Here is a 57,671-nt window from a genome sequence, read left to right on the forward strand (position 1 = left end):
CCACGTGTTACTCACCCGTCCGCCGCTAAAATTTTAAAGGTGCAAGCACCAATAAAATTTCCGCTCGACTTGCATGTATTAGGCACGCCGCCAGCGTTCGTCCTGAGCCAGGATCAAACTCTCCATAAAAGTAGTTTGAAAGCTCATTTACTTTGCTAGCGATTCAACTTCGTTAGAAGTTGTAATCTATTGTTTGCTTCATTTAAGAAGCTTGTTTCATTAACGTTGCTTGTTCAGTTTTCAAGGTTCATTGCGTCCCAAACAGGAACTTCTCAATGTTATCATTTCACTATTATTATGTCAATAACATTTTATAATTTTTTTCACTACATTAGCGACTTAGAATAGTATAATATACTGTTTCTATGAAGTCAATAATTATTGCGAAATATTTCTGAAGTAACTATCCTCTTAAGGACAAGTAATAATATACCTCAAAAGGATAGTTGAAATCAAGCTTTTTTTCTAAAAAACTTTTTTAGGTCTACTACAAACAACATAATCCCCAAAATAACGACTAATCCGCCTACAATTTGAGAAACAGTCAAATATTCATTAAAGATAAACATTGCAAGTAGCGCTGCACCAACCGGTTCAAATAAAATGGCAATCGAAATTACATTTGTACTCGTCCATTTTAACACCCAGTTGAAAAGATTATGCCCTAATAAGTTTGGAATAATCGCCAATAAAATAAACCACATCCAATCAATTGCCGGATATGGACCGAATGATTCCCCTTTTACAATAATATAAAAGAATAAAGTAACTGTACTTACCGAATAAACGACCATCGTGTATGTAACAAGAGACAATCTTTTCCGTACATCTTGCCCGAACAATAAATAACCAGTTATTAAGGCACAGGCAATCAATGCTAATATATCCCCATAAAGTGCCGTACCACTAATTTTGAAATCTCCCCAGCTAATAAGGACGCTGCCTAAAATCGCAATGCCCCCTGCAATAAATGTCTGGAGCGTTATTTTTTCTTTGAAAAATAAATACGTTCCTATAAAAGCAAATAGCGGCTGCATTGTTACTAACACTGTAGAACTGGCTACAGAAGTGTAATTTAATGATTCAAACCATAAAATAAAATGAAATGATAAAAATACCCCTGCGATCGATGAAAAGGTCCAATCGCGTTTTGACAGTACTTTTATTTCATTTTTATATTTCATCAAAAACCACGGGAGCATAATCATTATCGAAAACAGCATACGGTAAAATGCAATTACTCCAGCATCTGCACTTGAAAGTTTTACAAAAATCGCAGAAAGGGAAACAGAGATTACGCCAATAATAATAGGGATATACGGGTGGATTGGTGGTTTTTCCACTAAAATCCCTTCTTTCTATAATATATTATCTAATATGAAATATTTTGTGATACCTCATATCATATTATCAAACTATACCTTATTAATAATTTTTTTTCGAGAGGATTTGAATTCCATTTAACATGAAGGAGATGTTTGGATATGGAATGGTTAGCGAATGATAAATTTACGTTAGAAATTTTATTAAAATTATTAATTGCGGCTACACTAAGTTTAATTATTGGTATCGAAAGGGAATTGAAAAAGAAGCCAGTCGGTCTAAAGACAAGTTTAGTTATTGCAACGTTTAGTTGTTTACTTACGATTATCTCAATTGAGACTGCCTATTCAACACCTGCACGAGACGACATTAACATTACGATGGATCCATTGCGATTAGCCGCACAAATTGTAAGTGGTATTGGTTTTTTAGGTGCTGGTGTTATTTTACGTAAGGGGAATGACAGTATAACGGGTCTTACAACAGCAGCAATGATTTGGGGAGCAGCCGGAATCGGAATTGCCGTAGGAGCTGGCTTTTATATTGAAGCTTTTATTACTGTGATTATTGTCGTACTGGGCATTGAACTACTGGCACCTTTTCTGTTTAGATTCGGTCCAAAACGTCTAAGAATGCGTGAAGTATCTTTAATTATCAATACCGACCAAGCAGATAATATAAAAAACCTCGTGGATTATTTGAGGGAGCATGATATGTATATTGATAATATTTCAATCAGGGATGTACCATTTTCTGATAAGCTGTTGCACGAAATCGATATACGATTGTCGACCGTCGAAACGAATCATACAATCGAACTTTACAACCGGCTGCGAAAGTTGGATTATGTAAGAAATATTAAAATAGAATATTTAGATTAACGGAGGAAAACGCTATGGGAGAACTATTTAAATTACTCAAGGATGGTAATAAACCGTCATTACTCGCTGCATTCGTCAATACATTTTTAGGAACGATTAAAGGAGTTGCGTTCTTCTTTACAGGAAATGTTGCGATGTTCGCCGAAATGATGCACTCTTTCGGGGATGCTGCAAACCAATTTTTTGTATTCATAGGCTCTGCCTTAGCAAAAAAGGCTCCTACTCCAAAATTTCCGAATGGTTACGGACGTATTGTTAACTTAGTCTGTTTGGGCGCCGTTTTAATTGTAGCAATCCTTTCATATGAAACAATTAAAGAAGGATGGCATCATTTTATGCATCCTGCAACGGAATCGTCAGGAATTTTGATTGCTCTTGGTGTATTGGCAATTGGTATCATTCTAGAAGGTTTTGTTTTAAATAAAGCTGCAAAAGAAGTGCTTCATGAAGTTAGCGTAGAACCTAAAGGGATAATAATTCTCCAGTCTGCAAAATATTTAAAGCGTGCAAAACCGGCGACAAAGCTTGTATGGATGGAAGACTTAGTGGCGACTTCAGGTAATGTCCTGGCGTTTTTAGCAATTGTTATTGCATATTTCACCGAATTTTACCGATTAGAAGGATTTATTTCAATGGTAATCGGTTTAATGATGTTTTACGTAGTTGGCCGTGTCTTTTTAGATAATGCACGTGGGGCAATTGGAGAAACTGATGAGGAAATGCTTGTGCATATCGGAAATCTTGTGATGGAAGATCCTCATGTAACAGATATCGCACGACTTGAAGTAATTAAAGAAGGCGAATTTTTACATGTGGAACTTATTGCGGAAACAGATCCAAGTTTGTCTCTCGCTTATTTAGATGATGTACGCGATCATTTAACAACACTGCTGTTAAACCAAAAAGGTGTGACAAAAGTTACGTTGGCGTTCGATGAGGATAATGGAGAACGCAGTTGGACACATATCGCTACAAAACCTGAATCAGAAAAAGGCATGATTTAATTGAATCAAATAAAAAGGAAGCTGGTCCCACTATCCGACCGCTTCCTTTTTTTCACGTTCTTATAATGACATTTCTAAAATTTTGCGTACATCCTCTGCTTCAAGTTTATTAAAGTTGCCGAATGGACCATATACTAGGCAATGCTCAACCATTTCTTCGAAGTGTGTAGCATCAATATCATAGTCAGCTAAGCGATTTGGGGCACCAAGAGATGTCCAAAACGCAGATAATGCTTCAATACCTTCCAATCCAACTTGTTCCTCTGATTTGTTTGTCGGATCAATATTGAATACATTTACAGCTAATTTTGCAAAACGGGAAGGATTCACATGTAAATTATGCTTCATCCAGTTCGGGAATAAAATAGCTAAGCCGCTTGCATGTGCAATATCGTAATATGCTGAAACCGCATGCTCAATGTTATGTGTTGCCCAGTCACCGCGTGAGCCTAATGCCAGGAAACCATTTAGGCCGATTGTTCCTGCAAGCATTAATGTTTCACGATGCTCATAGTTAGATGGATCTTTCAATGCTTTTGGTGCAACATCGATCAGCGTACGTAAAACCCCTTCGCTCATTTCATCTGTAATCGGTGTGTTTGTAGCATTGTTGAAATACTGTTCAAAGATATGAGACATTGTATCAACAACACCATTTACCGTTTGGTTTGCCGGCACTGAATAAGTATAGGATGGATCTAAAATCGAGAATTTCGGGAAAGTTGCCGGGCTACCCCAACCATACTTCTCTTTTGTTTCTAAGTTCGTAATAACCGAACCTGAGTTCATTTCAGATGCTGTCGCTGCTAATGTCAGGACTGTTGCTAATGGTAATGCTTCAGTTGCCATAACTTTTCTAGTTACGATATCCCAGGCATCCGCTTCCACTTTTGCACCTGCAACGATTAATTTAGAGCAGTCAATGACCGAACCGCCCCCTACTGCCAACACGATATCAATCTGATTTTCTTTACAAATTTCAATACCTTTACGTGCTGTTTCTACACGAGGGTTTGGCTCGACACCTGATAACTCAAAGACATTCATGTTCAAGTCATTTAAAATGGCCATAATATCATCGTATACACCATTCGATTTAATACTTCCCCCACCATATACGATTAATATATTTTTTCCGTATTGCGGAAGTTCTTTTCTTAAATGTTCAATACTCCCTTTACCAAAATGAATCTTTACTGGATTATAAAATGAAAATTCGTTCATCATTAGTTCCCCCTATTTTCAAAAAAGTCCCACTCCAATAATAGGAGTGAGACTTAATAATATAATGATTATACCCATCCACGGAAGCGAGAGGCCTCGGCAGTGCGGCGAACACCAACCATATATGCAGCCAAACGCATGTTAATATTACGGTTTTGTGCTGTTGTATAAACATTTTCAAATGCGGAAATCATTTTTGAATATAATTTTTCACGTACTTCTTCTTCCGTCCAATAATAACCCATATTGTTTTGTACCCATTCGAAGTAAGATACCGTTACACCACCAGCAGACGCTAAAACATCTGGAACAAGCAAAATACCGCGCTCTGTTAAAATTTTAGTTGCTTCAGCTGTAGTTGGACCGTTCGCTGCTTCTACAACGATGTTTGCTTTAATTTGATGTGCGTTGTCCGCTGTAATTTGATTTTCAATAGCAGCAGGCACTAAAATATCGCAATCCAGTTCCAAAAGCTCTTTGTTTGAAATTGTATTTTCAAACAATGTAGTAACTGTTCCAAATGAATCGCGGCGATCTAATAAGTAATCGATATCCAAACCGTTCGGATCATGCAACGCACCGTGTGCATCTGAAATACCGATAACTTTCGCTCCTAAATCACTCATAAACTTCGCTAAGAAACTACCTGCGTTACCGAAGCCTTGAATAACCACTCGTGCGCCTTTAATATCGATATTGCGTTTTTTTGCAGCTTCTTCGATCACAATTGTAACACCTTCTGCAGTTGCACGGTCGCGACCTTGTGAACCGCCAAGAACGATTGGTTTACCTGTAATGAATCCTGGCGAGTTAAATTCATCCATACGGCTGTACTCATCCATCATCCAAGCCATAATTTGAGCATTTGTAAATACGTCTGGTGCCGGAATATCCTTCGTCGGACCAACTACTTGACTAATGGCACGAACATAGCCGCGGCTTAATCGTTCAATTTCACCCATTGACATTTCGCGTGGGTCACAGATAACGCCACCTTTCCCTCCACCATATGGAAGGTCAACAATACCGCATTTTAACGTCATCCACATCGAAAGCGCTTTCACTTCCTCTTCCGATACCATCGGGTGGAAGCGTACGCCACCTTTTGTTGGACCTACTGCATCATTATGCTGTGCACGGTAACCAGTAAATACTTTTGTCGTACCGTCATCCATTTTTACAGGAATACGCACAGTCAACATACGAAGTGGTTCTTTCAGTAATTCATACATTGCTTCGTCATAGCCTAGTTTATTTAATGCCTCATGAATTACTTCTTGAGTTGATGTAAATAAGTTCAAATTTTCAGCCATTTTATAATTCGCCTCTTTAAATTTTGATGTATTTGGGTCTTTCCGCCAACATTGTAACATACTTTATTCAGAGTTTGTTAAATATTTAGCCACATTTTATACACTTTTAACAATTCCTTTGATAATTAACGAAGAAAGCGCTTTTTTCATGAAATTTGCTCAAAACTGACCTATTGTCTCCATATAAAAAACATGTCCAACTTATTAAATAAATAAATTGAACATGTCCTGCTTAATGTCCAGATTGTTCGATCCAATCTTTCAATTTTTCCTTTAGAATTTGAAATCCATCCGCATCCACTTCATCGACCCGATCTTGTAAAGAACGCCGTGGCGGCATATCCCTTCTTCGGTGGAACGGTACTTCCTGCAGCTCGCGTATCGATAAGCTTATTTTTTTTTGATCTGTATCCACATCCAGAACTTTAACTTCTATTTCATCCCCGACGGATAAAAAATCACTTACATCCTTCACAAAACCGTATGTGATTTCAGAAATATGCACAAGTCCCTGCGTATATTCATCTAAAGCAACAAAAGCTCCGTATGGTTGAATTCCTGTCACTTTACCCGTTAGCACGTCACCCACTTCAATTTTTTTTGTCATACGTTGTTCCTACCTTCTTTTCGTATATACGTAAATGTCATGTTAAATTATAACATATGAGACGAGCTGTAACAAAGAATCGCTTTAATCTAGCGTTTTTAAGTCATTAAATAAGAGTCTTTCTAAAAAAATGTAAAAATTTCTTCTCCTTCAATTTGCAGATTCAATAAATTCAAAAAACTTTTTGCTAAATATGTGAATCGTACTGTAAAATGAGTACTTGCATATATATGAGGAGGTTTTTTTTTGTCATCTAGAGATCAATTTACATCTAAGATAGGATTCATACTTGCGGCAGCAGGAAGCGCAATCGGTCTTGGCGCGATTTGGAAGTTCCCCTATATGGCGGGCACGAATGGCGGTAGTGTATTTATTATTTTGTTTGTTCTATGTACTATTTTAATTGGTTTACCGATATTAATCGCAGAATTTATGATTGGACGACGAGGTCAAAAAGATCCGATCACATCTTTTAAAGAGCAGGCTCCAAATAAACCGTGGTTTATGATCGGTTGGATTGGCCTTGTTGCGTGCGGGTTAATATTATCCTTCTATAGTGTTGTAGGTGGTTGGATATTAAGCTATATACTTCGGGCTGTTAGTTTTTCACTTACAGGTCAAGGGGTTAATTTCAGCACTTTGTTCACAGATATTATTTCAAACCCATGGGAAGTTTTAATCGCACAGGCTGCTTTCATGCTTTTAACATTATTCATTGTACAAGCTGGAATAAAAAACGGGATTGAAACAGCAAGTAAATGGATGATGCCGATTCTATTCTTATTTTTCATTTTACTGTTTATTCGTTCTATTACATTGGATGGTGCGATGGAAGGCGTTAAATTCATGTTCGTTCCGGACTGGTCATACTTGAGCGGCGATACGTTAATGTTAGCGTTAGGTCAAGCGTTCTTCTCTCTAAGTATTGGAGTTGCGGCAATGATAACATACGCATCTTATTTATCTAAGAAAGAAAAAATTGTAACTTCTGCTGTAAATGTTGCGAGTATGAATATTGCGATTTCTTTATTGGCAGGCCTTGTTATATTTCCTGCAGTATTCGCATTAGGCTTTTCTCCCACAGAGGGACCTGGCTTAGTATTTATAATGATCCCAGCTGTTTTTGAACAATTGCCATTTGGCGGATTTTTATTGCTGGTATTTTTCATCTTACTCCTGTTTGCAACAGTTACATCAGCGATTGCATTACTGGAAGTGGTCGTTTCAATCGGTATTCGAGAAAAAACAGCTCAGCGTAAAAAAGCCTCTTGGTTATTAGCATCGATTATTTTTATTGTCGGGATTCCCAGTGCTTTGTCATTCGGAATTTTATCGGACATCACCATTTTCGAACGGTCTATTTTTGACTTTGTTGATTATGTAACAAGTGCGATTTTAATGCCGATCGGTGCCTTTTTAACTTCTATTTTTGCCGGATATTATTATTCAAAGAAAATTTCTCGTGAAGAAATGCAGGCATCCCCAATTGTTTATAATTGCTGGTTGTTTATTGTACGCTATGTAGCCCCACTTTCAATTGCGGCTATCTTTATTAATAAAGTTTTCTTTAGTTAAACTTGAAAAACTTGTTCGATTTAAAAATCGGACAAGTTTTTTTTATTATTTAGAGGACTTTATAAGTTGTTGTTCATATGATAGTAAACATATACGGGGAGGAGATGGGAAATGAAATTGCAGTTTCAGGAACAGATGAAAACTTTACGTTCGGAAAAGAATTTATCAATTGAAGAGCTTTCATTACGAACACAAATCAGTATTGAAAAACTGACAGCCTACGAAAACGGTGAGCAAATTCCTTCAACCCAAACCATACTAATTTTATCAACTATTTTGGAAGTTCCGGTTTTAAACTTAATTGACGGATTACATTAAAATGCGGGCGACCTCAGCTTACAGGTCGCCTGCTTTTTATATAATACACTTCGCTTCGAATTTTACGGCAATTAATTTATATGCGATTGCAACACATTGCTCAAAAGGAATCCATTGTTCAAAAGAGTATTCATAAACTCTTTGAATGACTTTTGCTAATGTTGTTGGATCGTCAATATTTTGAAGTGCAGCGACAACATCTGCCGTTTCAGTAGAATAACTATCGGTACCGTAGCTAAAAGGGTCCCACTGTTCCAATAAATGTACACATTTTTGATTCATTTCAATATTATCCATTTGATTCACCTAACTACCTCTTATAATAGTAAGTATGATACCATAATTTGAAAGAAATCATAAGAAAAGAGGATTTAAATGTCTATTTTTAATAAAGTTCATGAGCGTCGCAGTTCCGCATCTGTAAAATGGGATATGATGAATGTCGTTTACAATCTGAAAGATACAACAGAACTACTGCCGATGTGGGTAGCAGATATGGACTTCCCTCCACCTGCAGCCTTAACAGAAGCACTAAAGGCTCGATTGGAGCACCCTATCTTTGGCTATACATTTGCTGACAACGATGTGAAAAATGCAATTGTTCATTGGTATAAAACGCGCCATCAATGGACGATTGATCCTAACACAATTATTTTCCAGCCTGGTGTTGTGCCGGCAATCGCGACCATTATCGAAACCTTTACAGAGGTTGGTGATAAAATCGGGATGTCCACTCCAGCATACCCACCATTCACCAATGTACCGGCTGCTCAGAAACGTGAAGTCGTAACATGTGAATTAACTGAACAAAATGGTCATTATACGATGGATTTTGCTGAGCTTGAAGAAATATTCCGCGCCGGTATTAAACTATTTGTTTTATGTAATCCGCATAACCCGATCGGTATTGTTTGGAGCCGGGAAGAGCTGGAGCAGTTAGTCGCACTATGTGTTCAATACGATGTCTATTTATTATCCGATGAAATTCATGCGGATATTTCAATACAGAAATCATATACGCCTGTATTAACGTTAGCGAATGCAAACGAGGCAAAAATTATCACATGTATTGCACCAACAAAAACTTTTAATATTGCCGGAATTCATGCCGCAATGATTGTTGCATCAGACCGTAAACTATTTACGGCAATCGAGGAAAATACACAGGCACACGGTAATTTAGGTTTAAATACATTTGCTTCGACTGCTGTAAAGGCTGTCTATACAGAAGGAGCAGCGTGGTTGGACGATCTTCTTGTTTATTTAAAAAACAATATGGAATATGTTGCGAAAGAATTGAACGCTATTGAAGGACTTGATGTGGAAATTCCCGATGCGACGTATTTAATGTGGATTGACTACCGTAAAACAGGGATTGAAGAAAAGGAACTAATGGCACGACTTCTATCAGTTGGACAAGTTGCGCTAGATCCAGGGACAAAATACGGGGAAGCAGGAAGAGGCTTCTTACGTATCAATGTAGCTTGTCCATTCGAACTGTTGCAGGACGGGGTTGAACGCATTAAAAGAACGATGGCAACATTTGAATAATGAATCAAAGGGGGCAGCCTGGAAATATTAATTTCCGGACTGCCCCTTTTTTATTACATCATTTTGATTATTGCTTTTGATATTCTTCCTTAGCGTTTTCTTTAGCGATACGCGCATCACGTTCTTTTAATGCGCGTTCTTCCAAAATTTTAGCCTGTGCTGCTTGGCGAGCAGCGATGCGGCGGATGAACCGGAATGTAACAAAAACAATAATCAGTAATATAGCGAATTCAATTGCAGCTGGAAGATAAAGTGATTTGTCTTCCGGGAAATATAAAAAGCCACCAGAGAAATTCATTAAAAATTGGTTCACTAGCCCACACGTCCTTTAAAAATTAGTCAATTACTGTGATTGACTCAATCTTAACATCTTCTTTAGGCTTATCGTGCATATTTCGGTCAACTTTAACAATATTGTCAACAACATCCATACCTTCAACAACTTGGCCAAATACTGTATGTTTACCGTCTAACCACGGTGTACCGCCGTTTTGTTTATAAAATTCTACTTCATCTTTTGACCAGCCGCGCACTTCCATCTGTTTTAACATCGATACTTCAACTTGAGGTGCTTGAACGATAAAGAATTGAGAACCGTTCGTACCAGGGCCCGCATTTGCCATTGATAATGCGCCGCGGATGTTCATTAACTCAGGCACACACTCATCTTCGAATGTACCGCCCCAAATAGACTCGCCGCCCATACCAGTACCAGTTGGATCGCCACCTTGAACCATGAAGTTCGGAATTACACGGTGGAAAATAATACCGTTATAGTAACCTGATTTTGCATGACCTAAAAAGTTTTCAACTGTTTTTGGTGCGTGCTCCGGGAATAATTTAATTTTGATTGAACCCATTGTTGTGTTCATTTCTACCATTACTTCGCCTGGATTTAGTTCTTTCGATAATTGTGGAAACATTTTTGTCTCTCCTTTAAATAAAATGTGGAAAGGATGGGTATAGGTATAGAACCAAACTTCCCCTTTAATACCAAGTCCCAGTTTACCATAACTCTAATATTTTAAGCCACTATGTTGCGAAGGACTTCCTTCGTATTACGAAATAAGCTATACTATATTTTAATAAAAAAGGAAGAATGTGATACTTTTGAAAAATATGCGACATAATTTCATCATCATTTTAGTAGCAAACTTTATTGTTGCAGCGTCTGTTACGATGATTATGCCGTTTTTGTCTTTATATATTGATACGCTCGGTGATTTTTCGGATGATTATGTACAAACATGGGCGGGCATAATCTTTGCGGCTACATTTATTACCGCATTTTTAATGTCCCCGATTTGGGGGAGAATTGCTGACAAATACGGGTACAAGCCTATCATGATCATCAATTGTTTTGGTGTGGGGTTAAGTATCTTTTTAATGGGCTATGTTCAAAATGTCGAGCAGTTTTTTGTATTGCGACTTGCAATGGGTGTTGTAACAGGCTTTATCCCTACTTCCATTGCGTTTATCAGTAAACATACCCCAAAGGAAGTTGCTGGAAAGACGCTTGGGACATTGCAGATGGGAAGTGTCGGCGGGACATTATTCGGTCCAGTGTTAGGAGGCTTGATGGCAGATACTTTTGGCTTTAAATATACATTTCTCATTACCGCAGTCACAATCACAATAGCGGCGACTATTATCATTTTCGGAATTCATGAACCGGCCATTATCCGAAAAGTTAAGAATGTCATTTATTCAAGAAAAAACGTAATTTGGGCCATTTTCCATCACCGCCTCATATTAAATGTTATGTTCGTAACTTCTCTCATTCAGATCGGGAACTTTAGTATTCAGCCATTGCTGTCCCTATACGTATCTGAACTTACCCCTTCTCAGGAAGTAGCAATGCTCGCTGGTGTTACCTTCAGTGCTGCAGGGCTTGGTAATATATGTTTCGCAAGATTTTGGGGAAAATTAGCTGACCATTATGGTTATGAAAGAATTTTATCGTATTTGTTAATATTGGCTGTTATTTTCATCATTCCGCAGGCTTTCGTTACAGAGTTATGGCAGCTGATCATACTACGGTTCTTATTCGGAATTATATCCGGTGGTCTAATCCCGATTACATCCGCGCTTATTCGCCGCGAAGCACCGATTGAAGTACAAGGTGAAATTATGGGCTATAACCAGAGTTTCCGTTTCCTTGGCAATATAATCGGGCCGGTATTAGGCGGGGTTGTAGCAAGTCTAGGTGGAATCCACTCCGTATTTTATACGACCGGCCTACTATTTTTTATCGGCTTTGTCATAATGTCTTTTTTGAAAAAGCTTCCAGTTCAGTATATGGACGAGATGTTAAAAAAACATGCTTAAATGTTCAATGTTTATATGGTATCCTTAAAAAACAACAGATGATTACGCATGATACGTTTTCATTTTGTTGTTTTTATTTTGGACAATTTTATTGAAGATCCTAGTTAGGGGCCAATCATCCATGAAACAACTTTTCGGCTACATTGTCATTTTATGTAGCATTCCTATACTTCTCCTAATCGGTAATGCGGCTTGGAAGGAAATGGCGAAAGCGGAGCAGTATGAACAATTAATCAAGCGATCTATTGAACTTCCTGAAGTAACTTCTACATCGCCCATCACTTTATATGATGCAAACAGTAAAATTTTCAGTGAAGAATATACTGAATGGTCACAGCCACTTGCGCTGGAAGAGATTCCTGAAATCGCAAAACAGCTATTTATTTATAGTGAAGATGAAAGTTTTTATCAACATATCGGTTTTGATGTGAGTGCAATCGCCCGTGCACTCATCGCAAATAAATCGGAGCAGTCCATCCAACAGGGCGGTTCCACCATTACACAACAGCTTGTCCGCATGCGTTATTTAACAACAGACAAAACATATGAGCGGAAATTAATGGAGCTCTTTTACGCCTACGAAATTGAAAAATCTTTTTCAAAAGACGAAATTTTTAAAATGTACTTAAATGAAATGTATCTCAGCAACCAAGTATATGGAATCGGCGCTGCGGCAACTTTTTATTTCAATCGGCCGTTATCAAAACTTTCTATTGCCGAAATCGCTTTTATCTCGGCTATTCCGAATAATCCCTCATTATATGATCCGATCGTGCATTTTGAAAATACAAAAAGCAGGCAGGAACGGTTAATCGATAAACTAACCGAACATCGTGTTATTACAGCGGATGAGGCAAATACATTTAAAAATGAACCGATCCAGTTAAATATAAAGCAAAAAGCCCAGCAATATCCGAGTTACAGTACATTCGTTTTACAGGAACTGAAATGGCTGATTGCCGAACAAACGGGTTACCGTGAAAAAATCGACAATACGTCAGATAAATTGGAAAAGGAATTTCTACAGTTAGAATTGCAGAAAAAAACAGAAGCTATTTTACATCAAGGACTTCATGTATATACTGCGTTACAACCTGATAAACAGCGGCAGGACGAGGCAGCAATTAATCAAATTTTACCAAAAACGGATTTACAGGCGAGCGCAACGATTATTGATAATGAAACACGCGAAGTGATCAGCATTTTTGGCGGAAAGAATTATAGAAAGCATGACTTGCACCGTGCATTCCAATCACCAAGACAGCCGGGTTCTGCATTTAAGCCGATCAGTGTGTTTGCTCCTTACTTTGAAGAAACTTCCGCAACGCCTTATTCGATCGTAAATGGCGGTCCGTACTGTGTCGGGAATTTCTGCCCGGACAACTATGGACGCATTTGGTACAACAATATTACAGTGGAAACCGCATTCAAAAACAGTATTAATACAAGTGCTTTACGTTTGTTTAATTCCATAGGGGTCGATACAGCATTTCGTTATATTAACCGCTTCAATTTTGAATCGATCATAGAAAAAGACCGGACATTTGCGGCAGCATTGGGCGGATTAACATATGGAGTGACTTCACTGGAAATGGCCGATGCATACTCCAGCTTTATCGATGGCTATTACCTGCCTGTCCATAGCATTCGGAAAGTAACCGATTTAACAGGGGAAACGATTTTTAGCTGGCCGCATAAACGGGAGGAAATATGGTCTGCTTCGACAACGAAAACGATGCGCAGCCTTCTGAATGAAACGGTGGCTACCGGTACCGGGCGAGGTCTTTATAGCTCTTCAGGCTATATCGGAGCCAAAACCGGAACGACGAATGAATTTAAAGATTATTGGGTTGCCGGATTGACGAATGATTATACGGCAGCTGTATGGATCGGTTATGATCAGCCCCGTTCAATGGAAGCAATCGAACGCGCAAAAATTCATTTTTCTATATTCAATGCAATAACAGAATAAAAAGAAGCTTGTTAGTTTTAAATAGCGCACCTCCCCCGCTAAAACCTAACAAGCTTTTTTTATACTATGCGAACGGTAAGCTCGCGAGAATCCCGTTGTACAGCTTAATAACGGCATAGACGACAAGAGACAGTAAAAGAAACCACGTAAGTACTTCAAAAAGGATTAAACCGATGACACCTGCAATGGACATGTACTGACTCTTCTTATAAACGTTATAAATAAAATAACAAAAAATCGTGAACACAAAAATGCCGACTAAAATTAGTAAGGATTGACTTCCAATTACCGAAGCAAATGCTCCAAAAAAGAAGATGACATATCCACCGCGTGCTGCATGGATCGTTTGCCCTTCTTTATCTTTTGAGAAGAACAGCATTCCAAGCTCATGAATCGTTTCCCCGATCAGCTTCAATGCTGAAAAAATCATGAAAAATAGTAGTACAAATACAATCAGTAATACGAAACGCAGCTCCAGATCCGATAAAAATTCACGCATTCCATTATAGACGCCGATTGCATGAAGCAATTGTAGTGATTCTGATATGGCTAACATACTGAAAGAAAAACTGAATAAAATGATTGTAATGAATGGTAAGTAGCCATATAAATATGGATTTTTCATAATTTTGGTCCCTCAAAACTCGTAATATTTCTCTTTCTCATCATAGCTAACTATGAGAGGACGAGCAAGCCTCTCCTTATCAACTTCCGCATACTTACCAGTAGCGTCTCGGATAGCGCGGATAGCGCGGATAATAAGGCGGATAGTAGTAATTAGGCGGATACGGTTGATAATACGGCGGATATGGTCCGTAACGATTATTCAATGAACCTCCTAAAAAACCTCCTAAAAAGCTCCCTAAAAACGGAACCCCAAATGGATATCCGAATCCAAAACCTGGATTATAGCGATTAACCATGTTCATGTCCTCCTCCCTTATGAATAGTGTATTCATAATTATGAGAGCCGCTAGTCACCCGCCTAAAAATGAAAAAGATGCCTTGCAAGTTTTTCCTTGCAAAGCATCCAGGAGGATTAATTAGTTATCGCGCAATTCTACTAATGCTGCCAAAGTACGCACCATTGCGCCTGTGCCGCCTTTTGGTCCTAATGCATGCGGTGCATCCGCATCGGATGTCCCTGCAATATCAAGATGAACCCAAGGCGTACCCTCTGCAAACTCTCCAACAAAGCCACCGCCGAAAATCATATGGCCGTCACGACCCGGCGAGTTATTTAAATCTGCAACTTCCGATTTACGGATACGCTTTTTATCGCTTTCTGTTAATGGTAAGCGCCATACAAACTCGCCTGTTTCAAGCGCCGCACCCATAAACTCTTCGAAAAATTCCTCGTTATTTGTTAAAGCACCTGTTTTATCTTTCCCTAATGCTACAATTACGCCACCCGTTAATGTTGCAACATCGATTAAATAGTTGGCACCTTGCTGTTTTGCATATGTCATGGCATCTGCCAATACTAAACGGCCTTCTGCATCTGTATTTAATACTTCCACTGTTTTGCCGTTGTACATTGTAATGACATCATCCGGCTTAAATGCATCCCCTGATACCATATTGTCTGTAGAACCGATGACCGCAACGACATTTTGTTTCGGATGAGTTTCACCGATAATGCGCATTGCACCAAGAACGACAGCAGCACCGCCCATATCACCTTTCATGCCGACCATGCCTTCACGCGGTTTTAATGAGTAGCCGCCTGTATCGTATGTTACCCCTTTTCCGACAAAGCCAATGACATCTTCCCATTCAGGTTTTCCTTGGTATTTCAGTGTAATTAAACGTGGCTCTTCTACAGACCCTTTATTGACAGATAAAATACCGCCCATACCCAATTCTTCCAGTTGTGCTTTATTTAATACTTCGACTTCTAAGCCATAAATATTGGCAAGCTCTGTTGCATAATCTGCTAAGTCACTTGCTGTCAGTAAATTAGGAGGTAAGTTGATTAATGTACGCGCTTCATTTACAGCATCCGCATAAATTTTCCCGACTTCAAAGTTTCCAATGACATCTTCCATATTTGCTTCCGTCACAAATTGGATTTGATCAAAATACGTATTCGGCTCATTTGAAGTCGTTTTATAATTTTGTACGGAATAATAACCTAAATTCAAACCTTCACCAGCTAAATACGCGACTTCCGCTTCTTCCAACTGATCTGTTGTAAAAGATTCTACCCAAACTGCCGCGTCGCTTACTTTTGCCGCTTTCAGTTCTTTACCAACAGCTGCAAATACTTCACGTAATTCGTTCGCTGTTATATTTTTGCGTTCACCGAGACCGACAAAGTAAATACGTTTAAGTGAAGAATGACTGCCCGAATACGGTAATTTCGTAATTTTTTTAACGTCCGACGAAATTTCGCCTGCATGAAGCCATGTGTCAATGACATCTCCATAAAATTCACTAAACGCTGACCAGTTTTTCATTTGCTCACGATGTTTTTGGACTCCGATAATCAATGTTTCAGAAGTTTGTGTTTCAAATGTTTTTGCTGCTGATTCAATATTCATAGTTTAAAACCTCCTAATGTATAGTTTTATTATATACAAAACTTTTTAATTCGGGTAACGAAACATCCAATAATTTTTATTTTTCTGTGAGTTTAAATTCAAACGAATGTAGGGAAAATGATATAATTATAGCAATGAGGAGAAAGTAGGTGTAATTATCGAACTTCTACAAAATACGCCACTTTGGCTTGGAGTTTTTGCGATTATTTTTGCGCAAGTTTTAAAAGTACCGATTCATTTTATCATAACGAAAAAAGTGGATTGGAGCTTGCTGACATCTACTGGCGGAATGCCGAGTTCCCATTCTGCAGCTGTGACAAGTGTTGCTACGGCAGTTGGTATTGAGACCGGATTCGATTCACCGACTTTTGCTGTTGCAGCGATGCTGGCAGGAATTGTCATGTACGATGCGAGTCATGTACGCTTTCAGGCTGGACAACATGCTGCAGTTTTAAACGAACTGCGCCACGATCTTCGTTTGTTTTTTGATGAAATTAAGCGCTGGCCGGAAATGAATGAGCAAGAAAAAATAGAGGATTTAAAAACATTATTAGGTCATAAAAAAAGTGAAGTATTCGTCGGAGGATTTGCAGGGATTGTTTTTGCAGCTTTATGGTACACCATTCAAATATTATAAAATAGGAGGTATGTTAAAGGCCAAACCGGCTTTAACATACCTCCATATTTTTTTGCAGGCAATCCGCTGAAGTAAACTAAAACATGCGATATCCTGCTTTTCGCAGTGCAATCATGACAAAGCCGGATACGATTGCCCCGCCAAAACCGCCAGCTAAGATGATGATATCAACGAGCTGTAAGGCCTGAATTTTATCGATTAAAGCAGGAAATGCTGTCCCCGCCTTAAAGAAATAATCTAAAAAACTTACTTCATCAATGATAAAAACTACGACAACCGGATAGACAATTGCCATCAACCATGTCATCCGCAATAACATATTCAATAAAAAGCCGATTCCGAAAAACATGACAAAAAATAAAACGACGGAAATGATTACTTGTACTAACGAAACATCATTCATGTTATGTATACCCCCATTAATCTATCATAATTTTACATGATATAACGGGTCCTTTCAATTCAACATCCAAAATAACGTACAGAATACTAATATTGTCAAAATTCCTTCATAAAGTAAATAGTTTTATTTTTTGAAAAACAGATGATATTCGCTATAGCCAAATACATCCCCCGGGTTCACACCTTCAATAATCGGGTGAATATGTTGTGCTGCATGCTGGTTAGCCATTTCTCTGAGCATGACCGATGACAGTTCATGATGGATAATCTCATTTGGTGCCATCCAGCATGCTTCACCGATTTCTCTTTCCTGCAAAGTAAATGGCTGATCATTATCGACTGGCTTACAATAAAAAATCGCCATATTGTCACTAATATCATTCAAAATTACACCGGAACGGAAGCCCACTAGTCCCTTTACTTCACAAACAATTCCAGTCTCCTCCAACACTTCACGCGTGACAGCATTCGTAACGGTTTCGGCTGGCTGGACAAATCCTGCCGGTAAGGACCATGCCCCTTTTAGTCCCCCATATGTTTTTTTGACGAGCAGCCACTCTCCTGCTGAATTTTCAACAATTGCAGCCACTCCAAGCCATACTTTTCCACGATCCTCTTTCATTAACATCAATCCCCTTTGCTAGGCTGATAAGGTCGGGTAGCTAGTCTCCCGCTTATCCTTTTCTCCCGGTTAGATAATTACTACCTGAATGCGGGATAAAAAAACTTGCAAAGGATGCGTTATACACTCGTTTGCAAGTTTGAAGTTTGTTTATATAAATTTGAATTTCCCTTTTTTTAATGTTAAGCCGACACCGCCGACTAAATATAATGCGCGGTCGTCTACGACTTTCTTTAACGCGGATGCAGGTTTACCTGTAAATTTACGACCGAATGCTGTTCCGATTGCATCTTCCTGACCTAATGAACAAACAGCCCCCTTATCATCGTAAACAAATACTTCTGTCGGTTCATCATTCATAATATGTTTAATATTTTTCGCAATAATAGCACCTTGCTGCATCGCAATTTGAGCTGTTGGCGGATAAGGTCTGCCAGTTTCCTCATTCAGTAAAAACGCACAGTCTCCTACGATAAAGACATCGTCAAAGCCCGGTGCGCGCATATCTTCACGAACTGCAATACGTGCACGGTTTGATTTAATACCGGAAGACTCGATTAAAGCATTTCCACGTACTCCCGCAGCCCATACAACTGTGCCGGCTTTAATGAATTCCGTGTTTCCTTCGTCCTTTTTAATTTTCACACCTTCTGCAGTTGCTTCCACAATAGGTGTACCGATTGAAAATTCCACACCTTTTTTACGTAACTGTTCCTGTGCATAATCGACTAACTCCGGATCAAATCCTGGTAATACAGTCGGTGCTGCCTCTACGCAAAGAAGGCGTACTTTTTCCTGTGGGATATCAAATTCTCTGCATAGTTCAGGAATCCGGTTACCCAGCTCCCCTAAAAATTCAATTCCTGTAAAACCGGCACCGCCTACGACAATCGTAAGCTTACTGTCGTCTTTTACTTCATCCAAAATCCAAGAAGCAAACTGATATTCGATATGCTCACGGACTTGGCGAGCGGTATTAATATTCGTCAATGATAATGCATGTTCCTTCAGGCCGGGAATTCCGAATGTTTCCCCTTCAAATCCTAAGCCAATCACTAAATAATCGTACGTAAACTCACCGGCAGATGTCTCTACTTTCTTTGTATTGACATCAATGTTTTCTACATTTGCGATGACAAACGTTACATTGTCATTAATCACTTTTGAAATCGGATAACGTGCTTTATCCGGTGAAATCGTACCTGCCCCTACTTCATGCAGCCAAGTTGTTTCATAATGATAGTCGTTTTTGTTCACTAAAATAATTTCTGCTTCGTGTGTATTGATTAACTTTTGAAGATTTACAATTGTAGTTAATCCCCCGTACCCCGCGCCTAATACTAAAATAGTCGGTCTCTTCATTCAATCAAACCCCTTCATTTTAATGAATCGGCGCTATAAATCTATTGGCTATTTTTATAGAACGCCAGTAAACGGTTTATTACTGAAATACTAACATAATAGTAGCGTTTTTCCCGCGCGATTTCAAACAAATGGATATGATTCGTTCCGTCAATTTACAATATTATGTTCATATAAATAATCGTATTTAATGTCAATGAACAAAAATTCTTCATTCGAAATGGCCATTGAATATGTTCGTGTCAACTCGCCTGTTTCAATATCACTGTAAACAGAGGACAGCTCGCCTTTATTGTCTTTTGTCATTTTAATAATGTTCAACAGGAAATAAGGACGCCAGCTCCAGTTTTTTCCGATAATTTCTTCTTGCTTTTCCCATTGTTCGTCTTTCCAACGGATATTCGGGGATGTTTGGAAACCATTGCTGTCGCAAATATAAATACGAAACGCGCATTTTTCCAAAGCCTTTGCCAGCTGCATTAGTTTATCAATTTGTGAAGTGGATGGATTGATCTGATCGACTGTTGAACAAATTATCCGTTCAAGACGCTTCATTTCCTCATATTTATGCAGAAGCAGCTTCTTCTCCGTTGCTATAAACTGCTCACACTCTTTGCGGAAACGTTCTTTTAGAGAATCGCGCACTTGCAGCTCCTTATGCGGCAGTTGCAAATAAGGGCCTTTGAAATAACGGGTCCCGTTTTTCCAGCCATGCTGTAACTGGTACACCGTTTCAATATTTTCGACTAATAATTGCGTACCCATCTTTACAGCGAGTGTACGGATAGTTGAAAACGCATGGTTTTGCGCACCCCATAAATTGTAGTTCAACTGACCAACATTGATTTTAAGAATAGCAGGTTCAAGTAGTAATATATTTTCAAGATGGGTTTGCGAACCGACATCTGCCAATGCAATTTTAACCCCGTATGTTTTGATGTATCGAATTAAATGCTGAAGCTGGTTCAACTCCCCCTCAAAAAGATGTTCCGTCATGACTAACGTAATATTCGGAAGATTCGATTCAGCAACTGTTTCTTTCAGCATCGAAAAATAACTTTCTCCAAAATCCAGCAAAAGCAGTTCGGGATTGCATGGGATATATAAACCGACATCATCAATTAAATGAGCAACATTTTGTAATGATCTGCGGACAAAGATTTGCTCAATTTCTGCTCTAATATCTGCTGGTACGTCCTTTTCATATGTAAACTGCTCGATATTAATCATTTCTTTTCCATTTTCACTTTCCACTTGGCCTATCGCTTCATAAGCCACGATGCGATGTCCATCTGCACTATAGATTGGCTCATATAAAATTTCGATTTGATCTAGCTTATCCAGTAATTCTAAAACACTCATTTAAAAAAGCCCCCTAGCAGTATGGTGATAACTCTATAATAATTCAAACCTTATAATAATACAAAACGACATATTAAAACATAGTTATTTTATAGGAAATATAAGTTTTAATGATTAAAATAATTAATTTGCATACGAAAGCTAAAAAAATTGCATTTTAAAATACAAAAGGGACACCCTAAGTCGGAAATTTAATAATGCAAACGTATTCCTGTTATGTTAGAGTTAAGCAAACTAAATGAGGTGCTTACTTGGATGAGCTGGTGAGAAGGAAATGTTTAGAGGAAATACGGCTCCATAAGGTACGCACTAAGAAATTACGAATATTGATCGCTAATACTGATAATATTGAAGTTAAAACGCAGTTAACCAAAGGATTAATCTGGCATATTAAGCGAAAACGAGAGTTAAGAAAAATTCTGATTGATGATATTGGTTCAGATTCATAAATGGGTTGATAGGTAAGTTTTAAAGCAGTTTTTTATTTACTACATATAACTAACAGAGAGACCACAAAAAAGCGACCAACAACGGGAATAAATCGTTGTTGGACCGCTTTTTTTATTTCTTTTCATTTTAAAGCTGTAGGCGTATATATGTAAGCTATATGCTCTGCTACCCGAAGTAATTAATTAAAGTTTAAATTCTCTCACTAAAGTATTAAGTTCTTCTGCTAAATTGGCAAGATGTTTCGAACTTCCTGCCACCTCCTCCATTATACTGCTTGTTTGTTGAACAGAAGCGGATGTTTGTTCAATGCCAGCTGCAGATTCTTCAGATACTGATGCAATTTCTACAACAGAACTGTTCATCTCCTGTGTACTTACTGAGATTTCTGATAAATTTTTACCGATAGTTGTAATACTATTTACCATTTCAGTTACAGCAACACTAATTCCTTCGAAAGTTTCTCCCGTTGACTCAATTTGTGTTTTCCCTAGTTCGACTTCTTTATACCCAACTTTTAGTGAGTCAGACACAATAAAAGTCTCTTTTTGTATATTGTCTACAATTCCTGTAATATCTGTTACAGAATTGGATACTTGTTCAGCCAGTTTTCTTACCTCATCAGCAACTACTGCAAATCCTTTTCCATGTTCACCAGCCCTTGCAGCTTCAATAGCAGCATTTAAAGCAAGTAGATTTGTCTGATCGGCTACATCCTTAATGACAGTAACTAGATTAGATATTTCCTGTGATTGCTTATCCAACCCTGCAACCTTTTCGACGGATTCATTTACAATGGAATGAATTTTTTCCATCTGTTGAATCGATTGTTTCATTAACTCTGCTCCGTCATTGGTCATACTTAGAACGGCTTTTGAATTTCCTTCTATTCGTAACCCACTTTCATTTGCCTCTTGGACTGTTTCTACAAAAGTATTCATTACCGAAGCTAAATCACTTGCATTATTAGCCTGTGTTTCAGAACCAGCAGCTAATTCTTGAACAGTAGATGCCACTTGTTCTGATCCCATTTTCACTTCATCGGCAGATTGAGATAGTTCTTCACTATGACTAGTTAATGTCTCTGAAGTTTCGGAAACTTTTTTCATTGAATTTCTAAGATTTTTATGTAATAAATTCATAGCATCTGCCAATCTACTTATTTCATCTTTTGATTTAATGAGCAATAGTTCTTTCGTTAAATCACCATTTGCAAGATAACCCATCTGTTCAGTTACTTTTATAATTGGTTTAGTAATTAGATTTGCAGAGAACCAAATAATGATAACCCCTAAAATGATTGAAATACCACTAACAATAAGAATAATATTAAACAACTCAGTAGCAGGCTGATTAAAATCCGTCATATAGGTACTGGCGGTCACTACCCAATCCCAGTTTGGATCAACTTTCGAATAGGAAACCTTCTCTTCAATTTGCTCTTTATTATTTGGTAATGCTGAATTATAAAAAGTAAAACCACCGCCGTTATTGGCTATTTTAATCATCTCTTGAGCAAATTTTATACCGTTTTCATCCTCATCATCCCATGCACTAGCACCCTCTTTAGATGGATGTGCAATTCGAGTTCCTTCTTGACTATACACAATCATATAGCCATTTTCACCTAGATCTATAGAAGCGTTAATATTTCGGGTCCCATCCCCATTCTTCTCACCTAGAATAATCCCCTTTACTTTCTCTTGAGCACTTTCAAGGGAAATAGTTCCTTTTACAACTTCTGAATTGTATGCTTCGATTGTTGCAAGTGTAAATTCAACACTGTTTTGCAAGTTTGTTTTGCCTATTTGCTCTAAACTCGTAGAGCTTTTCTGGTAACTTGTCATTCCTATTACTATCATTGGAACAATCAATAGTAAAATAGAAATTCCAATTAATTTTGATTTAATAGATGAGTGAAATTTAGATTTAGATTTAGATTTAGCTTGTTTTTTCAATTAATATACACCCCTTGTATTTATAGAACTATCATTTCATTTTGTCTTGCAACTAATTAAATTCCCCTATTTATAGCATTAATTGACTATTTAAATCCCCCAAAGAAGAGTATTAATTACTTCTCCACAACTAAAAAACATAGAAAAAAGTACTATTTTTGATTCCCGAATGTTATTTTAACCTAAATTTTTACTTAATCCAACATATTTTCACATAATATACTCTTTCAGATGTTTATTTTCTTTTTTAAGCACAAAAAAAGCCTCCTTGATTTGTCATGTTTAATAACATCACAAATCTAGGAGACTTGTTATTCACAATCCATTATTCACATGGTTGCTCTACTGCGGGACGTGCTGCCGCTTTAAAGCTTGTGCCGCAGCCGCATGAAGCAAGTGCGTTCGGGTTGTCGATTGTGAAACCGCCACCCATTAATGATTGTTTAAAATCGATTTTCGTGTCTTGTAAAATACCCGCATCTTCTTTTGATACGATAATTTGAATGCCGTGTTGGCTGTCAACGAAGTCGTCATCATTAATTGTTTGCTCAAATGCCATTCCGTATGAAAGACCACTACAGCCTCCGCCTTTTACGGCTACACGCAGGCTCGCATTTTCTTCTTCGTTTTGAACCATCATTTCTTTGACTTGAAATGAGGCCGCTTCTGTTAAAATGATTACTTGTTTTTCACTTGCCATTCCAGTCACCTACTTTCTTTTATTTATCATATCAATTGTAAAACCTATCTGACAACAAAACTGCTCCACCTGATTATATTCCTGCATTGAGTGAAAACTTTCAAGGAAAAAATACCTAAAAATTTCACATCAATTCAGTATATTAATCACATTTTTTAATTTTCCTTGCTATAATAAAGGAACATAATTAAACGAAAGGTATGAACCTTTATGGAAATTTCCCCATTTTACGAAAAGACAGTGAACTGTATTCATTGCAAGAAAAATTTTTCTACACTAAAAGTTCGTACCAAGTCCATAAAAATAGAGCATACAGCATCCGACTTTCAACCAGTCTATACAGACAATTACGTGAATGCATTATATTATAATGTATTTGTTTGTCAGCATTGTGGGTTTTCGTTTACGGAAGACTTCAGTAAATATTTTGCTCCAGGTGTGAAAGAACAAATCAATGAAAAAATTTGCAGTCATTGGGTACCGCACTGTTTCAGTAATGAGCGTTCTATTTTTGAGGCCATTCAAACATATAAACTGGCATTGTTTTGCGCAACAGTTAAAAAAGAAAAATTTGTTATTACATCAGGCTTGGCATTGCGGTTGGCGTGGTTATATCGATCATTAAAAAATAATTCACAGGAACAGCGCTTTTTAAAACTGGCACGCGATCAATATATGGAAAGCTATTCGACGGAAGATTATGCTGGCACAACAATGTCCAGTGTACGGATAGTGTATATGATCGCCGAGTTGTCCCGTCGCCTTGGCGATTATGAAAATGCAACACGCTTCTTTTCACGTGTAATTGAAAGTCAACGTGTAGGCGGAGAAGCAAAACTCGTTAATATGGCAAAAGAGCAATGGGAATTAGTTCGTCAAGAGCGTGGTAAAATAGCACAATAAAAAAGAGCTGCCAAGTAAGTAAAAACTTTCTTGGCAGCTCTGTAGTCTTGAATTAGAAAACTTGTTCTACTTCAACGATACCCGGCACTTCTTCTAAAAGAGCACGTTCGATACCTGCTTTTAATGTGATTGTAGAACTTGGGCAGCTACCGCATGCGCCTAATAAACGCAATTTTACGATACCTTCTTCAATATCTACCAATTCACAGTCTCCGCCGTCACGTAATAAAAACGGGCGTAATTTATCTAAAACTTCTTGTACTTGTGCATATTGTTCTGTTTCTGTCATTTTGCTCGACTCCCTTCATTAAAATCATTATAATGTGAAGGAGCAAAAAAATCCATTATTGAATCACGAAAGGTTGGAATTCCTATGTCACAATCTCATCCAGTTATAGAAGTATTCGGCGCTGACATCATCTGTGCCAGTTGTGTAAATGCACCATCTTCCAAAGATACATATGAATGGCTCCAAGCTGCAATTTCACGAAAATATCCGGAACAGCCGTTTACTATCCGCTATATCGATATTGAAGGTGTAATTGATAATGAACGTGATCAAGATTATGCAAACCGTATTCAAGAAGATGAATTTTTCTACCCTTTAGTTTTAGTAAATGATGAAGTAGTTGGTGAAGGCTATGTGCAGATTAAGCCTGTATTTACAGCGCTAGAATCGGCAGGCTTTGTACCAACTGAAGAGTAAAAATATTAACATAACAAAAAATTCAATTTTCTTCTCGAGGAAATTGAATTTTTTGTTTTAAAGTCAAATTGAATTCTTTTACAGGGATGATCAATTTTTAGTTTTCGTTTTGCTTTTTGTAGTACCAAAGCAGACCCGACTTCATAAGGCGTGCAATGCGTCCTGTTACAGTTGTATCCGCCAGATGAACGAAGCCTTGCTTTTTCCCAAGGGAGCCCATAAAGCCTTTCATTTTGATTTCTGAAAGCTTTTCTGGAAGCGGCTCGCCTTTCCAGCGCATTTTTAAAACTTTAACGATACGTTCGCCTTGTTCTTCTGCCAATTGCGCTGTGGGAGGTAAATGTGAAGAAGCACAATCTCCAACTACAAATACATTTTCATCCCCAACTACATGATAATGATCCGTAATAATCGGACGATTGAATTTATCTTTTTCAACATCCAGTTCACGAACGATTTTCACAGGCTGTACACCAGCTGTCCATACGATTACGTCAGCTTCAATTACTTCATCATGGTTGTATAAACGTCCTTCTTCAACGCGCGTAATATTCGATTCTGCGATTACATCGACGTTATGTTTAATAAACCAGGACTTGATATACTCACTTAGCTTTTCCGGGAAATCACGTAAAATACGGTGAGAACGGTCAAATAATTTAATTTTTAAATCAGAACGGCTTTCACGCAGTTCACTCGCAAGCTCGATACCTGAAAGACCTGCACCAATAATGGCAACCGTCGAACCTGGAGCCAATCCGCATACTTTTTCGAAAGTTTTACGTGATTTGGCGATTGTTTGAATACTATATGTGAATTCATCGGCACCCGGCACTCCATGGTATTTATCAATACAACCTAAACCAATTACAAGCTGGTCATAGGAAAGCTCCTCGCCGTCACCTAAATAAATTTTTTTATCTTCACGGTCGATGCGTACTACTTCTCCATAAACACATTTTAAGCGCTCATGTTCCGGAAACGCAACTCGGATTTCCTTATCTGTTGATGTACCTGCAGCAAGTGCATAAAATTCTGTTTTCAAACTATGGAATGGTGTACGATCAACCAATGTAATTTCTACATCCGCTGGTAAGCCTGGTAATAGACGAAGTAAAATTCGCATATTTCCGTATCCGCCACCTAATAATACTAACTTTTGCATAGCATATTCCCTCATATCTGTAAGTAATCAATTACGAAGCTGGAAGGCATCATAATTGTGTTCACAAAGTTTCCATAAGTATTATAACTGTTTGTGATAAGTTTCACAATATATTAAATGATATTTTGTGAATAAATTCACATAAGTTAATGATGCCATTTCATTATAAAGGATCGCAAGGATTTTCAAACATCAGCCGAAAGTTATTAAATCAGAGAAATTGACGTTCGCTGCAAAAAAAAGTAGGATTGCTAATAGTGAGGTGACAACATGTTAAATCCATTAGTCGAATTTTGCATTAGTAATTTAGCAAATGGTGCGCAACAAACATATGAACAACTGGAGCAAGATCCTGATATTGATGTATTGGAATATGGCTGCTTAAGCTACTGCACAAAATGTGCCGAAAACTTTTATGCTGTTGTGAACGGGGATATAGTTGAGGCGGATACTCCAGAAGAGCTGACGAAGCGCATTTATGAATATATAGAAGAAAATCCGATGTGGTAAACGACCCACACCGGATTTCTTTTTGTTTATTTAATAAGTGCCAACAGATTTTCTACACAATACGTAGGTAAATTGGCTTGTTTTTTTACAATCTCAGTAGGCGTAACACCCGTATTGACATGAATTGTATCACAACCGAAGTTTATCCCACACAAAATATCGGTATCATAGTTGTCCCCGACCATGACCATTTCACTCTTTTCAAAGTGATGCTCTTTAGCAATGATTTGCAGCATTACCGGTGATGGTTTCCCAACAAAGGTCGGTGTAACTCCGGATACATTTGCAACTAATTGAACAAATGATCCATTCCCGGGAGTAAAACCGGTTTCGTTCGGAAATTTAATATCGCCATTTGTTCCAATAAGCTGTGCGCCATTCTGGACATAGTCACATGCTTTTACAAGTTTCTCATACGAGATTTGGCGGTCAATGCCCATTACAAGAACATCGCTTTGTTCATCGGTAATTTCTAATCCTTGCTCGATTAAAGCAGTACGAATGCCCAATTCACCGACTACATTTACTTTTTTATTACTACTTATTTTTGCAACATAGGCTGCCGTTGCAAGTGAACTTGAATAAATATGATCAAGCGGTGCATCCACGCCAATATCTTGTAAAACTTGCTGCAGTCTTTCACGGGTTTTCGATGAATTGTTCGTTAAATAATACGGCTCAATTCCTTCTTCCTGCAGAAGATGAATAAATTTCACGGCAGAATCGATCGCTTCTTTCCCACGATAGATAGTTCCATCCAAATCAAAGCAATACGCTTTATACGGGAACATTATGCCTCATCCTCTGGTAAAAATGCAGAAACAGGTCCTAACTCATTCGTTAAATAATTGTGCACTTTTGGTGAGAATTGCTTGAGTATATTTAAGTTTGCTGTTAATACATTTAAAATTTCTTCACTATCTACAGCGATAAATTCACGAACGATCATTTTGCGTAAGCCGACAACCGTTTTTAATGGTGCATCCATCTCTTCTGTAATCACTTTTTCATCAACGAAAATATCGATAATGTCTTCGTAGCTTCCAGGATCACGCATAATAAAGCCGTCAATCACCAGGTTCCCTACATCCATCATCGCTTCCATTACATTATGGCCGATACGCTGTAATGCCAGCTTATGAATATCATCTGCCAACCAGTTTTCTGTCGATTCAAAGATCGCCAATAACTCGTCCAAGTGTGCTAAGTTGTTTGTAATTTTATTTCTATCTACGAAGTACATAGATAAAGCCTCCATTCAATCAATAAAAGTTGATAGTGTTTTCCTTTATATAGTACCATATTCTTTAGAGATGGAAGGGGTACAAAACAAAATGGAAAGATTTTTCTTATATGATGATGTAGAAGATACAAAAACGCGCTTCGTCAGCTTTGCCGGAAAAACACAGCGTTATGATTTAGCCATATTACAAAGTAGTCGCTTTTTCGGAAAAGTGCTCGTCCTTGATATTCAGTTTGGGCGTTTTGCCATCATTGGAGCAGATGATGTGGAAGAGCCAGGTTATTTAGAGCATGTATATAACCGTACAGAAGAAGAGACGGAAGACTTACGAGAATACTTGCGTGAACTATTAAGCTAAAAAAGAGGGGGCGCTATACAACGCCTCCTCTTTTGTTCGTTATTCAACTGTTTCCACTGGCTCTTCTGCCTCAGTTTGTTGTGCAATTATTGGTTCTTTCTTTTGCTCTGGTGCACGGCCTGTTTTATGAACTATAAAATAGGCGCATCCAAAATTACAATATTCATACAAATAGTCTTGAATAGTGCTAATTTTTGTATCAAACGTGGATTTTTGATTTTTGTCATCAAAAAATCCTTTTAAACGTAGCTGACCATAACCCCAGTCCCCTACAATATAATCATATTTCGTCAATATATCTGAGTATCGTGCGATAAATGCATCTTCTTGAAAGCCTTCCCGCACATTTTCGATCACTTCATAAGCATACCCATCTGCAATAATCAAACTAGACACCACCTATCTATTTCCATGTTAATGAATATTGAAGATGAAAGCAATATTCACAACAAATTTTGTAGGTAAATATGGTGAAATCAGCTATAGTCCGTCTTTCGGCAAGTATTATTATGTTCGCCCAAATAAGTTGAACGTCTATTTTCTACAATGTAACACTTGATTGTTTTGCTGCATTCACTTGTTCATCCGCATGGTAACTACTGCGTACTAATGGACCTGCCTCACAATGACTGAAGCCTTTTTCCATAGCGATTTTACGCAGCTTGCCAAACTCGATCGGAGAATAATATTTTTTTACTGGCAAATGTTTTTTCGTAGGCTGTAAATATTGACCGATTGTCATAATATCAACATTGTTTGCACGCAAGTCATCCATTACTTCATAAATTTCCTCTAACGTTTCTCCTAAGCCAATCATTAAAGAAGATTTTGTCGGAATAGTTGGCTGCATTTCTTTTGCTCTGCGTAAAAATTCCAGTGAACGGTCATATGTCGCTTTTGCCCGAACACGTGGTGTCAAACTGCGTACTGTTTCGATATTATGGTTTAAAATATCCGGCTTTGCATCCATCAGAATGCGTAAACTTTCTTCACGGCCGCTTAAGTCGGATGGTAGTACTTCAACAGAAGTTAACGGACTTTTACGGCGAATTGCACGCACCGTTTCCGCCAATACTTCCGCGCCCCCGTCTTTCAGATCATCACGTGCTACCATTGTAATAACAACATGTTTTAAGTTCATTAACGCAACGGAATCTGCAACGCGTTCCGGTTCCGCCAAATCCAATTCATTAGGCAATCCTGTTTTAACTGCACAGAAACGACATGCCCGCGTACATACAGAACCTAAAATCATCATTGTTGCTGTACGACGCTCGCCCCAGCATTCGTGAATATTCGGGCAGCGAGCTTCTTCACATACCGTATGCAAATTATTGTCTCGCATTAATTTTTTTAATGCTTTGTATTCGTCATTGGTATTTAGCTTAATTTTTAGCCACTCTGGTTTGCGTAAGTGCTCTTCCCTCGGATTAGTTGGTTTACAAGATGTCATGTCATTTACTCCCCTCACTCAAATGCTACGATGTTTCTGATGTCAGATTATCATATTAACTACTTTCCAACAACAGAGTATTCCTATTATTTTAATTTATCATAATTAAGTTACTATTCGTAAGGGATTGGTACTTCAATAGACGGCTGTGCTCCTTCACCTGCACTGTAAATATGCGGCACTGTCCCTCTTACTAAACCGATTGCAATTGGAATTTTCTGTTCGACCGATGCAGACTTACTGGCAAATGGTACAATAATCTGGACATTAACACCAATCAGTAAATTTACTTCTACAATTGCATTATTTATGCCAAATTCACTTACTGTTGACTCAACATTACTATTTACATTACCAATAATGTGAAAGCGAATCGGTATTTTAGGTCCTAAATTTCCGATAATCGGAAGGTTTAATGCCTGCCCTAACGGTACGAAAAATACGATTCCGTCTCCTGCTTCCATTTTACCTACGTCATATTCCACATTTTCCAAATTTGGCAAATGTGATAAATCTCCATTTTCGGCCTGTTCTAAATACTCTTTTACTAATGTTGTCGTTTCTGCACGCACTTGGTTAATTATTTCCGTATTAAATTTTGTCGTAATCATATCGTCTGACTGTGTAGGTAAATCAACGATGACATCATTTACATCAAGTACACTGGATGTTCTGGAATTAATTGCTTTACTCACGACATACGAAGCTACTTTATGCGTTTGAACTTCCGCGTACTGCAAATAGGTTGGCATTAATCTGCCGTTCATGACATATATACTAAGACAAACCATGCCGATAATACTGACGATGACGATCGTTACGACATTATGCATTTTGCCTTTTTTCCTGCCATAGGAATTCCACTTTCTTTTACGAAAACGCAAAAAAAATCCTCCTTCCCATAAAATATGAGAAGAAAGATTTTTTATTCAATATTTCCCTCAAAATCCACATCAACTTTTTTAATATCAACTGTCGGGTAATCACTTAAACATAGTTCATATGTAGCGCCCAGCATTTTGCCGTTTTCTTGAAAAATACGGATCCAAGGTCGTGTCACATCAACAATATTTTGCTTCGATACAATTCCACGTCGGCCATCTGTGAGCAACACAATTGTACCATTTGCATAGTGTACTACGCTCCGTCTGAATGCCTCCATTACCTTTGCATCAAAAAGCTTCCCATCACCTTTGTCAATGATTGCAATCGCTTCTGAAGGCAACATTTTCTTTCGGTAAATGCGATTCGATGTCAATGCATCAAATACATCTGCAACAGCGATGATTTTTGCAAACGGATGAATTTCATTGTTAATAATCCCCCGTGGATAACCGCTTCCATCGATTCGTTCATGGTGTTGGAAAGCGCAATGTGCTACGAGCAATGATACTGAATGTAAGTTGCGTAATAAATCAAATCCGTAGCGTGCATGATTCTTCATCTCTTCATATTCTTCATCCGTTAAGTTGCCCGGCTTTAGTAAAATATCAGGTGATATAAGCAGCTTCCCCACATCATGTAAAATTGCCCCAATTCCAATTAATCGTATATCTTCGTAAGAATAGCCCATTTCTTTAGCAATTGCGATTGAATACAGTGCTACTTGGAATGAATGCTGATAAATATATTTATCATATAAATACGCATCTGTCAGCACCATTAATACTTCCTCGCTATTTACGATGGCATTCATAATATCATCGACAATTAAGCCAATCACTTTGGACTGTTGATCCAGTACATAGGATGCCTGATCCCGTTTAGCTTTTTTTACATTTTCGAATGATTTAGTCATATTTTTTACGGCTTCCATTCTTTTTAGCGGAGCGATCGTTTCTTCTATTTCAATTCCGGCTGATAGTTTATCATCAATGTATAAATAGTGAATATTCAGCTCTCGCAGCCTTTCAATAATTCGGCTTGTTACAACGACGTTTTTGTGAAGCAGTGGATGGCCAGCTTCATTCCAGATAGTCCTGCCGACTGCCATACCTTCTTTCAAAACATTTATCGATATTAATCGCATCTATACTTATTTCTCCATTCTACTATTACGTTCATTATATAATTGGAAAGGGGGTTTTGGAAGATTACTGAAACTTTTTCATACAATAATTTTTAAAAACATCCCGGATAAATTCCGGTAGAAGATATTGTTTTTTGGCATATTTAAAGCTAGGGAAAAAATACCCGAATGTAAAGAGATCCAGTGTTGCTAAACGGTAGATCCGATCCGGTTCCATAAGTTTCCCGTTAATATATAATTCGCGCTGCTTCGTCATCTCAATACCATAATTCAATATTTTTCCGAAAATAACGCCCCTAAAGCCAAGACCTTTTAATTCAAGACGTGGCCAATCTTCGTTTTCGGATTGAGTAAAAATTTCTTTTAATTCATTACCTGTTATTTGCACAACACATATATTTATCGGATGGGGAAAAATTTTATGAATATCATATGTAGAAATTAACCCTTTACGTAGTGGTTCGACAAAAATTCCAGCATTGAACATGACACAATCCGCTTCTGTATAATCATACATACACTCTGCAAATAAATCCGATAATTGAGAACGATGGAACCATTCTTTATTGTATGGTTTTGTTAATGTAAAGATAGGTTTTTCCAAAATAGCCTTTGCTTCTTTTTGAAGATTGGACAACCACTGTTCTTCTTCTTCGACTGTTGGTAAAAGAGCGTTTTCAAATAGGCGATCTGATTTTTCTACTACCTTCCGGGACGCGTGGTCAAATTCCACCGTTAACTGACCAGTATACTGGCCAAATTTCCCGCCTCCTGTTAAAAGGACATTATTTTCCACTTGACCTTTTTCAAATACATGATGTGTGTGCGAACCGAAAATCACATCGATAATCGGACATTCCTGTGCCAGCAATTCATCTTCAGTTATCCCTAAATGTGATAAACAAACGATTATATCCGCCTGTTTTTTTAATTCAAAGGCCAGCTTTACAAGCTCTGTACGCGGGTTTGTTACGTTCCACCCAAGTTCCTTATAGAAAAGATCAAACGGGGCTGTCGCAGCTATTACGGCTATTTTCGTGCCGTACTGGGTAGTCAATATTGTGTATGGCTTCATCCAACTTGGATTTTCTTCTGACTGGGAATATAGATTTGCGACAACTACTTCGAACTGTGCGTCATCATATAACTGATATAGCAAATTATAGGAAAGCGTTATGCCTTCATTGTTTCCAATTGTCACAACATCATAATCAGCATCGTTTAACATTTTGATATTACCTTTACCTAGTGTTGCCTCTGTATATAAATTCGAACGATCCAAATGATCCCCTAAATCGACCAGAAAGCTCGTTTCGCCTTTTTCGGCCAGTATTCGACGTTGTATTTGAATAAACGACTGACTGCGCTTCCAGTACGTAAAATGACTATGCAAATCATTCGTATGGAATATATGAATTATTTCTCGCACTTTTGCATTGCCACCTCACTCTTCGTTATTCTTCAAAAAGACCTAATTGCTTTGGCGCTAAACCATCAAATTCAAGATCAAGAATTTGCTGCATTCGTTTTGCGTTTTTTGCGGCATGCCCTCCGGAATTATTATTAAATAATACGAAGACATGTTTTGATTGGCGAGCCAAAAATTTTATTTCTTCTGCAAGTTTTTGCAGTTCTACTTCATTATAATCATATAAAAACCTTACTTTTCGCCAGTTCTCCCCATGGCCTATATTTCGCCAGCCATGTACATTGCGCCCATGGATACGTACGAGCACTTTCTCATCAGTAGCAATTGGAACAAAAGGGACCGAGCCGCTTCCTGCTTGCGGTTCATCACAGACTGTATGAATCAATTGATGGTCTTTTAAAAATTGCACTGTCTTCTCTTTCATTTGAGGGCTGTACCAAGTTTGATTTCGAAACTCAATAGCAATAGGATACCCTTGTAATTGTTGCTTTATATATCGGATATATTGAACATTTTTACCTTGGCAGTCAAACCAAGGAGGAAATTGAACAAGAACCATTGCAAGCTTACCGTGCTTTTTAAAAGTATCCGCACAATTCCGAAATGCGTTGAACATATCATTTTTCGTCTCAAATGGCAGTTCATCGCGTAGATGACCAGTCATGCCCTGATAAGCCTTCACGACAAATTGAAAAGCATCCGGCGTATCCTTGCACCATTTTTCAACATTTGCCGGTGATGGTATTGCGTAAAAGGATGTATCTAATTCTACGACAGGGAAATGCCCGCTATAATCAAACAATTTATCTTTTGCGGCAGTAACTTCACTATATACTTCCGGGTGATCTCCCCAACCAGTTAAGCCGATTGAAATCATCGTTCTTCACCTCTCTAGCATTGTATATTACCTTACCCGTTTCGATGTTCATTCATTGCAAAACACTACATTTCCTATCATAATAATAGAAAAAAGGAGGACAAGTTTATGCATATTTTACAATCAACTGAGGAATTTGAGCAATTTAAAAGCAGTACAGCCGTAATCTTCGAATTTACAGCGGACTGGTGCGGAGATTGCCGTTTTATTGATCCATTTATGCCGGAAGTTGTAGAAAAATTCCCCGAGTATACATTTGTTAAAGTAGACCGCGATAAGTTTTTAGATTTATGTATTGATTTAGGAATTATCGGCATTCCTAGCTTTTTAGCTTATGAAAACGGCATTGAGCTTGGACGTTTCGTCAGCAAAGACCGTAAAACTCAACAGGAAATTGAGAGTTTTATTTCTAATTTAAAATAGAAAAAAGCTTCAAACGCATTAATAGTCGTTTGAAGCTATTTTAATATTATTTAATAATACCTTCATGCTCTTCATTTTTCATAATCTTACCGTTCTTCTTTTCCCCTAAAGCCCAAAAAGTGAGTACTACCGCAACTACCACTACAGTACCAGGAACCCCTAAAGCTATTGGCCAAAATAAGTTTTCCATTTTGTCGCTCCTTTATATCATTCTCTAAATCCATTATTCCATCTAATACAATTATTGTAAACGAATACTCCATGCTTTCTGAAATCTTTCTAGTAAACCTTTGTATTTCTTCACGAATTCAACACAATTATATAAAAAAAAGCACCTGCCTCCAACTTAGGTTGGAGGCAGGTGCCTGATAGATTATTATCCGATTGAACCTTCCATCTCGAACTTGATTAGACGGTTCATTTCTACTGCATATTCCATTGGTAATTCTTTTGTGAAAGGCTCGATGAAGCCCATTACGATCATTTCTGTCGCTTCTTCTTCAGAAACACCACGGCTCATTAAGTAGAATAATTGCTCTTCAGATACTTTTGAAACTTTCGCTTCGTGCTCTAAAGATACATTATCATTTAAGATTTCGTTGTATGGAATTGTATCAGAAGTAGATTCGTTATCCATGATTAATGTGTCACATTCGATATTCGAACGTGCACCTTTTGCATTTTTACCGAATTTTACTTGACCCATGTAAGTTACTTTACCACCTTGCTTAGCAATCGATTTAGAAACGATTGTTGAAGATGTATTTGGTGCTAAGTGAATCATTTTCGCACCAGCGTGTTGGTGTTGGCCTTTACCAGCAATGGCAATTGATAATGTCATACCACGTGCACCTTCACCTTTAAGGATACAAGCAGGGTATTTCATCGTCAATTTTGAACCGATGTTACCGTCGATCCATTCCATTGTACCGTTTTCTTCAACAACTGTACGTTTTGTAACAAGGTTATAAACGTTGTTCGCCCAGTTTTGAATCGTTGTGTAACGGCAGTAAGCGTTCTTTTTAACGATGATTTCTACTACAGCCGAGTGTAGAGAGTTTGTTGTGTAAACAGGCGCTGTACAACCTTCTACGTAGTGTACAGAAGCATCTTCGTCTACGATGATTAGCGTACGCTCGAATTGACCCATGTTTTCAGAGTTAATACGGAAGTATGCTTGTAATGGTGTGTCTAATTTAACGCCTTTAGGCATATAAATAAATGAACCACCAGACCAAACTGCAGAGTTTAATGCTGCGAATTTGTTATCTGTATAAGGGATTACTGTACCCCAGTGTTTTTTGAAGATTTCTTCGTTTTCTTTTAATGCTGAGTCAGTATCTTTGAAGACAATCCCTAAATCTGTAAGGTCTTGCTTCATGTTGTGGTAAACTACTTCAGATTCATACTGAGCAGATACACCTGCAAGATATTTTTGTTCAGCTTCCGGAATACCTAATTTATCGAATGTCGCTTTGATTTCTTCAGGTACTTCATCCCAAGAACGTTCTGTTGCTTCAGATGGTTTTACGTAATACGTAATTTCATCGAAGTTTAATGATGCAAGGTCACCACCCCATTGTGGCATTGGCATTTCATAGAATTTTTCAAGAGCTTTTAAGCGGTAGTCAAGCATCCACTGTGGCTCTTCCTTCATACTTGAGATTTCACGAACGATATCTGCTGTTAGTCCACGTTCAGAACGGAAAATTGATACGTCCTTATCATGGAAGCCATACTTGTAATCGCCGATTTCAGGCATTTTTTTAGCCATGTTGTCTCCTCCGTTCATCTAATGAGAAGTGCTAAAATGTGCATGACACACACTTTAGCCTTACTACTATTTATTTCTTTTCGTTGTTTACGCCTTTTTCCATTGCTTTCCAAGCTAATGTAGCGCATTTAATACGTGCCGGGAATTTTGCAACACCTTGCAGTGCTTCGACATCCCCAAGATCATATTTTTCATCGTCAAAGTCTTCGCCCAGCATCATTTTCGAGAAAATATCCGCCAATTCCAACGCTTCGTCCAATTTTTTGCCTTTAACGATTTGAGTCATCATCGATGCTGAAGACATGGAGATTGAACAGCCTTCTCCATCGAACTTTGCATCTTCCACAACACCATCGTTCAGCTTCAATGTTAAATGGATACGGTCACCGCAAGTAGGGTTATTCATATCGATTGTCACACTGTTTTCTTCAAGAGCCCCTTTGTTACGAGGGTTTTTATAATGATCCATTATTACGGAACGATAAAGTTGATCTAAATTATTAAAAGACATCGCCAAAATACTCCTTCGCTGAGCGCAATCCTGCAACTAAACGATCAACATCTTCTTCATCATTGTACATGTAGAAGCTTGCTCGAGCTGTTGCTGTTACTTGAAGCCATTTCATTAAAGGTTGGGCGCAATGATGTCCCGCACGAACTGCGATGCCACTCATATCCAATACTGTCGCTACATCATGAGGATGCACGTCATCAAGATTGAATGTTACGACTCCGCAACGTTTCATCGGGTCACGTGGACCGAAAATCTGAAGACCATCAATCGTTTCCAATTGATCCATTGCATAGCCTGCCAACTTATGTTCATGCGCTGCAATATTGTCTAAACCGATTTCCTCTAAAAAGTCGATTGCAGCACCTAGGCCTATTGCACTTGCAATAATTGGTGTGCCGCCTTCGAATTTCCACGGTAACTCTTTCCATGTTGATTCATATAAACCTACGAAATCAATCATTTCTCCGCCAAACTCTACTGGTTCCATTTCTTCAAGAAGCGCTTTTTTACCATATAGTACCCCAATACCAGTAGGGCCACACATTTTATGTCCTGAAAATGCCGCAAAGTCAACATCCAAATCTTGAATATCTACCTTCAAATGCGGAGCTGCCTGCGCTAAATCCGCAACAATTACCGCGCCATTTTCATGAGCAATTTGTGCAACTTCTTTAATCGGGTTAATCGTACCTAATACGTTTGAAACATACATCATAGAAACAATTTTCGTTTTTGGCGTTATTGTTTCACGTACTTTTTCTAATGAAATTGTACCGTCTGCTTCCAGGTCGATATATTTCAATACCGCCCCTTTTTCTTTTGCAAGCTGTTGCCATGGAATAATGTTTGAATGGTGTTCCATGTACGTAATGACAATCTCATCACCTTCTTGCACATTTTGACGACCATAGCCTGCAGCAACCGTATTAAGTGCTGTTGTTGTACCACGAGTGAAAATTACTTCTTGTGTTGAACTAGCATTAATGAATTTACGAACTTTTTCACGCGCACCTTCATAAGAATCCGTTGCACGATTTCCAAGTGTATGCACACCTCGGTGAACATTTGAGTTATCTAAATTATAGTAATTTGTGATTGCTTCAATTACTTGAATCGGCTTTTGAGATGTAGCCGCACTATCCAAATAAACTAAAGGATGTCCATTGACTTCCTGATTTAAAATTGGAAAATAACTTTTAATATCATTAGGTATCATTATCGAACTTTCCTTTCGATAACCTCCGTCAGCTGCTTTTTAACGCCTTCGATTGGCAATTTAGCAACAACTGGCGCAAGGAATCCGTGAATTACAAGACGCTCTGCTTCTGCTTTAGAAATACCACGACTCATTAAGTAGTACAGTTGAATTGGGTCAACGCGTCCAACAGATGCTGCGTGTCCTGCTGTTACATCGTCTTCATCAATTAAAAGAATTGGGTTTGCGTCACCGCGTGCGCCTTCAGAAAGCATAAGTACGCGAGACTCTTGTTCTGCATTTGCTTTTGTACCACCATGCATAATATGACCAATTCCATTAAAGATTGACTGTGCTGAGTCTTTCATTACACCGTGTTTTAAAATTTGACCGTCGGAATTTTTACCCCATTGACGGATTAATGTTGTGAAGTTAAGTTTTTGATCTCCACTACCTACAGTTACCATTTTGAAATCTGAAGTAGAGTTATCGCCAATTAAGTTCGTTGTATTTTCATAAATTGTATCTGAGTTTGTCATTAAACCTAATGCCCAGTCAATTTTTGCGTCGCGCTCTACATGTCCACGGCGGTTTACATAAGCAGTATAGCCATGAGCCAAGTTGTCTACTGCACCGAATGTTACTTGTGCATTATCTTTTGCGATTACTTCTGTTACAACGTTTACTTGACCATGTGCTTCGTCAAATGTAGAAATATAAGTTTCAACATAAGTTACAGCCGAAGATTCTTCTGCTACTACTAACACGTGGTTAAATAATGAAGCTTCTGCATTGTCATTTAAAAATACAACTTGAAGAGGTGCTTCAATTACAACGTTGCGTGGAACGTATACGAAAATACCACCATTTACTAGTGCTGCATGGTAAGCCGTTAATTTATGCTCATCCACTTTTACAGCAGTTGTCATAAAGTATTTTTCCACTAAATCTTTATGATCGCGGATCGCTGTTTGGATATCTGTGAAAATTACACCTTTGTTTTTCAGTTCATCTGAAATTTTAATAAACGCTGGTGTGTTGTTGCGTTGGATATACAGGTTTTCTTGTGTTTCAGTATCAACTACTGATTTCACCTCTACAGGCAGCTCTTCCAAAGAATTGAATGGAGCACTTTCTACTGTATGGTTTGCGAAATCAATGAAGTTCCACTTGTTAATGTTCGTTCTGTCTGGTTTTGGTAAGTCAAGCGCAGCAGCTTTTTCCATTGCGCTCACACGGAAATCAGCAAATGATGCTGGTTCAGCATGTTTTTGCGAGAACGAGCGTACTTCTTCTGCTGATAACGCTAATTTTGTTTCAACCGTCATCTTCGTCGTCCTCCTTTATTATGCTTCTGTTACTTCTTCAGTATCTTCAATACCTAGTTCAGCTTTAATCCACTCATAACCTTCTGCTTCCAGGCGTTGTGCTAATTCAGCACCACCTGATTTTACAACTTTACCTTGCATCATTACGTGAACATGGTCAGGTGTGATGTAGTTTAATAAACGTTGGTAGTGAGTGATCATTAAGCAGCCAAAGCCTTCGCCGCGCATTTCGTTAATACCTTTAGAAACTACTTTTAATGCATCGATATCTAAACCAGAGTCGATTTCATCTAAAATACCGAAAGTTGGTTTGATCATCATCATTTGTAGAATTTCGTTACGCTTTTTCTCACCACCAGAGAAACCTTCATTTAAGTAACGTTGTGACATTTCTTCAGGCATTTCCAGGAATTCCATTGTTTTATCTAATTCACGGATGAATTTCATTAATGAGATTTCTTGTCCTTCTTCACGGCGAGCGTTAATCGCTGAACGTAAGAAGTCTGCGTTTGTTACACCAGGAATTTCTGATGGATATTGCATAGCTAGGAATAAACCAGCTTGTGCACGCTCATCTACTTCCATTTCTAATACGTTTTCGCCATCAAGGTAGATTTCGCCTGATGTTACTTCATATTTTGGGTGACCCATAATTGCAGAAGCTAATGTCGATTTACCAGTACCGTTAGGACCCATGATCGCATGTACTTCGTTTGTATTGATAGTTAGATTTACACCTTTTAAAATCTCTTTTCCGTCGATTTCAACGTGAAGATCTTTAATTTCTAATGTTGACATTAAATTACCTCCAAATATTCATTTGCATACTTTCTGTACGCCAAATTAAGTTCATTACCAATCTTACCCGAAATGAATGTTGGTTGCAAATAGTTTAGAATGATTTTAATTAAAAAATGTCTATCATTCTTGTAAAACGCTTTACTGCAGTTTATTTCTACTATTTAAATAGTAATAATTCAGCTTTCCATTTTTTCAATAGCAATCCATTAATTGAGAATCAATTTCACTTATTCAAATGATTGATTCTATATTTCCCCAAAAATATTTAAAGTTGGGGCATAACTTAAAAACGCCATTTTTCTCCAGGAGAAAAATGACGTTTTTTGATGTGCGTAAAAATATCTGTTCTTACTATCCTATTAACTTTTCACTAACATTTCATTTAAATAATAATGAACACTTGCGGCAACTCCGCGTCCTTCTTTAATTGCCCAAACGACAAGACTTTGGCCACGGCGTGCATCGCCGGCAGCAAATACGCCTGGAATATTTGTTTCATAGTCTTTAACCGATGCACGGATGCGGTTATTCGTTAGTTCTACTCCGAAATGTCCCGGTGTTTCTTTTTCGGCACCTTCAAAGCCGATTGCGACAAATACATGCTGTGCCGGCCATACTTTTTCAGTTCCAGGCAATTCTTTAAAGTAATGGAAGCCATCTTCGCCCAGAATTTTTTCCATTTGAATAGTATGAAGCGCTTTTACATTACCTTTACTATCTTTCTCTATTTTCGAAGTTTGAATACAATATTCTCGCGGATCACGGCCAAATTTCGCATCAGCTTCGGCATAAGCATAATCCATTGTATAAATGTTCGGATCTTTTGGCCACATTGTTTCATCTGTACGTGTTGTGGCTTGTTGCGGATGCTTCCCAAATTGGTATACAGATCGGCATTTTTGGCGAAGTGCTGTTGCTACACAGTCAGCACCTGTATCTCCGCCGCCAATTACGATGACATCCTTCCCTTCCACATTTAACGCCTGATTATCCGTAAAGTCGGAATCCAGCAGGCTTTTCGTAACATCCGTTAAATAATCCATTGCTAAATGAATGTTGCCAGCATCGCTTCCTTCTAAATGAAGTAACCTTTGTTTTTGTGCTCCCGTACATAAAATAACCGCATCGAAATCAGCTTGTAATTGCTCCTTCGTTATATCTTTTCCGATTTCAGTGTTGGCCACAAAATCGATTCCTTCTAATGATAATAAATGGACACGCCTTTCAATCACATCTTTTTCAAGCTTCATATTCGGGATTCCGTACATTAATAATCCGCCAAATCGGTCAGAACGTTCGAACACCGTTACTGAATGACCTAATTGGTTCAGTTGGTCTGCTGCTGCTAAACCTGCAGGACCCGAGCCAACAATCGCCACTTTAAAGCCCGTACGCGATGCAGGGATACGTGGTGTGATCCAGCCATTTTCAAATCCTTTATCAATGATTGTACGTTCAATCGATTTAATCGCCACAGCCGGGTCCGTAATGGCAAGTGTACACGACCCTTCACATGGAGCAGGACAAACACGGCCGGTAAATTCAGGGAAATTATTCGTCATATGCAAACGTTCCAATGCTTCTTGCCATTTCCCTTTATAGACTAAGTCATTCCATTCAGGGATGACATTTTGAATCGGACACCCTGCTGCAGTACCGCGAATTTCAATTCCCATATGACAAAATGGCGTTCCACAATCCATACAGCGTGCACCTTGTGTCTGTAATTTTTCATCAGATAGCCTGCTTGCATATTCGCCCCAATTTGAAAGTCGCTCTAGTGGTCGTTGCTCCTGAACTTTCTCTCGTTTAAATTCCATAAAACCCGTTGCTTTTCCCATACTAGAAACCCCCTCTTATTTTGTGCTCACAAGCTTTTTCTGACTAGTCGTCACTTCCGTAAATGCCTGCATTGCTGCATCGTCCTTTGTAGAACCAGTTGCAGTGTAGTGGTTTATTTTATCTACCATAATTTTATAATCTGTTGGCACAACTTTAACGAATTTTAGAACAAACTGCTCCCACTTTGCTAAAACATCCAATGCGTAGGAACTATCCGTTTCTTCCAAATGCTGAATAATTAATTGGCGAACAGATTCAATTTCCGCTTGGTCTGTCAGTTTTTCAAAGTGAATCATTTCCATATTGCACTGCGCTTTGAACTTTTCCCCATCACTCGGCAGAATATAGCCGATACCACCGGACATTCCGGCACCAAAGTTTTGACCGACATCCCCTAATATAACGATTTTACCGCCTGTCATATACTCACAGCCGTGATCTCCAATTCCTTCAACAACGATTTCAGCGCCTGAATTACGAACACCGAATCGATGGCCAGCACGCCCATTAATAAATGCCTTACCGCTCGTTGCCCCATATAAACAAACATTTCCTGCGATGACGTTTTTCTCCTGTTCGCCTTTAATCGGTGCAATCGCTGTCACTTTTCCTCCTGACAATCCTTTACCGAAGTAATCATTGACATCCCCAACTACACGCATCGACATTCCTCTTGGGATAAACGCGCCAAAACTTTGACCAGCATGGCCTGTAAACGTTAGGTTAATTGTATTATCCGGCAGACCTGCTTCACCGTATTTGCGGGAAACTTCACTGCCGACAATCGTTCCCATTACACGGTCTGTGTTTTTAATCGGATAATTTAACTCGATTCGCTCGTTTCCTTCAATTGCCTTTGAAACTTGCGGCAATAACTCTTGTAAATCAAAACTTCCCTCAATATTATGATTTTGCTGATGTTGTTTTGTGCGTGTTCCTTGGATTTGATGAAGCAGTGCCGTTAAATCGAGCTGGCTTGCTTTCCAATGTTTTGCCGTGCGATCTGAAATTTGCAGCACATCTGTACGACCTACCATCTCTTCCACAGTGCGGAATCCTAGAATACTCATATATTCACGCATTTCTTCAGCGACAAAACACATATAATTGACGACATGATCAGCTGATCCCATAAATTTCGCACGGAGTTCCGGGTTTTGCGTTGCTACACCTACCGGACAAGTATCCAGATGACAAGCACGCATCATGACACAGCCTAAAACAATTAACGGTGCAGTTGCAAAACCGAATTCCTCTGCCCCTAAAAGTGCTGCCATCACGACATCTTTCCCCGTCATTAGTTTGCCATCCGTCTCCAATGTCACTCGGTCACGAAGTCCATTGAGCATTAATGTTTGATGCGCTTCCGCTAAACCAAGCTCCCACGGTAAGCCAGTATGCTTGATCGATGTTTTCGGCGATGCCCCTGTACCTCCGTCATAGCCAGAAATGACGATGACGTCCGCAGCACCTTTTGCGACACCTGCAGCAATTGTACCAACACCCGCTTTTGCTACGAGCTTTACAGAAATTCTTGCATGACGGTTTGCATTTTTTAAATCATGAATTAACTGTGCCATATCCTCGATCGAGTAAATGTCGTGATGCGGCGGTGGAGATATTAAACCTACCCCAGGAGTGGAACCGCGCACATCTGCGACCCAAGGATAAACTTTATTGCCAGGCAGTTGCCCGCCTTCCCCTGGTTTCGCCCCTTGCGCCATTTTAATTTGCAGCTCATCGGCATTCACTAAATAATGCGATTTCACACCAAATCGTCCTGATGCAATTTGTTTTATTGCACTGCGCTTGTTATCACCGTTTTGTTCGATTGTAAAGCGGGCCGGATCTTCCCCACCTTCACCTGAATTCGAACGTGCACCTAGACGGTTCATCGCTACCGCCAACGTTTCATGCGCTTCTTTCGATAACGAACCAAATGACATAGCCCCTGATTTAAATCGTTTTACGATAGAATCCACTGATTCAATTTCTTCCATCGGGATTCGGCGTTCATTCTTTTTAAAGTCGAATAGATTACGTAAAAAGCCGATTCGTTCTTCATTAGCCATTTCTGCATACATCCGGTACAATCCAAAATCATTTTTACGAGTTGCCCATTGGAGTGTATGGATAGTTTTCGGATTAAATGCATGATGCTCTCCGTCTGCACGCCATTGGAAATCCGAACCGGATTGCAGTTGGGCCGACATTGATTGCATCGCTTCCTCATGGCGGCGTTTTGCTTCTTCTCCGATAGTTTGTAAGTCAATGCCGTCAATTTGTGAAGCCGTACCTGTGAAGTATTCGTCGATCACTTCTTTTGAAATCCCGACTGCCTCGAACACTTGGGCGCCACGATAAGATTGAACTGTTGAAATTCCCATTTTCGACATCACTTTAACGACACCATCTGCTGCACCTTTTCGGAATTTTTGAACCGCTTTTTCAAACGGTACAGATAAATGACCATTTTCAATTGCCTCATGAATTGTTGCATATGCTAAGTACGGGTGAATGGCGTCGACACCGAAGCCGATCAATGCAACAAAATGATGAACTTCACGAACTTCCGCACTGTTCACAATAATACTTGCCTTCGTACGTAAACCGATTCGCACTAAATACTGATGGATCGTACTCGCCGCAAGAAGAACTGGCATTGTTAACTGCTTAGCATCATCCATATAGTCAGACAGTACAATAATTGTCTTGCCGCCAAAAATAGCCGCTTCCGCTTCCGTTTTGATTCGGTTAAGTTCACTTTCTAAATTTTCGGTATATTTTAGCGAGATTTCCGCTACTTCAAAATGTTCTTCGTTATTATTTACAATCTGCTCATATTCTGCAGTCGTTAACACCGGCGTTTTCAGCAGGAGGCGACGTGCATTTTGCGCATTCGGTTGTAATAAATCACCTTCCGCTCCAAGCAACGTCATTGTCGATGTCACGACATGTTCGCGAATAGAATCAATCGGCGGGTTTGTCACTTGTGCAAACAGCTGCTTAAAGTAATTAAATAATGATTGTGGTCTATCTGAAAGAACAGCTAACGGGGTATCGTTCCCCATCGAACCAAGCGGATCTTTTCCTTCATTTGCAAGAGGTACAATATATTTTTGTACATCCTCAAATGTATAGCCGTGAATTTTCTGGCGTAATGTCAGATCATTTATTTCAGGTAACTGCTCACTCTTAGATTCAAGTTTGATCATATTTTCTTCCAGCCATGCTGCGTAAGGTTTTTCTGCTGCAACTTCGGATTTCAGCTCCGCATCCGAAATAATTTTTCCCTGCTCTAAATCAATCAACAGCATACGACTTGGACTTAATCGGTCTTTATAAAGAATGTCTTCTTCAGCATAATCGACAACCCCTGTTTCGGAAGAGAAAATAACATGATCGTCTTTCGTCACATAAAGTCTTCCAGGACGCAAGCCGTTACGGTCCAAAATGGCCCCAATCTGTTTGCCGTCCGTGAAGCAAATAGCAGTCGGTCCATCCCACGGTTCCATCAAACTTGCATGATATTGATAAAACGCTTTACGGTCTTCATCAATGCGCGGATTTTCTGTCCACGGTTCCGGAATCATCATCATCGCTGTCTCAGCCGGTGAACGTCCAGCCAATACAAAAAATTCAAATGCGTTATCAAGCATTGAAGAATCAGATCCCGTTGTATCGATTATCGGTAAAAGTTTTTCAAGGTCCTCTCCAAACGCTTCAGATACGAACTGTTGCTCACGTGCACGCATCCAGTTAATATTACCGCGCAATGTGTTAATCTCCCCATTATGGATAATATAGCGATTCGGATGGGCCCGTTTCCAAGATGGGAATGTATTCGTCGAGTAACGTGAATGCACGAGTGCCAATGCGGATACGAAGCTTTCGTCCTGCAGATCCACATAAAATTCACTTACTTCTTCTGGTGAAAGCAATCCTTTAAATACAATCGTCTGACTTGAAAGACTGGGAATATACAATTCGAACTGCTGCTCTGTCGCCCAATGTTCGAGTTGTTTGCGAATGACATACAGTTTTCGTTCGAACGCCTTATTGTCGTTTTCGTTTGAACGAATAAATACTTGGCGAACAACCGGTGCAGTCGATTTAGCAATCTCACTTAAATTTTCTTTATTTGTCGGAGCAGTTCGCCAGCCGATCAGTTGCTGATTTTCCTGTCCAATTAATTCATTCATCTTTTCTTCAATTTTTTGGCGTTCGTTTTCATTTTCCGTAAAAAAAATTTGTCCTACACCATATTCACCCATTTCAGGTAAATTAAGTTCCGCGCAGTTTTGTTGAAAGAAAGCATGCGGGATTTGAACTAACAGCCCTGCTCCATCACCTGTCTTGCCATCTCCGCCACGTCCAGCACGGTGTTCTAAACGACATAACATTTCTAGCCCTTTTTTTACAATCTGATGTGAAGGTATTCCTTTTATATTTGCATACATGCCAATTCCGCATGCGTCATGTTCAAATTCAGGATTATATAACCCTTGCGCTTCTGGTAACTGATGAAAACTCATATCCATTCCCCCTCATTCTTTCAATACCGTATTTACATTTTAAAGTTTTCGAAATAATATAAACAATATATAGTTTGGATATAAACAATCTACTTTTTAGATGAATGGGGTGGAAATAGTGGAATTAAGACAGTTACGTTACTTTGTAGAGGTGGCAGAACGCGAGCATATTTCTGAAGCTGCGGAGCATTTACACGTTGCCCAGTCTGCGATCAGCAGACAAATTGCCAACTTGGAAGAAGAACTTGGAACACCGCTTTTTGAACGAATCGGGCGTAACGTAAAGTTGACGCCAGTCGGGAAGATTTTTTTGGAACATTGTATTACCGCACTCAAGGGAATTGATTTTGCTGCAAAGCAGGTAGAAGAATATTTAGACCCGGCAAAAGGTACAATTAAAATAGGTTTCCCTACAAGTTTGGCAAGCTATGTATTGCCGACCGTCATTTCTGCATTTAAAAAAGAATACCCGGAAATTTCTTTCCATCTACGCCAAGGGTCCTATAAATATTTGATCGATGCGGTCAAAAATCGCGAGCTGAATTTAGCTTTGCTTGGACCATTACCACCAAAAGACGAAGCAATCAATACAACCGTGCTGTTCAGCGAAAACATCCATGCTTTGTTGCCCGCAACACACCCACTAGCGAAAAAAGAATCGATTAACCTTGTTGATTTGCGTCATGATCAATTTGTACTCTTTCCTGAAGGTTATATTTTAAACAAAGTTGCCGTTGATGCGTGCCGCTCTGTAGGCTTTATGCCGAATATCACTACCGAGGGAGAAGATATGGATGCATTAAAAGGGCTTGTGGCTGCAGGAATAGGTGTGACACTTTTACCGGAAAGTTCACTCTATGATTCAACACCGCGCATGACCGTCAAAGTGCCGATCACCATACCTAATATAAGACGTACAGTCGGCATTATTGCACCAACATCAAGAGATCTTGCCCCATCCGAACAAGTATTTGTCGACTTTATATCAACTTTTTATTCACGATTAACACGATTCCAATAAAAGGCTTGGATAGAAGTAGAAGTTTCATTAGATATGGAGAAATCCCATTCTAGAATAGATAATTTTATGAAACGAAAAAAACCATTTTCTCCTAATTAGAGAAAATGGTTTCTTGGATTATTTTTATTCGCCTGAAACTGGTACTACAGAGCCGCCCCACTCTTCAACGATAAAGTCTTGAACTTCTTTCGAGCGTAATGCATCTACTAATGCTTTAATTTCTTTTGAATCTTCATCGCCAGATTTTACTGCAATGATATTTACATAAGGTGATTCACTAGACTCGATTGCGATTGAATCTTCCAATGGGTTAATGCCGTTATCGATTGCGAAGTTTGAGTTGATCAATACCGCATCCCCTTCTTCATTTTCGTACATTTGCACTAATAATTCAGCTGCAGTGTTTGCATCGAATTCGAAGTTTTTCGGATTATCTACGATGTCTTTTATTTCTGCTTTTGTTTTATCAATACCTTCTGCTAATGTAATTAAACCTTGCGCTTCAAGTAATGAAAGCATACGTCCATGGTCTGCCACTGAGTTAGAAAGTAAAATCGTTGCCCCTTCAGGAAGTTCTTCTAAAGATGAATATTTTTTTGAGTAAATACCGATTGGCTCGATGTGAATACCGCCAGCATTTGCAAAGTCATAATCGAAATCTGCTTTTTGTGCTTCGAAGTATGGAATGTGCTGGAAGTAGTTCGCATCTAGATCACCGTTATCTAAATCTTGGTTTGGAAGTACATAATCTGTATAAGTTTCGATTTCAAGCTCAATACCTTGTTCCTCTAAAATCGGTTTAACTTTTTCAAGGATAACTGCGTGTGGTGTATTCGATGCACCAACTACTAATTTTTCATCTTCTCCTCCACATGCTGCTAATGCAAGTACTGAAGCTCCTAAAATAACGCTTGATAATAACTTTTTCATTTGTTTTACCTACCCTTTTTTATTAGTTTGTTTTCGGTCCATCGAAACTTTTTCTATATTCTGATTATTTTTCGGATAGACGCGCACTTTTATAAAAGTTTGCGTCCATATCGTTTCGATGCACCAATATTTATAATTACGGCCTTAGAAGCCACTAACTATCGTTTATCCACTCTTGCTGTGATGAAATCCCCAATATATTGGATGATGAATACGACAACTAAAATCAATACAGTTGCCATTAAAGTCACATCTGTTCGGTTACGCTGGAAACCATCAAGGAATGCCAGGTTTCCTAAACCACCCGCACCAATGATGCCGGCCATTGCTGTATACCCTACTAAAGCGACAGCTGTAACAGTAATACCTGAAATTAATGCCGGTAAGCTTTCCGGAATCAGCACTTTCCAAATAATCGTAGAAGTTTTCGCTCCCATTGAGCGAGCCGCTTCTATAACACCTTTATCAATCTCTCTTAATGCAATTAACACCATGCGCGCATAAAACGGTGCTGCACCGATAATAAGCGCAGGTAATGCTGCATTGGCACCTCGGATTGTTCCAAGTAAAAACTTCGTAAATGGAATTAATAAAATGATCAAGACGATAAATGGGATCGAGCGGAAAATATTCACGAGTGACCCTGTCAAAAAGTGGACAATTTTATTTGCCCATAATTGATTGTCACTCGTTAAAAATAAGACAATACCAATTAGAAGTCCTAGTATAAATGTGATGACTGTCGCAACAGCCGTCATATAAATTGTTTCATATGTTGCTTCGAGCATTTTACCCCAATCTACGTTCGGAAATAATTGATTAAACATGCTCAATCACCTCCGCCTGAATTTCTTGCTTCGCTAAAAAGCTTAATGCTTCCCCGACTGCTTTTGGCTCGCCATCGATATGAATAAACAATGTACCAAACGAACCGCCCGTTGTATTTGAGATTTTGCCATGCACTATATTTACAACTACGTCAAATTGCTTAATCATTTGTGAGATGACAGGCTGTTCTGTCGTTGCCGCTGCAAATGTTAATTTAGCGATTTTGCCTTCTGGATAATTGGCTAAAATCTGTTCCAGTGATGCTTGCGTTTCCTGTGTTTCACCAGAAGCTTGCGACACGAAGTTTTTCGTAATTGGTGCTTGCGGATGTTGGAACACTTGTAATACATCTCCCTGTTCCACTACTTTTCCGGCTTCCATAACAGCTACTCTATTACAGATTTTACGGATAACATGCATTTCATGTGTAATGAGTACAATTGTAAGTCCGATGTTTTTATTAATATCAAGCAGCAATTCCAAAATTGAATCCGTTGTTTCAGGATCAAGTGCTGAAGTCGCTTCATCACATAAAAGCACTTCCGGATTGTTTGCCAACGCACGGGCAATGCCAACACGCTGCTTTTGACCGCCTGAAAGTTGAGAAGGATACGCTTTCCCTCTTCCTTTTAAACCAACAAGTTCAATTAGCTCTTCTACTCGTTTTTCACGATCAGCTTTTGAAACACCTGCTATTTCAAGTGGAAATGCGATGTTTTCTTCAACGGTACGTGACCAAAGTAAATTGAAGTGCTGGAAAATCATACTTATTTTTTGACGTGCTTCTCGTAATTTAGCCCCGGAAGCTTTTGCAATATCCTGACCACCTACAATGACAGAACCTGTCGTTGGCTTTTCCAAACCGTTCAATAGGCGAATCATTGTACTTTTACCGGCACCACTGTAGCCGATAATACCGTATATTTCTCCTTTGTTAATCGATAGGCTTACATTATCAACTGCCGTAAGCTTACCATTTTTCGTGTTATACACTTTTGTAATATTTTGTATATCAATCATCGGTTGTACTCCTTCTAAATTGAAATAACCTTCCTGCTATTTCAAAATCATGTTCTTTTTTCATCCAAAACATCCGCTGAATGAAAAAAACCTTTCTACCAAGACAAGTAGAAAGGTTTCACATACATTTATACGGTAAACCGTTCTCTCATCTTTCAAAGTTTACACTTTGTGTGAATTGGCACCTTTGCGTAATCGCTGGTTGCCGGGCTTCATAGGGCACTTCCCTCCACCTCTCTTTATAAGAGCAACGTTATTAAGTTTTATTATTATGAATGTTACTTTATCACGACAAAGTGACTACGTCAATTACTTTTTTAATATTTCATACAAAAACGGTACGGATTTAAATGCATAAATTTTATTCGTTAGTTCCCCGTTATCTGAAACGATTAAACAAGGTACACTTTCAATTTTCAGTTCATAAGGCAAATCCCCTAAATAATTGATATTTGCCATACCAAGCGGGAGATCTGGTAGTAATTTCTCAATTACTTCCAACATTTTTTCCGATACTTCACATGTGCCGCACATAGGCGTATATAGGAAAAATGCTGTCTGATCATATTGTTGCACGTTTTGTTCCCATTGCTGTTTCGTCCATTGTTCCATTATACTGTCATCCTTCTTTTACTAAAAATTTTGCTCGTAGTAAAATATCCCTTAAGATTTTAGTAGGTGTTTTTTCTACTTCAATGTATTCGTGAGGTATGATTAGCTGTTGTGCTTCAGGATATGCACGGTTCATCAGTTTACGTAATTTTTCACCGTTTTTATCTGCATCAAACATAGTGATAATTTCATCTTGCTCATAATCTTCCAATAAATCAATCAAATTCACTTCGCTTATTGTGCCATTTGTACAAATAATTGTCACGTCCTCTGCTAAAATCGGGATTAATCTCAACTTATCGGCACGTCCTTCCACAACAAGGCATTTTCCCATACGTACACGCTTCCTTTCAAAGTCACCTTTATGTATAGAATAACAAAAAAACACTAAAACCTTACTATAGAAGGCTTTAGTGTTTCATATTATTGTTCGATTAATGCAGTGTAAGCATCTGCGTCTAATAATTCTTCAACTTCCGCTTCACTTGTTAACTCAACAGTAACCATCCATGCATTACCGTATGGAGATTCATTAACGTATTCTGGGTTGTCCAGTAATTCTTCGTTGATTGCAACTACTTTACCAGAAAGTGGTGCATATAGTTCAGAAACTGTTTTTACAGACTCTACACTACCGAATGGCTGATCCTTTGAAATCTCATCGCCTACTTCAGGTAATTCTACGAATACGATATCACCTAATTCAGATTGTGCGAAATCCGTAATACCGATTGTTGCTTTACCGTCTTCAATTTTAACCCACTCATGCTCTTTTGAATAACGTAATTCTTTTGGTGTGCTCATTCGAAAACCTCCATGTTATATGTAGTACATTCAAGTTCATTTTGCCATATTTCGTTCGGAAATACAATGTGAATAACTGTTTATTTCCAAGTTTCTAAGAAGTCAGACTCCTTAAATCCTAAAGTTAATTTTTTACCATCTGTTACGATCGGTCGCTTAATTAACATACCATCTGATGCCAATAGCTCTAATTGCTCATCCTCGGACATTGTCGCTAATTTATCTTTTAGACCCAATTCACGATATTTCATACCAGATGTATTGAAGAATTTCTTTAACGGCACTCCACTTGCTTCATAAATAGCTTTAATCTCCTCTTTAGATGGTGTCTGTTCTACGATATGAATATTTTCATAGTCCACACCTTGCTCATCTAGCCACTTTTGTGCTTTTTTACACGTTGTACATTTTGGATATTGAATGAATTTTACTGTCATGTAAGTACTCCTTTTGCCCTGGATTTTCCTATATTGTAACGGATATAGAAGGACAAATCAAAAATGTGTTCGTATTAATGGCGTTTTTATGGATATGGGTTTTATTAGAAGATTTGTGATGATATTAGAACATGCTGGTCGTATTTTAGAAGAATGGTTTCGCTTATTTGAAACTTTGGCGGTCATATTAGAAGAAAGGAAACTTATATTAGAACTTCCGAGATATATTAGATCATGTAAAAATATATTAGAACATTTTACGTTTTATTAGAACAGCATAGAAAAATCGGGTGCAGTGTCATGCACCCGATTATAGTATTTTATTAAACTACATACTTTTCTGCTTCGATTAATTTCACTGAAGCTTCACGTTTTTTCGGAATTAAGTTGTAAGGGTTGTTGCGCGTTAATTTACGTAAAGCCGATAAAATCATTCGTGCATCGTCACCTTCAACAGAAGCGATCAATGTTTCTTTTGCTTCTTTTTCGATTTCTGCGAATGCTTCCTGACAGAAAATTTGAGTGTAAAGGATTTTTTGCGCTGCTTTTTCTTCTCCGTCACGCTCGATCGCTTTTTGTGTACGGATTACTGCAGATTCCATTGCGTATAATTGGTTTGCAATGTTTGCGATGTTTACTAACAGCTCCTGCTCAGCATCCAGTTTTGCACCGTAGCGCTGTGCTGCTGCACCTGCTGCAAGGACTGCGATTTTCTTCGCATTTTTCACTAAATATTTCTCTTGCTCTAAGGCACCTTGGCCGATTTCTTCAGGCATAAGCATTAGTAACTCATTTTGCAGTTCTTGTGCCACTTGTAATAGTGGTAATTCACCTTTTAATGCTTTTTTCATAAATGTGCCCGGTACGATCATACGGTTAATTTCGTTTGTACCTTCGAAAATACGGTTAATACGAGAGTCACGGTAAATGCGTTCCACTTCGTACTCAGCCATAAAGCCGTAACCACCGTGTAACTGAACCGCTTCATCCGCTACGAAATCCAGTGTTTCAGAACCGAATACTTTTGCGATTGAGCACTCAATAGCATACTCAGCGATTGCTGCTGCGATTGATTTGCCGTCTTTTTGCTCTTCATCGGATAACTGGCTTAAACGGTCTTCGAAGTAGCCAACTGTACGATAGTTTAAAGACTCAGATGCATAAATGTGAGAAGCCATTGATGCGATCTTTTCTTTCGTTAAGTTGAAATCCGATAATTTCGTTTTGAATTGTTGGCGTTGGTTTGTATAAGCAACCGCTAATTCAAATGCACGTTTTGATGCACCTACAGTACCTACTCCTAATTTATAACGCCCGATATTTAAAATGTTGAACGCGATAATATGACCGCGGCCTACCTCACCTAATAAGTTTTCTACAGGTACTTCTGCATCTTCTAAAATTAATGTACGAGTAGAAGATGATTTAATCCCCATTTTCTTCTCTTCCGGACCTACAGAAACTCCTGGGAATGAACGTTCAACGATGAATGCAGTAAATTTATCGCCATCGATTTTTGCGTATACAACGAATACATCTGCAAAGCCTGCATTAGTAATCCATTGTTTTTCACCATTTAATACGTAATGTGTACCCGCTTCATTTAATTTAGCAGTTGTTTTTGCGCCTAATGCATCCGAACCTGAACCTGGCTCTGTTAAAGCGTATGCTGCGATTAAGGCACCTGAAGCTAACTTCGGTAAATACTTCGTTTTTTGCTCATGGTTACCGAATAATACGATTGGTAATGAACCGATCCCTACATGCGCACCGTGTGTGATTGAGAAACCACCAGCAGGTGACATTTTTTCAGCGATTAATGCAGAAGAGATTTTGTCTAAGCCTAAGCCTTCGTACTCTTCCGGCACGTCAGCTGCTAGTAAACCTAAATCACCTGCTGTTTTTAATAGACGTACCGAGTGCTCGAACTCATGGTGCTCTAAGTTTTCAACTACCGGCAATACTTCGTTTGTCACATATTCCTGTGTTGTTTGAGCAATCATCTTTTGCTCATCTGTGAAATCTTCCGGTGTAATTACTCGGTTAATTTCCACGTCCTCGATTAAAAAGCCGCCACCTTTAATAATGCTGTTTGTTGTTTGTGCCATTATAAATTCCTCCCTAGTTTCCTTTGTGATTTATATTGTGTTGTTTCCCCAGACAATTAAAGAACTTCAAATACCCCTGCTGCGCCCATTCCGCCGCCGATACACATTGTTACGACACCGTATTTACCGCCGCGGCGTTTTAATTCATTGATTAGCTTCACTGTAAGAATCGCGCCTGTTGCACCAAGTGGATGGCCTAATGCGATTGCCCCTCCGTTAACATTCACTTTTTCCATATCAATGCCAAGCTCACGAACTACTTGAATTGATTGTGATGCGAATGCTTCGTTAATTTCCCACAGGTCTACTTGATCTTGTGTAATTCCTGCAATTTCAAGTGCTTTCGGTACCGCAACGATTGGTCCGATACCCATTACTTCAGGTGGAACTCCGCCGACAGCAAATCCTAGGAATTTTGCCAGTGGCTGCATTCCCTGTTTCTCCGCTTCTTCACGGTCCATCACAAGAACTGCTGCTGCGCCGTCAGAAGTTTGAGAAGCATTCCCTGCTGTTACAGATCCTTTTACGTTGAATGCTGGACGTAATTTTGCCAACGTTTCTACCGAAGTACCTGGACGAACCCCCTCATCTGTATCAAAAATTGTAACTTTTTCTTTTAACTGATTGTTTTCATCGACATAATACTCCGTCACTTCAACCGGAACGATTTCGTCTTTGAATTTACCTTCTTTAATTGCTTTTTCAGCCAATTCATGTGAACGTACTGCAAAGGCATCCTGCTCTTCACGTGTCACATTGTAACGATTCGCTACCTCTTCAGCTGTGTGACCCATACCGATATAGTATTGTGGTGCTTCTTCAGCAATTTTTGGATTTAGACGAACTGTATTACCAGTCATCGGAATCATACTCATCGACTCTGTACCACCTGCAACGATTGCTTTTGCATGGCCAAGCATAATGCGCTCTGCTGCATAGGCAATTGTTTGTAGCCCTGATGAACAGAAACGATTGACCGTTAATGCTGGTGTTTCATCCGGTAACCCTGCCAATGCCCCTACTAAGCGGGCAACATTCATCCCTTGTTCTGCTTCCGGCATTGCACATCCCATAATTAAATCATCAATTGGACCTTCATAGCCCGCACGTTTTAATGCTTCTTTTACTACTACTGCACCAAAATCATCTGGACGAGTATTCGCAAGTGATCCTTTTTTCGCACGTCCGATTGGTGTTCGTGCTCCTGCAACGATAACGGCTTCACGCATAATGATGTTTCCCCCTTGTGATTAGCCAGCAAGTAATCTATTAAGCTAGTTGCCGGCAAAATATTCTAGACACAAACGTTGATTTCTATTTCAGCCAACGCTTTCCGGGTGCGTGGCCCTATACGATCTTCTCGTGCGTCACGCTTTCCCCCGGGAATCGTCGCCTACATTCCAATCAACTAAATGTGTATTTAAAATTCTTTACGTATCATTACAAATCAATTTTAGTTACGTAACGGCTTTCCTTTTACGAGCATGTGCTGCATACGCATTTGTGATTTCTGGTCTGCAACCAATTCTAGGAATGCTTGTTTTTCCAGGTTTAATAAGTACTCTTCCGATACTTCTGTTCCATATGGTACTTTTCCGCCTGCGATTACATAGGCAAGTTTTTTCGCGATTTTCAAGTCATGTTCTGTAATAAAGCCTGAATCGAACATTCCTTGAGCCCCTAATAGCAATGTTGCATAACCTGGTGCGCCTACTACTTTCACCGGTTTTTTCACTGGTGCTGTATAGCCCGCATCCGCAAGTGCAAGTGCTGCTTGTTTTGCATCATAGATTAAGTGATCCGGATTTACGGAAATACCATCCGCAAAGTCCAGGAAATTATTTTCACGTGCTTCTTCACCAGAAGTCGAAACTTTTGCCATCGCAATTGTTTCGAATACTTTATTTGCAATTTGCTGATAGTCTACATCCACGCCATTTGGCAAGCCTTTAATGAACTTTTGGTAAAGACCTAAGTTACCGCCGCCGCCGGGGATTAATCCAACGCCTACTTCTACAAGACCCATATACGTTTCAGCTGATGCTTGAATGTGTGCAGCCGGTAAACATACTTCCGCTCCGCCACCTAATGCCATTTGGAAAGGTGCCGCAACAACCGGTTTTGTTGAATATTTAATACGGCGCATTGCTTGCTGGAATGACTTAATAACAAAGTCCAATTCAAAAATATTATCATCTTGTGCTTCCATTAAAATCATCGCAAGGTTGGCACCGACACAGAAGTTTTTACCTTGGTTCCCGATTACAAGGCCTTTAAAGTTTCTCTCAACTTCATCAATGGCATAGTTGATCATTTGAACAATGTCTAAACCGATTGCATTTGATTTTGAGTGGAATTCAAGTAATGCGATTCCGTCACCCAAATCAATTAGGCTTGCACCTGAATTCGATTTAATAACACCATATTTTTTCTTGTAACGTTTTAAGTCAATCGCTTTTTCGTTTACAGGCACTTTTACATATTCTGAACCGTTATAGTAAGCTAAATCGCCATCAATTTCTGAATAGAATGTTTTCAGGCCTTTCTCTAATAATCCATTTATGAATTCAGGAATTTCACGGCCTTCTTCTTTCATTTTAGCGACTGATTTTTCTACGCCGATTGCATCCCACATTTCAAATGGACCTTGAGCCCAGCCGAAGCCCCATTTCATCGCATTGTCAATTGCAACGATGT

57 protein-coding genes, 1 rRNA gene, 1 pseudogene and 1 riboswitch (1 of these 60 running past the window's edge) are annotated in these 57,671 nt (G+C 38.8%); of the genes and pseudogenes, 14 read left to right on the forward strand and 45 right to left on the reverse strand.

The features are described 5' to 3' along the window. Positions 1-129, reverse strand: a 16S ribosomal RNA gene (locus tag CBM15_RS16615); the annotation flags it as partial. A 323-nt stretch (positions 130-452) separates the two neighbouring features. Then, complete coding sequence (locus tag CBM15_RS16620; RefSeq protein ID WP_087618347.1) at positions 453-1,343, reverse strand: DMT family transporter; 891 nt, start codon at positions 1,341-1,343, stop codon at positions 453-455. A 141-nt stretch (positions 1,344-1,484) separates the two neighbouring features. Here CBM15_RS16620 and CBM15_RS16625 point away from each other — a divergent pair, with 141 nt between their 5' ends. Together CBM15_RS16625 and CBM15_RS16630 are read left to right on the forward strand one after the other, a co-directional pair. Next, complete coding sequence (locus CBM15_RS16625) at positions 1,485-2,204, forward strand: MgtC/SapB family protein (protein ID WP_008408857.1); 720 nt, start codon at positions 1,485-1,487, stop codon at positions 2,202-2,204. Positions 2,205-2,218: 14 nt separating this feature from the next. Next, the gene (locus CBM15_RS16630) at positions 2,219-3,208 is read left to right on the forward strand and encodes a cation diffusion facilitator family transporter (protein WP_087618348.1); all 990 of its coding nucleotides are present in this window, start codon (positions 2,219-2,221) and stop codon (positions 3,206-3,208) included. A 60-nt stretch (positions 3,209-3,268) separates the two neighbouring features. On the opposite strand, the gene CBM15_RS16635 is transcribed toward CBM15_RS16630, so the two are convergent. The 3 genes from CBM15_RS16635 to yugI form a co-directional block, all read right to left on the reverse strand. Further along, positions 3,269-4,432 carry an iron-containing alcohol dehydrogenase gene (locus tag CBM15_RS16635; protein ID WP_087618349.1) on the reverse strand — a complete coding sequence of 388 codons (1,164 nt, stop codon included), beginning with the start codon at positions 4,430-4,432 and terminating at the stop codon, positions 3,269-3,271. A gap of 68 nt (positions 4,433-4,500) precedes the next feature. After that, a complete protein-coding gene (locus CBM15_RS16640) occupies positions 4,501-5,745 on the reverse strand; it encodes a Glu/Leu/Phe/Val family dehydrogenase (RefSeq protein ID WP_087618350.1) in 1,245 nt (414 codons plus the stop codon). A gap of 232 nt (positions 5,746-5,977) precedes the next feature. After that, entirely contained in the window at positions 5,978-6,352 is a 375-nt protein-coding gene (yugI, locus tag CBM15_RS16645) for a S1 domain-containing post-transcriptional regulator GSP13 (protein WP_008408849.1), read from the reverse strand. A gap of 246 nt (positions 6,353-6,598) precedes the next feature. Here yugI and CBM15_RS16650 point away from each other — a divergent pair, with 246 nt between their 5' ends. Then, positions 6,599-7,927, forward strand: coding sequence for a sodium-dependent transporter (locus CBM15_RS16650; RefSeq protein WP_008408847.1), 1,329 nt, complete (start codon positions 6,599-6,601; stop codon positions 7,925-7,927). Positions 7,928-8,038: 111 nt separating this feature from the next. Continuing rightward, positions 8,039-8,245 carry a helix-turn-helix domain-containing protein gene (locus CBM15_RS16655; protein WP_008408845.1) on the forward strand — a complete coding sequence of 69 codons (207 nt, stop codon included), beginning with the start codon at positions 8,039-8,041 and terminating at the stop codon, positions 8,243-8,245. 36 nt (positions 8,246-8,281) lie between these two features. Here CBM15_RS16655 and CBM15_RS16660 read toward each other — a convergent pair whose 3' ends face one another. Further along, complete coding sequence (locus CBM15_RS16660; RefSeq protein WP_173364534.1) at positions 8,282-8,542, reverse strand: YugE family protein; 261 nt, start codon at positions 8,540-8,542, stop codon at positions 8,282-8,284. A gap of 78 nt (positions 8,543-8,620) precedes the next feature. Between CBM15_RS16660 and CBM15_RS16665 the strand changes: the two genes are divergently transcribed. Then, positions 8,621-9,796, forward strand: coding sequence for a MalY/PatB family protein (locus tag CBM15_RS16665; RefSeq protein WP_087618351.1), 1,176 nt, complete (start codon positions 8,621-8,623; stop codon positions 9,794-9,796). A gap of 67 nt (positions 9,797-9,863) precedes the next feature. Here the strand turns inward: CBM15_RS16665 and CBM15_RS16670 are convergent, their stop codons facing one another. Both CBM15_RS16670 and CBM15_RS16675 read right to left on the reverse strand, forming a co-directional pair. Beyond that, entirely contained in the window at positions 9,864-10,109 is a 246-nt protein-coding gene (locus CBM15_RS16670; protein WP_008408841.1) for a hypothetical protein, read from the reverse strand. A gap of 22 nt (positions 10,110-10,131) precedes the next feature. Then, positions 10,132-10,719 (reverse strand): peptidylprolyl isomerase, encoded by a 588-nt coding sequence (locus tag CBM15_RS16675; RefSeq protein ID WP_008408840.1) that lies wholly within the window; start codon positions 10,717-10,719, stop codon positions 10,132-10,134. 187 nt (positions 10,720-10,906) lie between these two features. Here CBM15_RS16675 and CBM15_RS16680 point away from each other — a divergent pair, with 187 nt between their 5' ends. Further along, a complete protein-coding gene (locus CBM15_RS16680) occupies positions 10,907-12,124 on the forward strand; it encodes an MFS transporter (RefSeq protein ID WP_087618352.1) in 1,218 nt (405 codons plus the stop codon). A gap of 121 nt (positions 12,125-12,245) precedes the next feature. Then, complete coding sequence (locus tag CBM15_RS16685) at positions 12,246-14,096, forward strand: transglycosylase domain-containing protein (RefSeq protein ID WP_087618353.1); 1,851 nt, start codon at positions 12,246-12,248, stop codon at positions 14,094-14,096. A gap of 64 nt (positions 14,097-14,160) precedes the next feature. On the opposite strand, the gene CBM15_RS16690 is transcribed toward CBM15_RS16685, so the two are convergent. The 3 genes from CBM15_RS16690 to CBM15_RS16700 form a co-directional block, all read right to left on the reverse strand. Further along, positions 14,161-14,721 carry a YufK family protein gene (locus CBM15_RS16690; RefSeq protein WP_087618354.1) on the reverse strand — a complete coding sequence of 187 codons (561 nt, stop codon included), beginning with the start codon at positions 14,719-14,721 and terminating at the stop codon, positions 14,161-14,163. A 94-nt stretch (positions 14,722-14,815) separates the two neighbouring features. Then, the gene (locus tag CBM15_RS16695) at positions 14,816-15,019 is read right to left on the reverse strand and encodes a hypothetical protein (RefSeq protein ID WP_008408834.1); all 204 of its coding nucleotides are present in this window, start codon (positions 15,017-15,019) and stop codon (positions 14,816-14,818) included. Positions 15,020-15,139: 120 nt separating this feature from the next. Continuing rightward, positions 15,140-16,639 (reverse strand): leucyl aminopeptidase, encoded by a 1,500-nt coding sequence (locus CBM15_RS16700; protein WP_087618355.1) that lies wholly within the window; start codon positions 16,637-16,639, stop codon positions 15,140-15,142. A gap of 157 nt (positions 16,640-16,796) precedes the next feature. On the opposite strand from CBM15_RS16700, the gene CBM15_RS16705 reads away from it, so the two are divergent. Then, positions 16,797-17,276: a divergent PAP2 family protein gene (locus CBM15_RS16705; protein WP_087618356.1), complete on the forward strand. Its 480-nt coding sequence runs from the start codon at positions 16,797-16,799 to the stop codon at positions 17,274-17,276. A gap of 76 nt (positions 17,277-17,352) precedes the next feature. Here CBM15_RS16705 and CBM15_RS16710 read toward each other — a convergent pair whose 3' ends face one another. The 6 genes from CBM15_RS16710 to CBM15_RS16740 all read right to left on the reverse strand — a co-directional run bounded on the left by CBM15_RS16710 (position 17,353) and on the right by CBM15_RS16740 (position 24,129). After that, a complete protein-coding gene (locus CBM15_RS16710) occupies positions 17,353-17,679 on the reverse strand; it encodes a YuiB family protein (protein ID WP_008408831.1) in 327 nt (108 codons plus the stop codon). 123 nt (positions 17,680-17,802) lie between these two features. Continuing rightward, the gene (locus tag CBM15_RS16715) at positions 17,803-18,300 is read right to left on the reverse strand and encodes an NUDIX domain-containing protein (protein WP_087618357.1); all 498 of its coding nucleotides are present in this window, start codon (positions 18,298-18,300) and stop codon (positions 17,803-17,805) included. A 150-nt stretch (positions 18,301-18,450) separates the two neighbouring features. Then, a complete protein-coding gene (locus tag CBM15_RS16720) occupies positions 18,451-19,662 on the reverse strand; it encodes an NAD(P)/FAD-dependent oxidoreductase (RefSeq protein ID WP_087618358.1) in 1,212 nt (403 codons plus the stop codon). Positions 19,663-19,812: 150 nt separating this feature from the next. Beyond that, the gene (locus CBM15_RS16725) at positions 19,813-21,024 is read right to left on the reverse strand and encodes an EAL domain-containing protein (RefSeq protein ID WP_087618359.1); all 1,212 of its coding nucleotides are present in this window, start codon (positions 21,022-21,024) and stop codon (positions 19,813-19,815) included. Between the two features lie 632 nt (positions 21,025-21,656). After that, positions 21,657-23,429 (reverse strand): methyl-accepting chemotaxis protein, encoded by a 1,773-nt coding sequence (locus CBM15_RS16735; RefSeq protein WP_087618360.1) that lies wholly within the window; start codon positions 23,427-23,429, stop codon positions 21,657-21,659. Between the two features lie 325 nt (positions 23,430-23,754). Continuing rightward, positions 23,755-24,129: a HesB/IscA family protein gene (locus CBM15_RS16740; RefSeq protein WP_008409036.1), complete on the reverse strand. Its 375-nt coding sequence runs from the start codon at positions 24,127-24,129 to the stop codon at positions 23,755-23,757. A gap of 210 nt (positions 24,130-24,339) precedes the next feature. Here CBM15_RS16740 and CBM15_RS16745 point away from each other — a divergent pair, with 210 nt between their 5' ends. Beyond that, positions 24,340-25,032 (forward strand): DUF2225 domain-containing protein, encoded by a 693-nt coding sequence (locus tag CBM15_RS16745; RefSeq protein WP_041865701.1) that lies wholly within the window; start codon positions 24,340-24,342, stop codon positions 25,030-25,032. Between the two features lie 52 nt (positions 25,033-25,084). On the opposite strand, the pseudogene CBM15_RS16750 reads toward CBM15_RS16745, so the two are convergent. Further along, positions 25,085-25,377 (reverse strand): annotated as a pseudogene (locus CBM15_RS16750) (NifU family protein). A gap of 28 nt (positions 25,378-25,405) precedes the next feature. Between CBM15_RS16750 and CBM15_RS16755 the strand changes: the two are divergent. Beyond that, entirely contained in the window at positions 25,406-25,738 is a 333-nt protein-coding gene (locus tag CBM15_RS16755) for a YuzD family protein (RefSeq protein WP_008409039.1), read from the forward strand. A gap of 97 nt (positions 25,739-25,835) precedes the next feature. Here the strand turns inward: CBM15_RS16755 and CBM15_RS16760 are convergent, their stop codons facing one another. Next, positions 25,836-26,903 (reverse strand): NAD(P)/FAD-dependent oxidoreductase, encoded by a 1,068-nt coding sequence (locus CBM15_RS16760; protein ID WP_014823041.1) that lies wholly within the window; start codon positions 26,901-26,903, stop codon positions 25,836-25,838. A 270-nt stretch (positions 26,904-27,173) separates the two neighbouring features. On the opposite strand from CBM15_RS16760, the gene CBM15_RS16765 reads away from it, so the two are divergent. Further along, positions 27,174-27,413: a YuzB family protein gene (locus CBM15_RS16765; protein WP_008408654.1), complete on the forward strand. Its 240-nt coding sequence runs from the start codon at positions 27,174-27,176 to the stop codon at positions 27,411-27,413. 26 nt (positions 27,414-27,439) lie between these two features. On the opposite strand, the gene CBM15_RS16770 is transcribed toward CBM15_RS16765, so the two are convergent. Both CBM15_RS16770 and CBM15_RS16775 read right to left on the reverse strand, forming a co-directional pair. Beyond that, positions 27,440-28,204 carry a TIGR01457 family HAD-type hydrolase gene (locus tag CBM15_RS16770; RefSeq protein ID WP_087618361.1) on the reverse strand — a complete coding sequence of 255 codons (765 nt, stop codon included), beginning with the start codon at positions 28,202-28,204 and terminating at the stop codon, positions 27,440-27,442. Continuing rightward, positions 28,204-28,656, reverse strand: coding sequence for a DUF86 domain-containing protein (locus tag CBM15_RS16775; protein ID WP_087618362.1), 453 nt, complete (start codon positions 28,654-28,656; stop codon positions 28,204-28,206). The genes CBM15_RS16770 and CBM15_RS16775 overlap by 1 nt, the downstream gene beginning before the upstream one ends. Before the next feature lie 91 nt (positions 28,657-28,747). On the opposite strand from CBM15_RS16775, the gene CBM15_RS16780 reads away from it, so the two are divergent. Then, positions 28,748-29,014, forward strand: coding sequence for a DUF3055 domain-containing protein (locus CBM15_RS16780; RefSeq protein ID WP_008408657.1), 267 nt, complete (start codon positions 28,748-28,750; stop codon positions 29,012-29,014). Positions 29,015-29,053: 39 nt separating this feature from the next. Here CBM15_RS16780 and CBM15_RS16785 read toward each other — a convergent pair whose 3' ends face one another. The 6 genes from CBM15_RS16785 to CBM15_RS16810 form a co-directional block, all read right to left on the reverse strand. After that, positions 29,054-29,401, reverse strand: coding sequence for a YutD family protein (locus CBM15_RS16785; RefSeq protein WP_008408658.1), 348 nt, complete (start codon positions 29,399-29,401; stop codon positions 29,054-29,056). A 154-nt stretch (positions 29,402-29,555) separates the two neighbouring features. Next, on the reverse strand, positions 29,556-30,467 hold the full coding sequence (gene lipA, locus CBM15_RS16790) for a lipoyl synthase (protein ID WP_008408659.1): 912 nt from the start codon (positions 30,465-30,467) through the stop codon (positions 29,556-29,558). A gap of 113 nt (positions 30,468-30,580) precedes the next feature. Beyond that, entirely contained in the window at positions 30,581-31,351 is a 771-nt protein-coding gene (gene yunB, locus CBM15_RS16795) for a sporulation protein YunB (RefSeq protein ID WP_008408660.1), read from the reverse strand. Between the two features lie 41 nt (positions 31,352-31,392). Beyond that, positions 31,393-32,496, reverse strand: coding sequence for an HD-GYP domain-containing protein (locus tag CBM15_RS16800; RefSeq protein WP_087618363.1), 1,104 nt, complete (start codon positions 32,494-32,496; stop codon positions 31,393-31,395). A 64-nt stretch (positions 32,497-32,560) separates the two neighbouring features. Beyond that, positions 32,561-33,925, reverse strand: coding sequence for a bifunctional metallophosphatase/5'-nucleotidase (locus CBM15_RS16805; RefSeq protein ID WP_087618364.1), 1,365 nt, complete (start codon positions 33,923-33,925; stop codon positions 32,561-32,563). Positions 33,926-33,950: 25 nt separating this feature from the next. Beyond that, the gene (locus CBM15_RS16810) at positions 33,951-34,802 is read right to left on the reverse strand and encodes a DUF72 domain-containing protein (RefSeq protein ID WP_087618365.1); all 852 of its coding nucleotides are present in this window, start codon (positions 34,800-34,802) and stop codon (positions 33,951-33,953) included. A gap of 69 nt (positions 34,803-34,871) precedes the next feature. On the opposite strand from CBM15_RS16810, the gene CBM15_RS16815 reads away from it, so the two are divergent. After that, positions 34,872-35,225 carry a thioredoxin family protein gene (locus CBM15_RS16815; protein ID WP_420066685.1) on the forward strand — a complete coding sequence of 118 codons (354 nt, stop codon included), beginning with the start codon at positions 34,872-34,874 and terminating at the stop codon, positions 35,223-35,225. Positions 35,226-35,271: 46 nt separating this feature from the next. Here the strand turns inward: CBM15_RS16815 and CBM15_RS19395 are convergent, their stop codons facing one another. From CBM15_RS19395 to gltB, 8 genes are all read right to left on the reverse strand, one after another. Continuing rightward, positions 35,272-35,415 carry a hypothetical protein gene (locus CBM15_RS19395; protein ID WP_193433807.1) on the reverse strand — a complete coding sequence of 48 codons (144 nt, stop codon included), beginning with the start codon at positions 35,413-35,415 and terminating at the stop codon, positions 35,272-35,274. Between the two features lie 186 nt (positions 35,416-35,601). Further along, on the reverse strand, positions 35,602-36,999 hold the full coding sequence (sufB, locus tag CBM15_RS16820; protein ID WP_008408669.1) for a Fe-S cluster assembly protein SufB: 1,398 nt from the start codon (positions 36,997-36,999) through the stop codon (positions 35,602-35,604). 70 nt (positions 37,000-37,069) lie between these two features. After that, positions 37,070-37,510, reverse strand: coding sequence for a Fe-S cluster assembly sulfur transfer protein SufU (gene sufU / locus CBM15_RS16825; RefSeq protein WP_008408670.1), 441 nt, complete (start codon positions 37,508-37,510; stop codon positions 37,070-37,072). Beyond that, a complete protein-coding gene (locus CBM15_RS16830) occupies positions 37,500-38,729 on the reverse strand; it encodes a cysteine desulfurase (protein ID WP_008408671.1) in 1,230 nt (409 codons plus the stop codon). The genes sufU and CBM15_RS16830 overlap by 11 nt, the downstream gene beginning before the upstream one ends. Then, positions 38,729-40,036 (reverse strand): Fe-S cluster assembly protein SufD, encoded by a 1,308-nt coding sequence (sufD, locus tag CBM15_RS16835; RefSeq protein ID WP_087618366.1) that lies wholly within the window; start codon positions 40,034-40,036, stop codon positions 38,729-38,731. The genes CBM15_RS16830 and sufD overlap by 1 nt, the downstream gene beginning before the upstream one ends. Positions 40,037-40,054: 18 nt before the next feature. After that, positions 40,055-40,834, reverse strand: a complete 780-nt coding sequence (gene sufC / locus CBM15_RS16840) for a Fe-S cluster assembly ATPase SufC (RefSeq protein WP_008408673.1) — start codon at positions 40,832-40,834, stop codon at positions 40,055-40,057. A 362-nt stretch (positions 40,835-41,196) separates the two neighbouring features. Beyond that, complete coding sequence (gene gltD / locus CBM15_RS16845) at positions 41,197-42,678, reverse strand: glutamate synthase small subunit (protein WP_087618367.1); 1,482 nt, start codon at positions 42,676-42,678, stop codon at positions 41,197-41,199. 15 nt (positions 42,679-42,693) lie between these two features. Beyond that, the gene (gene gltB, locus CBM15_RS16850) at positions 42,694-47,214 is read right to left on the reverse strand and encodes a glutamate synthase large subunit (RefSeq protein ID WP_087618368.1); all 4,521 of its coding nucleotides are present in this window, start codon (positions 47,212-47,214) and stop codon (positions 42,694-42,696) included. A gap of 118 nt (positions 47,215-47,332) precedes the next feature. On the opposite strand from gltB, the gene gltC reads away from it, so the two are divergent. Further along, positions 47,333-48,235 carry a glutamate biosynthesis transcriptional regulator GltC gene (gene gltC, locus CBM15_RS16855; protein WP_087618369.1) on the forward strand — a complete coding sequence of 301 codons (903 nt, stop codon included), beginning with the start codon at positions 47,333-47,335 and terminating at the stop codon, positions 48,233-48,235. Between the two features lie 123 nt (positions 48,236-48,358). Here the strand turns inward: gltC and CBM15_RS16860 are convergent, their stop codons facing one another. The 10 genes from CBM15_RS16860 to CBM15_RS16905 form a co-directional block, all read right to left on the reverse strand. After that, positions 48,359-49,165, reverse strand: coding sequence for a MetQ/NlpA family ABC transporter substrate-binding protein (locus tag CBM15_RS16860; protein WP_087618370.1), 807 nt, complete (start codon positions 49,163-49,165; stop codon positions 48,359-48,361). A 158-nt stretch (positions 49,166-49,323) separates the two neighbouring features. After that, positions 49,324-49,992 (reverse strand): methionine ABC transporter permease, encoded by a 669-nt coding sequence (locus CBM15_RS16865; RefSeq protein WP_087618371.1) that lies wholly within the window; start codon positions 49,990-49,992, stop codon positions 49,324-49,326. Continuing rightward, the gene (locus tag CBM15_RS16870; protein ID WP_087618372.1) at positions 49,985-51,013 is read right to left on the reverse strand and encodes a methionine ABC transporter ATP-binding protein; all 1,029 of its coding nucleotides are present in this window, start codon (positions 51,011-51,013) and stop codon (positions 49,985-49,987) included. Before CBM15_RS16870 ends, CBM15_RS16865 begins: the two co-directional genes overlap by 8 nt. 145 nt (positions 51,014-51,158) lie before the next feature. Further along, a riboswitch (SAM riboswitch) is annotated at positions 51,159-51,261 on the reverse strand. Between the two features lie 61 nt (positions 51,262-51,322). Beyond that, positions 51,323-51,625, reverse strand: coding sequence for a thioredoxin family protein (locus CBM15_RS16875; protein ID WP_065216306.1), 303 nt, complete (start codon positions 51,623-51,625; stop codon positions 51,323-51,325). Between the two features lie 7 nt (positions 51,626-51,632). Then, the gene (locus CBM15_RS16880) at positions 51,633-51,959 is read right to left on the reverse strand and encodes a toprim domain-containing protein (RefSeq protein ID WP_087618373.1); all 327 of its coding nucleotides are present in this window, start codon (positions 51,957-51,959) and stop codon (positions 51,633-51,635) included. 89 nt (positions 51,960-52,048) lie between these two features. After that, positions 52,049-52,429, reverse strand: a complete 381-nt coding sequence (gene gcvH / locus CBM15_RS16885; protein WP_008408686.1) for a glycine cleavage system protein GcvH — start codon at positions 52,427-52,429, stop codon at positions 52,049-52,051. A gap of 80 nt (positions 52,430-52,509) precedes the next feature. Next, on the reverse strand, positions 52,510-52,866 hold the full coding sequence (locus CBM15_RS16890) for an arsenate reductase family protein (RefSeq protein ID WP_008408689.1): 357 nt from the start codon (positions 52,864-52,866) through the stop codon (positions 52,510-52,512). Positions 52,867-53,189: 323 nt separating this feature from the next. Further along, positions 53,190-54,974 carry an acyl-CoA dehydrogenase family protein gene (locus tag CBM15_RS16895; protein ID WP_065216926.1) on the reverse strand — a complete coding sequence of 595 codons (1,785 nt, stop codon included), beginning with the start codon at positions 54,972-54,974 and terminating at the stop codon, positions 53,190-53,192. Positions 54,975-55,030: 56 nt separating this feature from the next. Further along, positions 55,031-56,203 carry an acetyl-CoA C-acetyltransferase gene (locus CBM15_RS16900; RefSeq protein ID WP_087618374.1) on the reverse strand — a complete coding sequence of 391 codons (1,173 nt, stop codon included), beginning with the start codon at positions 56,201-56,203 and terminating at the stop codon, positions 55,031-55,033. A gap of 224 nt (positions 56,204-56,427) precedes the next feature. Further along, a protein-coding gene (locus tag CBM15_RS16905; protein WP_087618375.1) for a 3-hydroxyacyl-CoA dehydrogenase/enoyl-CoA hydratase family protein crosses the window boundary here: on the reverse strand, positions 56,428-57,671 show its 3' portion. Its footprint extends 1,141 nt past the window's final position; the window shows 1,244 of its 2,385 coding nt (coding positions 1,142-2,385); its start codon lies beyond the right edge, outside the window — the gene reads right to left on this strand; its stop codon occupies positions 56,428-56,430.

Origin of the sequence: Solibacillus kalamii, from assembly GCF_002174535.1 — a bacterium.
Taxonomy (GTDB): Bacteria; Bacillota; Bacilli; order Bacillales_A; family Planococcaceae; genus Solibacillus; species Solibacillus silvestris.

Excerpts from the sequence above, each read along its gene's own strand:
- CBM15_RS16740 (WP_008409036.1), bottom strand. The coding sequence starts at position 24,129 with ATGGCAAGTGAAAAACAAGTAATCATTTTAACAGAAGCGGCCTCATTT.
- CBM15_RS16870 (WP_087618372.1), bottom strand. The coding sequence starts at position 51,013 with ATGATTGATATACAAAATATTACAAAAGTGTATAACACGAAAAATGGT.
- gcvH (WP_008408686.1), bottom strand. The coding sequence starts at position 52,429 with ATGAGCACACCAAAAGAATTACGTTATTCAAAAGAGCATGAGTGGGTT.
- gltD (WP_087618367.1), bottom strand. The coding sequence starts at position 42,678 with ATGGGAAAAGCAACGGGTTTTATGGAATTTAAACGAGAGAAAGTTCAG.
- CBM15_RS16640 (WP_087618350.1), bottom strand. The coding sequence starts at position 5,745 with ATGGCTGAAAATTTGAACTTATTTACATCAACTCAAGAAGTAATTCAT.
- CBM15_RS16780 (WP_008408657.1), top strand. The coding sequence starts at position 28,748 with ATGGAAAGATTTTTCTTATATGATGATGTAGAAGATACAAAAACGCGC.
- CBM15_RS16875 (WP_065216306.1), bottom strand. The coding sequence starts at position 51,625 with ATGGAACAATGGACGAAACAGCAATGGGAACAAAACGTGCAACAATAT.
- CBM15_RS16880 (WP_087618373.1), bottom strand. The coding sequence starts at position 51,959 with ATGGGAAAATGCCTTGTTGTGGAAGGACGTGCCGATAAGTTGAGATTA.
- CBM15_RS16700 (WP_087618355.1), bottom strand. The coding sequence starts at position 16,639 with ATGAATATTGAATCAGCAGCAAAAACATTTGAAACACAAACTTCTGAA.
- sufB (WP_008408669.1), bottom strand. The coding sequence starts at position 36,999 with ATGGCTAAAAAAATGCCTGAAATCGGCGATTACAAGTATGGCTTCCAT.
- lipA (WP_008408659.1), bottom strand. The coding sequence starts at position 30,467 with ATGACATCTTGTAAACCAACTAATCCGAGGGAAGAGCACTTACGCAAA.
- CBM15_RS16720 (WP_087618358.1), bottom strand. The coding sequence starts at position 19,662 with ATGAAGAGACCGACTATTTTAGTATTAGGCGCGGGGTACGGGGGATTA.
- CBM15_RS16685 (WP_087618353.1), top strand. The coding sequence starts at position 12,246 with ATGAAACAACTTTTCGGCTACATTGTCATTTTATGTAGCATTCCTATA.
- CBM15_RS16775 (WP_087618362.1), bottom strand. The coding sequence starts at position 28,656 with ATGTACTTCGTAGATAGAAATAAAATTACAAACAACTTAGCACACTTG.
- CBM15_RS16895 (WP_065216926.1), bottom strand. The coding sequence starts at position 54,974 with ATGGCACAAACAACAAACAGCATTATTAAAGGTGGCGGCTTTTTAATC.
- yugI (WP_008408849.1), bottom strand. The coding sequence starts at position 6,352 with ATGACAAAAAAAATTGAAGTGGGTGACGTGCTAACGGGTAAAGTGACA.
- CBM15_RS16710 (WP_008408831.1), bottom strand. The coding sequence starts at position 17,679 with ATGAATGATGTTTCGTTAGTACAAGTAATCATTTCCGTCGTTTTATTT.
- CBM15_RS16745 (WP_041865701.1), top strand. The coding sequence starts at position 24,340 with ATGGAAATTTCCCCATTTTACGAAAAGACAGTGAACTGTATTCATTGC.
- CBM15_RS16865 (WP_087618371.1), bottom strand. The coding sequence starts at position 49,992 with ATGTTTAATCAATTATTTCCGAACGTAGATTGGGGTAAAATGCTCGAA.
- CBM15_RS19395 (WP_193433807.1), bottom strand. The coding sequence starts at position 35,415 with ATGGAAAACTTATTTTGGCCAATAGCTTTAGGGGTTCCTGGTACTGTA.
- CBM15_RS16860 (WP_087618370.1), bottom strand. The coding sequence starts at position 49,165 with ATGAAAAAGTTATTATCAAGCGTTATTTTAGGAGCTTCAGTACTTGCA.
- CBM15_RS16675 (WP_008408840.1), bottom strand. The coding sequence starts at position 10,719 with ATGTTTCCACAATTATCGAAAGAACTAAATCCAGGCGAAGTAATGGTA.
- CBM15_RS16765 (WP_008408654.1), top strand. The coding sequence starts at position 27,174 with ATGTTAAATCCATTAGTCGAATTTTGCATTAGTAATTTAGCAAATGGT.
- CBM15_RS16810 (WP_087618365.1), bottom strand. The coding sequence starts at position 34,802 with ATGATTTCAATCGGCTTAACTGGTTGGGGAGATCACCCGGAAGTATAT.
- CBM15_RS16830 (WP_008408671.1), bottom strand. The coding sequence starts at position 38,729 with ATGATACCTAATGATATTAAAAGTTATTTTCCAATTTTAAATCAGGAA.
- CBM15_RS16630 (WP_087618348.1), top strand. The coding sequence starts at position 2,219 with ATGGGAGAACTATTTAAATTACTCAAGGATGGTAATAAACCGTCATTA.
- CBM15_RS16770 (WP_087618361.1), bottom strand. The coding sequence starts at position 28,204 with ATGTTCCCGTATAAAGCGTATTGCTTTGATTTGGATGGAACTATCTAT.
- CBM15_RS16715 (WP_087618357.1), bottom strand. The coding sequence starts at position 18,300 with ATGAAAGAGGATCGTGGAAAAGTATGGCTTGGAGTGGCTGCAATTGTT.
- CBM15_RS16625 (WP_008408857.1), top strand. The coding sequence starts at position 1,485 with ATGGAATGGTTAGCGAATGATAAATTTACGTTAGAAATTTTATTAAAA.
- CBM15_RS16800 (WP_087618363.1), bottom strand. The coding sequence starts at position 32,496 with ATGCGATTAATATCGATAAATGTTTTGAAAGAAGGTATGGCAGTCGGC.
- CBM15_RS16660 (WP_173364534.1), bottom strand. The coding sequence starts at position 8,542 with ATGGATAATATTGAAATGAATCAAAAATGTGTACATTTATTGGAACAG.
- sufU (WP_008408670.1), bottom strand. The coding sequence starts at position 37,510 with ATGTCTTTTAATAATTTAGATCAACTTTATCGTTCCGTAATAATGGAT.
- sufC (WP_008408673.1), bottom strand. The coding sequence starts at position 40,834 with ATGTCAACATTAGAAATTAAAGATCTTCACGTTGAAATCGACGGAAAA.
- CBM15_RS16755 (WP_008409039.1), top strand. The coding sequence starts at position 25,406 with ATGTCACAATCTCATCCAGTTATAGAAGTATTCGGCGCTGACATCATC.
- CBM15_RS16695 (WP_008408834.1), bottom strand. The coding sequence starts at position 15,019 with ATGGTTAATCGCTATAATCCAGGTTTTGGATTCGGATATCCATTTGGG.
- CBM15_RS16890 (WP_008408689.1), bottom strand. The coding sequence starts at position 52,866 with ATGACAGTAAAATTCATTCAATATCCAAAATGTACAACGTGTAAAAAA.
- CBM15_RS16725 (WP_087618359.1), bottom strand. The coding sequence starts at position 21,024 with ATGAGTGTTTTAGAATTACTGGATAAGCTAGATCAAATCGAAATTTTA.
- CBM15_RS16665 (WP_087618351.1), top strand. The coding sequence starts at position 8,621 with ATGTCTATTTTTAATAAAGTTCATGAGCGTCGCAGTTCCGCATCTGTA.
- CBM15_RS16690 (WP_087618354.1), bottom strand. The coding sequence starts at position 14,721 with ATGAAAAATCCATATTTATATGGCTACTTACCATTCATTACAATCATT.
- CBM15_RS16635 (WP_087618349.1), bottom strand. The coding sequence starts at position 4,432 with ATGAACGAATTTTCATTTTATAATCCAGTAAAGATTCATTTTGGTAAA.
- CBM15_RS16900 (WP_087618374.1), bottom strand. The coding sequence starts at position 56,203 with ATGCGTGAAGCCGTTATCGTTGCAGGAGCACGAACACCAATCGGACGT.
- sufD (WP_087618366.1), bottom strand. The coding sequence starts at position 40,036 with ATGACGGTTGAAACAAAATTAGCGTTATCAGCAGAAGAAGTACGCTCG.
- CBM15_RS16655 (WP_008408845.1), top strand. The coding sequence starts at position 8,039 with ATGAAATTGCAGTTTCAGGAACAGATGAAAACTTTACGTTCGGAAAAG.
- CBM15_RS16760 (WP_014823041.1), bottom strand. The coding sequence starts at position 26,903 with ATGCAAAAGTTAGTATTATTAGGTGGCGGATACGGAAATATGCGAATT.
- gltB (WP_087618368.1), bottom strand. The coding sequence starts at position 47,214 with ATGAGTTTTCATCAGTTACCAGAAGCGCAAGGGTTATATAATCCTGAA.